General features: G+C 47.6%; 68 protein-coding genes and 1 riboswitch (2 of these 69 running past the window's edge). Of the genes, 13 read left to right on the top strand and 55 right to left on the bottom strand.

Features of this window, described 5'->3' with window-relative positions; translation table 11 throughout:
• From ACWJJ4_RS08515 to ACWJJ4_RS08495, 5 genes are all read right to left on the bottom strand, one after another.
• Positions 1-337: the 5' portion of a nucleoside recognition domain-containing protein gene (locus tag ACWJJ4_RS08515; RefSeq protein WP_102422745.1), read on the bottom strand. 254 nt of this gene lie to the left of the window's left edge; only the first 337 of its 591 coding nucleotides appear in the window; it begins with the start codon at positions 335-337; the stop codon falls past the left edge of the window.
• Positions 325-1,476 (bottom strand): D-alanyl-D-alanine carboxypeptidase family protein, encoded by a 1,152-nt coding sequence (locus ACWJJ4_RS08510; protein ID WP_003153383.1) that lies wholly within the window; start codon positions 1,474-1,476, stop codon positions 325-327. Before ACWJJ4_RS08510 ends, ACWJJ4_RS08515 begins: the two co-directional genes overlap by 13 nt.
• Positions 1,477-1,588: 112 nt before the next feature.
• Entirely contained in the window at positions 1,589-2,074 is a 486-nt protein-coding gene (locus ACWJJ4_RS08505) for a DUF3907 family protein (protein WP_146284658.1), read from the bottom strand.
• A gap of 89 nt (positions 2,075-2,163) precedes the next feature.
• Positions 2,164-2,757 carry an SMC-Scp complex subunit ScpB gene (gene scpB / locus ACWJJ4_RS08500; RefSeq protein WP_007409428.1) on the bottom strand — a complete coding sequence of 198 codons (594 nt, stop codon included), beginning with the start codon at positions 2,755-2,757 and terminating at the stop codon, positions 2,164-2,166.
• Positions 2,747-3,502, bottom strand: a complete 756-nt coding sequence (locus ACWJJ4_RS08495) for a segregation/condensation protein A (protein WP_007409427.1) — start codon at positions 3,500-3,502, stop codon at positions 2,747-2,749. The genes scpB and ACWJJ4_RS08495 overlap by 11 nt, the downstream gene beginning before the upstream one ends.
• A gap of 207 nt (positions 3,503-3,709) precedes the next feature.
• Between ACWJJ4_RS08495 and ACWJJ4_RS08490 the strand changes: the two genes are divergently transcribed.
• Both ACWJJ4_RS08490 and ACWJJ4_RS08485 read left to right on the top strand, forming a co-directional pair.
• Positions 3,710-3,799 carry a YjcZ family sporulation protein gene (locus ACWJJ4_RS08490; protein ID WP_003153376.1) on the top strand — a complete coding sequence of 30 codons (90 nt, stop codon included), beginning with the start codon at positions 3,710-3,712 and terminating at the stop codon, positions 3,797-3,799.
• 86 nt (positions 3,800-3,885) lie between these two features.
• On the top strand, positions 3,886-4,407 hold the full coding sequence (locus ACWJJ4_RS08485; protein ID WP_077722539.1) for a DUF309 domain-containing protein: 522 nt from the start codon (positions 3,886-3,888) through the stop codon (positions 4,405-4,407).
• Between the two features lie 65 nt (positions 4,408-4,472).
• On the opposite strand, the gene ribT is transcribed toward ACWJJ4_RS08485, so the two are convergent.
• The 9 genes from ribT to ACWJJ4_RS08440 form a co-directional block, all read right to left on the bottom strand.
• Positions 4,473-4,847, bottom strand: coding sequence for a GNAT family N-acetyltransferase RibT (gene ribT, locus ACWJJ4_RS08480; protein ID WP_003153373.1), 375 nt, complete (start codon positions 4,845-4,847; stop codon positions 4,473-4,475).
• 116 nt (positions 4,848-4,963) lie between these two features.
• Positions 4,964-5,428, bottom strand: coding sequence for a 6,7-dimethyl-8-ribityllumazine synthase (gene ribH / locus ACWJJ4_RS08475; protein ID WP_003153372.1), 465 nt, complete (start codon positions 5,426-5,428; stop codon positions 4,964-4,966).
• Positions 5,429-5,460: 32 nt separating this feature from the next.
• Positions 5,461-6,657 (bottom strand): bifunctional 3,4-dihydroxy-2-butanone-4-phosphate synthase/GTP cyclohydrolase II, encoded by a 1,197-nt coding sequence (locus ACWJJ4_RS08470; protein ID WP_003153371.1) that lies wholly within the window; start codon positions 6,655-6,657, stop codon positions 5,461-5,463.
• A gap of 14 nt (positions 6,658-6,671) precedes the next feature.
• Positions 6,672-7,319 (bottom strand): riboflavin synthase, encoded by a 648-nt coding sequence (gene ribE / locus ACWJJ4_RS08465; protein ID WP_007409425.1) that lies wholly within the window; start codon positions 7,317-7,319, stop codon positions 6,672-6,674.
• On the bottom strand, positions 7,300-8,415 hold the full coding sequence (gene ribD, locus ACWJJ4_RS08460; protein WP_077722542.1) for a bifunctional diaminohydroxyphosphoribosylaminopyrimidine deaminase/5-amino-6-(5-phosphoribosylamino)uracil reductase RibD: 1,116 nt from the start codon (positions 8,413-8,415) through the stop codon (positions 7,300-7,302). Before ribD ends, ribE begins: the two co-directional genes overlap by 20 nt.
• 131 nt (positions 8,416-8,546) lie before the next feature.
• Positions 8,547-8,693: riboswitch (FMN riboswitch) on the bottom strand.
• A 119-nt stretch (positions 8,694-8,812) separates the two neighbouring features.
• Complete coding sequence (locus ACWJJ4_RS08455; RefSeq protein WP_003153366.1) at positions 8,813-9,157, bottom strand: hypothetical protein; 345 nt, start codon at positions 9,155-9,157, stop codon at positions 8,813-8,815.
• 247 nt (positions 9,158-9,404) lie between these two features.
• A complete protein-coding gene (gene lepB, locus ACWJJ4_RS08450; RefSeq protein WP_077722543.1) occupies positions 9,405-9,980 on the bottom strand; it encodes a signal peptidase I in 576 nt (191 codons plus the stop codon).
• 80 nt (positions 9,981-10,060) lie between these two features.
• A complete protein-coding gene (locus ACWJJ4_RS08445) occupies positions 10,061-10,552 on the bottom strand; it encodes a CcdC protein domain-containing protein (RefSeq protein ID WP_070082052.1) in 492 nt (163 codons plus the stop codon).
• Positions 10,553-10,701: 149 nt separating this feature from the next.
• A complete protein-coding gene (locus ACWJJ4_RS08440) occupies positions 10,702-11,133 on the bottom strand; it encodes a peptidylprolyl isomerase (protein WP_003153363.1) in 432 nt (143 codons plus the stop codon).
• Between the two features lie 284 nt (positions 11,134-11,417).
• Here ACWJJ4_RS08440 and ACWJJ4_RS08435 point away from each other — a divergent pair, with 284 nt between their 5' ends.
• A complete protein-coding gene (locus ACWJJ4_RS08435) occupies positions 11,418-12,317 on the top strand; it encodes a DUF1002 domain-containing protein (RefSeq protein WP_003153362.1) in 900 nt (299 codons plus the stop codon).
• Between the two features lie 44 nt (positions 12,318-12,361).
• On the opposite strand, the gene lysA is transcribed toward ACWJJ4_RS08435, so the two are convergent.
• The 24 genes from lysA to ACWJJ4_RS08315 form a co-directional block, all read right to left on the bottom strand.
• Positions 12,362-13,681 carry a diaminopimelate decarboxylase gene (lysA, locus tag ACWJJ4_RS08430; RefSeq protein WP_014305333.1) on the bottom strand — a complete coding sequence of 440 codons (1,320 nt, stop codon included), beginning with the start codon at positions 13,679-13,681 and terminating at the stop codon, positions 12,362-12,364.
• Between the two features lie 124 nt (positions 13,682-13,805).
• The gene (locus ACWJJ4_RS08425) at positions 13,806-15,287 is read right to left on the bottom strand and encodes a spore germination protein (RefSeq protein ID WP_003153360.1); all 1,482 of its coding nucleotides are present in this window, start codon (positions 15,285-15,287) and stop codon (positions 13,806-13,808) included.
• Entirely contained in the window at positions 15,241-15,849 is a 609-nt protein-coding gene (locus tag ACWJJ4_RS08420) for a stage V sporulation protein AE (protein ID WP_102422741.1), read from the bottom strand. Before ACWJJ4_RS08420 ends, ACWJJ4_RS08425 begins: the two co-directional genes overlap by 47 nt.
• Before the next feature lie 3 nt (positions 15,850-15,852).
• Positions 15,853-16,203 carry a stage V sporulation protein AE gene (gene spoVAE, locus ACWJJ4_RS08415; RefSeq protein WP_003153356.1) on the bottom strand — a complete coding sequence of 117 codons (351 nt, stop codon included), beginning with the start codon at positions 16,201-16,203 and terminating at the stop codon, positions 15,853-15,855.
• Complete coding sequence (gene spoVAD / locus ACWJJ4_RS08410) at positions 16,204-17,220, bottom strand: stage V sporulation protein AD (RefSeq protein ID WP_454021572.1); 1,017 nt, start codon at positions 17,218-17,220, stop codon at positions 16,204-16,206.
• Positions 17,221-17,231: 11 nt separating this feature from the next.
• Positions 17,232-17,684 carry a stage V sporulation protein AC gene (spoVAC, locus tag ACWJJ4_RS08405; RefSeq protein ID WP_003153353.1) on the bottom strand — a complete coding sequence of 151 codons (453 nt, stop codon included), beginning with the start codon at positions 17,682-17,684 and terminating at the stop codon, positions 17,232-17,234.
• Positions 17,685-17,696: 12 nt separating this feature from the next.
• On the bottom strand, positions 17,697-18,122 hold the full coding sequence (locus tag ACWJJ4_RS08400) for a stage V sporulation protein AB (RefSeq protein WP_003153350.1): 426 nt from the start codon (positions 18,120-18,122) through the stop codon (positions 17,697-17,699).
• A complete protein-coding gene (locus tag ACWJJ4_RS08395; RefSeq protein WP_326361058.1) occupies positions 18,112-18,732 on the bottom strand; it encodes a stage V sporulation protein AA in 621 nt (206 codons plus the stop codon). Before ACWJJ4_RS08395 ends, ACWJJ4_RS08400 begins: the two co-directional genes overlap by 11 nt.
• A 126-nt stretch (positions 18,733-18,858) precedes the next feature.
• Positions 18,859-19,626 carry an RNA polymerase sporulation sigma factor SigF gene (sigF, locus tag ACWJJ4_RS08390; protein ID WP_003153348.1) on the bottom strand — a complete coding sequence of 256 codons (768 nt, stop codon included), beginning with the start codon at positions 19,624-19,626 and terminating at the stop codon, positions 18,859-18,861.
• Between the two features lie 11 nt (positions 19,627-19,637).
• Positions 19,638-20,078, bottom strand: coding sequence for an anti-sigma F factor (gene spoIIAB, locus ACWJJ4_RS08385; protein WP_454021571.1), 441 nt, complete (start codon positions 20,076-20,078; stop codon positions 19,638-19,640).
• The gene (gene spoIIAA / locus ACWJJ4_RS08380) at positions 20,075-20,428 is read right to left on the bottom strand and encodes an anti-sigma F factor antagonist (RefSeq protein ID WP_065180567.1); all 354 of its coding nucleotides are present in this window, start codon (positions 20,426-20,428) and stop codon (positions 20,075-20,077) included. The genes spoIIAB and spoIIAA overlap by 4 nt, the downstream gene beginning before the upstream one ends.
• 95 nt (positions 20,429-20,523) lie before the next feature.
• Complete coding sequence (locus ACWJJ4_RS08375) at positions 20,524-21,693, bottom strand: D-alanyl-D-alanine carboxypeptidase family protein (RefSeq protein ID WP_003153342.1); 1,170 nt, start codon at positions 21,691-21,693, stop codon at positions 20,524-20,526.
• A 136-nt stretch (positions 21,694-21,829) separates the two neighbouring features.
• On the bottom strand, positions 21,830-22,648 hold the full coding sequence (locus ACWJJ4_RS08370; RefSeq protein ID WP_003153340.1) for a purine-nucleoside phosphorylase: 819 nt from the start codon (positions 22,646-22,648) through the stop codon (positions 21,830-21,832).
• 11 nt (positions 22,649-22,659) lie between these two features.
• Entirely contained in the window at positions 22,660-23,844 is a 1,185-nt protein-coding gene (gene deoB, locus ACWJJ4_RS08365; RefSeq protein ID WP_317461208.1) for a phosphopentomutase, read from the bottom strand.
• A 168-nt stretch (positions 23,845-24,012) separates the two neighbouring features.
• The gene (gene xerD / locus ACWJJ4_RS08360; protein ID WP_012117897.1) at positions 24,013-24,903 is read right to left on the bottom strand and encodes a site-specific tyrosine recombinase XerD; all 891 of its coding nucleotides are present in this window, start codon (positions 24,901-24,903) and stop codon (positions 24,013-24,015) included.
• A gap of 7 nt (positions 24,904-24,910) precedes the next feature.
• Positions 24,911-25,138, bottom strand: coding sequence for a YqzK family protein (locus ACWJJ4_RS08355; protein WP_003153331.1), 228 nt, complete (start codon positions 25,136-25,138; stop codon positions 24,911-24,913).
• A gap of 114 nt (positions 25,139-25,252) precedes the next feature.
• Complete coding sequence (gene fur, locus ACWJJ4_RS08350) at positions 25,253-25,702, bottom strand: ferric iron uptake transcriptional regulator (protein ID WP_003153330.1); 450 nt, start codon at positions 25,700-25,702, stop codon at positions 25,253-25,255.
• Between the two features lie 112 nt (positions 25,703-25,814).
• On the bottom strand, positions 25,815-26,459 hold the full coding sequence (spoIIM, locus tag ACWJJ4_RS08345) for a stage II sporulation protein M (protein ID WP_007409404.1): 645 nt from the start codon (positions 26,457-26,459) through the stop codon (positions 25,815-25,817).
• Between the two features lie 76 nt (positions 26,460-26,535).
• Positions 26,536-26,763, bottom strand: coding sequence for a hypothetical protein (locus ACWJJ4_RS08340; RefSeq protein ID WP_003153326.1), 228 nt, complete (start codon positions 26,761-26,763; stop codon positions 26,536-26,538).
• 58 nt (positions 26,764-26,821) lie between these two features.
• Complete coding sequence (locus ACWJJ4_RS08335) at positions 26,822-27,112, bottom strand: hypothetical protein (RefSeq protein ID WP_003153325.1); 291 nt, start codon at positions 27,110-27,112, stop codon at positions 26,822-26,824.
• Between the two features lie 112 nt (positions 27,113-27,224).
• Positions 27,225-28,538 (bottom strand): NAD-dependent malic enzyme, encoded by a 1,314-nt coding sequence (locus ACWJJ4_RS08330; protein ID WP_014305342.1) that lies wholly within the window; start codon positions 28,536-28,538, stop codon positions 27,225-27,227.
• Between the two features lie 12 nt (positions 28,539-28,550).
• Positions 28,551-29,957: a Na+/H+ antiporter NhaC gene (nhaC, locus tag ACWJJ4_RS08325; protein ID WP_077722549.1), complete on the bottom strand. Its 1,407-nt coding sequence runs from the start codon at positions 29,955-29,957 to the stop codon at positions 28,551-28,553.
• Positions 29,958-30,098: 141 nt separating this feature from the next.
• Positions 30,099-31,526 (bottom strand): aspartate ammonia-lyase, encoded by a 1,428-nt coding sequence (gene aspA, locus ACWJJ4_RS08320; protein WP_003153322.1) that lies wholly within the window; start codon positions 31,524-31,526, stop codon positions 30,099-30,101.
• A 37-nt stretch (positions 31,527-31,563) separates the two neighbouring features.
• On the bottom strand, positions 31,564-32,553 hold the full coding sequence (locus ACWJJ4_RS08315) for a type I asparaginase (protein WP_003153321.1): 990 nt from the start codon (positions 32,551-32,553) through the stop codon (positions 31,564-31,566).
• 176 nt (positions 32,554-32,729) lie between these two features.
• On the opposite strand from ACWJJ4_RS08315, the gene ACWJJ4_RS08310 reads away from it, so the two are divergent.
• Positions 32,730-33,083 carry a helix-turn-helix domain-containing protein gene (locus ACWJJ4_RS08310; protein ID WP_003153320.1) on the top strand — a complete coding sequence of 118 codons (354 nt, stop codon included), beginning with the start codon at positions 32,730-32,732 and terminating at the stop codon, positions 33,081-33,083.
• Positions 33,084-33,093: 10 nt separating this feature from the next.
• Here the strand turns inward: ACWJJ4_RS08310 and ACWJJ4_RS08305 are convergent, their stop codons facing one another.
• Both ACWJJ4_RS08305 and ACWJJ4_RS08300 read right to left on the bottom strand, forming a co-directional pair.
• The gene (locus ACWJJ4_RS08305; RefSeq protein WP_454021570.1) at positions 33,094-34,257 is read right to left on the bottom strand and encodes a TIGR00375 family protein; all 1,164 of its coding nucleotides are present in this window, start codon (positions 34,255-34,257) and stop codon (positions 33,094-33,096) included.
• A complete protein-coding gene (locus tag ACWJJ4_RS08300; RefSeq protein WP_003153317.1) occupies positions 34,257-34,811 on the bottom strand; it encodes an NUDIX hydrolase in 555 nt (184 codons plus the stop codon). Before ACWJJ4_RS08300 ends, ACWJJ4_RS08305 begins: the two co-directional genes overlap by 1 nt.
• A gap of 78 nt (positions 34,812-34,889) precedes the next feature.
• Here ACWJJ4_RS08300 and mciZ point away from each other — a divergent pair, with 78 nt between their 5' ends.
• Together mciZ and ACWJJ4_RS08290 are read left to right on the top strand one after the other, a co-directional pair.
• Positions 34,890-35,012, top strand: coding sequence for a Z-ring formation inhibitor MciZ (mciZ, locus tag ACWJJ4_RS08295; protein WP_003153315.1), 123 nt, complete (start codon positions 34,890-34,892; stop codon positions 35,010-35,012).
• 62 nt (positions 35,013-35,074) lie between these two features.
• Positions 35,075-35,995, top strand: coding sequence for an aldo/keto reductase (locus tag ACWJJ4_RS08290; protein WP_173613022.1), 921 nt, complete (start codon positions 35,075-35,077; stop codon positions 35,993-35,995).
• A gap of 32 nt (positions 35,996-36,027) precedes the next feature.
• On the opposite strand, the gene ACWJJ4_RS08285 is transcribed toward ACWJJ4_RS08290, so the two are convergent.
• On the bottom strand, positions 36,028-36,252 hold the full coding sequence (locus tag ACWJJ4_RS08285) for a YqkE family protein (RefSeq protein WP_070082061.1): 225 nt from the start codon (positions 36,250-36,252) through the stop codon (positions 36,028-36,030).
• Between the two features lie 122 nt (positions 36,253-36,374).
• Between ACWJJ4_RS08285 and ACWJJ4_RS08280 the strand changes: the two genes are divergently transcribed.
• On the top strand, positions 36,375-37,289 hold the full coding sequence (locus ACWJJ4_RS08280; RefSeq protein WP_025649815.1) for an alpha/beta hydrolase: 915 nt from the start codon (positions 36,375-36,377) through the stop codon (positions 37,287-37,289).
• A gap of 39 nt (positions 37,290-37,328) precedes the next feature.
• On the opposite strand, the gene ACWJJ4_RS08275 is transcribed toward ACWJJ4_RS08280, so the two are convergent.
• From ACWJJ4_RS08275 to ACWJJ4_RS08255, 5 genes are all read right to left on the bottom strand, one after another.
• Positions 37,329-37,568 carry a DUF2552 family protein gene (locus ACWJJ4_RS08275; RefSeq protein WP_003153307.1) on the bottom strand — a complete coding sequence of 80 codons (240 nt, stop codon included), beginning with the start codon at positions 37,566-37,568 and terminating at the stop codon, positions 37,329-37,331.
• Positions 37,543-37,905 (bottom strand): iron-sulfur cluster biosynthesis family protein, encoded by a 363-nt coding sequence (locus tag ACWJJ4_RS08270; protein ID WP_014305346.1) that lies wholly within the window; start codon positions 37,903-37,905, stop codon positions 37,543-37,545. The genes ACWJJ4_RS08275 and ACWJJ4_RS08270 overlap by 26 nt, the downstream gene beginning before the upstream one ends.
• 72 nt (positions 37,906-37,977) lie before the next feature.
• A complete protein-coding gene (locus tag ACWJJ4_RS08265; RefSeq protein WP_146284403.1) occupies positions 37,978-38,946 on the bottom strand; it encodes a GNAT family N-acetyltransferase in 969 nt (322 codons plus the stop codon).
• Positions 38,943-39,287, bottom strand: a complete 345-nt coding sequence (locus ACWJJ4_RS08260) for an antibiotic biosynthesis monooxygenase family protein (RefSeq protein ID WP_003153298.1) — start codon at positions 39,285-39,287, stop codon at positions 38,943-38,945. Before ACWJJ4_RS08260 ends, ACWJJ4_RS08265 begins: the two co-directional genes overlap by 4 nt.
• A 12-nt stretch (positions 39,288-39,299) precedes the next feature.
• Positions 39,300-39,770 carry a GNAT family N-acetyltransferase gene (locus ACWJJ4_RS08255; RefSeq protein ID WP_003153297.1) on the bottom strand — a complete coding sequence of 157 codons (471 nt, stop codon included), beginning with the start codon at positions 39,768-39,770 and terminating at the stop codon, positions 39,300-39,302.
• Between the two features lie 215 nt (positions 39,771-39,985).
• Between ACWJJ4_RS08255 and ACWJJ4_RS08250 the strand changes: the two genes are divergently transcribed.
• The 5 genes from ACWJJ4_RS08250 (at position 39,986) to ACWJJ4_RS08230 (ending at position 43,280) form a co-directional block, all read left to right on the top strand.
• Positions 39,986-41,212 carry a DNA polymerase IV gene (locus ACWJJ4_RS08250; protein WP_094247816.1) on the top strand — a complete coding sequence of 409 codons (1,227 nt, stop codon included), beginning with the start codon at positions 39,986-39,988 and terminating at the stop codon, positions 41,210-41,212.
• Between the two features lie 14 nt (positions 41,213-41,226).
• The gene (locus tag ACWJJ4_RS08245; protein WP_071391657.1) at positions 41,227-41,571 is read left to right on the top strand and encodes a YolD-like family protein; all 345 of its coding nucleotides are present in this window, start codon (positions 41,227-41,229) and stop codon (positions 41,569-41,571) included.
• 99 nt (positions 41,572-41,670) lie between these two features.
• Complete coding sequence (locus ACWJJ4_RS08240; RefSeq protein WP_003153294.1) at positions 41,671-41,877, top strand: YqzH family protein; 207 nt, start codon at positions 41,671-41,673, stop codon at positions 41,875-41,877.
• A 73-nt stretch (positions 41,878-41,950) separates the two neighbouring features.
• Positions 41,951-43,021, top strand: coding sequence for an AI-2E family transporter (locus tag ACWJJ4_RS08235; RefSeq protein WP_077722553.1), 1,071 nt, complete (start codon positions 41,951-41,953; stop codon positions 43,019-43,021).
• A gap of 91 nt (positions 43,022-43,112) precedes the next feature.
• On the top strand, positions 43,113-43,280 hold the full coding sequence (locus ACWJJ4_RS08230) for a DUF4083 family protein (protein ID WP_024085556.1): 168 nt from the start codon (positions 43,113-43,115) through the stop codon (positions 43,278-43,280).
• 1 nt (position 43,281) lies between these two features.
• Here ACWJJ4_RS08230 and ACWJJ4_RS08225 read toward each other — a convergent pair whose 3' ends face one another.
• From ACWJJ4_RS08225 to ACWJJ4_RS08205, 5 genes are all read right to left on the bottom strand, one after another.
• Positions 43,282-43,671, bottom strand: coding sequence for a VOC family protein (locus ACWJJ4_RS08225; RefSeq protein ID WP_025852786.1), 390 nt, complete (start codon positions 43,669-43,671; stop codon positions 43,282-43,284).
• Between the two features lie 24 nt (positions 43,672-43,695).
• The gene (gene coaA / locus ACWJJ4_RS08220) at positions 43,696-44,655 is read right to left on the bottom strand and encodes a type I pantothenate kinase (RefSeq protein WP_077722554.1); all 960 of its coding nucleotides are present in this window, start codon (positions 44,653-44,655) and stop codon (positions 43,696-43,698) included.
• A gap of 75 nt (positions 44,656-44,730) precedes the next feature.
• On the bottom strand, positions 44,731-46,080 hold the full coding sequence (dsdA, locus tag ACWJJ4_RS08215; RefSeq protein WP_182068944.1) for a D-serine ammonia-lyase: 1,350 nt from the start codon (positions 46,078-46,080) through the stop codon (positions 44,731-44,733).
• A 16-nt stretch (positions 46,081-46,096) separates the two neighbouring features.
• Positions 46,097-46,873 (bottom strand): SDR family NAD(P)-dependent oxidoreductase, encoded by a 777-nt coding sequence (locus ACWJJ4_RS08210; protein ID WP_071181824.1) that lies wholly within the window; start codon positions 46,871-46,873, stop codon positions 46,097-46,099.
• Positions 46,874-46,878: 5 nt separating this feature from the next.
• Positions 46,879-47,838 carry an MBL fold metallo-hydrolase gene (locus ACWJJ4_RS08205; protein WP_071391654.1) on the bottom strand — a complete coding sequence of 320 codons (960 nt, stop codon included), beginning with the start codon at positions 47,836-47,838 and terminating at the stop codon, positions 46,879-46,881.
• A gap of 395 nt (positions 47,839-48,233) precedes the next feature.
• Between ACWJJ4_RS08205 and proC the strand changes: the two genes are divergently transcribed.
• Positions 48,234-49,076: a pyrroline-5-carboxylate reductase gene (gene proC / locus ACWJJ4_RS08200; protein WP_146284396.1), complete on the top strand. Its 843-nt coding sequence runs from the start codon at positions 48,234-48,236 to the stop codon at positions 49,074-49,076.
• A gap of 33 nt (positions 49,077-49,109) precedes the next feature.
• Here proC and ACWJJ4_RS08195 read toward each other — a convergent pair whose 3' ends face one another.
• The 4 genes from ACWJJ4_RS08195 to ACWJJ4_RS08180 all read right to left on the bottom strand — a co-directional run.
• Positions 49,110-49,856, bottom strand: coding sequence for a polyketide synthase (locus ACWJJ4_RS08195; RefSeq protein WP_016939192.1), 747 nt, complete (start codon positions 49,854-49,856; stop codon positions 49,110-49,112).
• Between the two features lie 49 nt (positions 49,857-49,905).
• The gene (locus ACWJJ4_RS08190; RefSeq protein ID WP_077722558.1) at positions 49,906-51,153 is read right to left on the bottom strand and encodes a hydroxymethylglutaryl-CoA synthase family protein; all 1,248 of its coding nucleotides are present in this window, start codon (positions 51,151-51,153) and stop codon (positions 49,906-49,908) included.
• Positions 51,154-51,209: 56 nt separating this feature from the next.
• Positions 51,210-52,364: a cytochrome P450 gene (locus tag ACWJJ4_RS08185; protein WP_070082070.1), complete on the bottom strand. Its 1,155-nt coding sequence runs from the start codon at positions 52,362-52,364 to the stop codon at positions 51,210-51,212.
• 81 nt (positions 52,365-52,445) lie between these two features.
• Positions 52,446-54,577 carry the end of a beta-ketoacyl synthase N-terminal-like domain-containing protein gene (locus tag ACWJJ4_RS08180; RefSeq protein WP_454021569.1) on the bottom strand. Its footprint extends 4,084 nt past the window's final position, so the window shows 2,132 of its 6,216 coding nt (coding positions 4,085-6,216); the start codon falls outside the window, past its right edge; its stop codon occupies positions 52,446-52,448.

Raw genomic sequence — 54,577 nt, 5'->3', positions numbered from 1 at the left:
TAATGCCGAGCGGTGTCGCCGCATTTCCCAGTCCGAAAAAGTTTGCCATGAGATTTGATAAGATGTATCCCATCGCCGGATGATCAGGGGGAATATCGGGAAACAGCTTAGAGATAAACGGGCGGCACATTCTGCTGAATATATCCAAAAGGCCGGACTGCTCGGCTATTTTCATCAGGCCGAGCCAGAAGACGAGGACGCTCATTAATCCGAACGAGATCGTAACCGCTTCTTTCGCTCCTTTAAAAACGGCTTCATTCACATCCTGCAAGGTACCGTTAAACATCGCAAAGACAAGTCCGATTAAAGTCAGACATACCCAGATTAAATTGACCATGACGAACCGCCCGCCGCGCTCATAAACAGGCTCGTAAACGTCTCAATGAAATGCTTTTTCGGTTTTTTATGGCGCTCGTTTTCATAATAGACGGGAATCTTGGCGATCACTTTCCCATCATGCATAACAGTCATCCGGCCGACGACATCAGGAATGAGAGAGGCGTCCTTTTTCCAAGCTTTTTTCGGTTTTATTAAGGTTGTGCGGATTTTTACATCGTCGATTTCATCCTCTTTTAATAAATATTTGACATCCCGGGCAATAAAAGCGTGTTTTCCGTAAAACGTCTTTTTCAGCTTCGGGATGCCGCCTTTTTTAGCGACGACATAGGTTTTATAGTGCTCAAAGACATAATTAAACATATTCATATGGTCATCCCAGTCATCCGGATCATTTATGGTGACCGCGATGAGATCCGTTCCGTCTTTTGAAGCCGTCGAAACGAGCGTCCGTTTCGCGATTTTTGTGTAACCCGTTTTTCCGCCTGTGCTGTAACGGTAGAGCCCAGTCAGAAGCTTGTTTTTATTTTTCCATACCCGGTCCATCGTTTCCGCCTTATACACTTTTGTGCCTGAAACGGTCCGGTATTCCTTGATTTTCATCGCGTATTTAGTCAAAAGCGCCATGTCATACGCCGTAGAATATAAATTTTCATGGTCGTCCAGCCCGTGCGGATTTTGAAATTTTGTATTTTCCATCCCGATTTGCTCGGCTTTTTTGTTCATCATAAATACAAAACCGTCAAGGCTTCCGCCGACATATTCAGCTATTGCCGCAGCGGCGTCATTTCCTGATCTCAGCATAAGCCCGTATACAAGATCTTTCAGCTTTACTTTTTGTCCCGGCTGAAGATAAATGGCTGAGCCTTCCGTTTTTACGGCATTCGGGGAAACCGTCACGGTCTCTTCCATCTTCCCTGATTCAATCGCCAGCACCGCCGTCATGATTTTCGTAATGCTTGCAATCCGCCGCTTATGATGTTCATCCTTGGCGAATAACACCCTGCCAGATGCTCCGTCGATAATAATCGCGCTTTTTGCGCTGACATGTATTTGGGCATGTGCCGTATTGCCGTCTGTAATGGAAAAAAGAATAACAAAAGTCAAAAGAAATACGGCAGCTTTTTTGAGAAAGCGCATGAATGCTCACGTCCTTGTTGTGGGTTTGTACAAGTTTATGCGCCTGTCCATGACTTATGAATACCAATTGCATCACTTTCACATAAAAAAACTCTCCCAAAAGGAAGAGTTTTTATCTGACTGATGCCATATTTGAGCCTGATGCTTCATATTGCGCCAATTCTTCCCGCATGCGCAGAAATTCACTGCTGAGCGAAAGCAGAAGGCTCCGCAGCGAGTCCGGCACTTGCTGGTAGAATTCAATCGCGCTTTGGCCTGTATAAGCGGCGCGGCTGTTTTCGTACCATGTATCCTTTTTCGGCATGAAAAACTCTTCCACGCACTGATGATACACTTTATACAGCGTTTTTTCCGCTCTCACCTCATGAAACGGCTCCTGCATTAAGAGCCGCCGGCAGGCTTCCTGGGCGCCTTCGCAAAAGACGGTCATCCTCCTCAGCACACTGAGCACGTCGCGGCAGTATGCCTCATCCGCATCTCCTTGAGCCCGCATCTCCGGCAATGTTGTATGATTTAAATAGCTGCTGACCATCGTGACAACCTCGGCTAAAAATTCACCAGTTTCTTCAGTATGGGCCCTCACAATCGAATTTCCCATTTCCGTCCGTTTCCTTCCTCTCTTGTACGTCGTCATTTGCGTCATTCATCAATGGCCTTTCCCTACTATCGTATGATGAAAAACGGTTATTATTTAATATCCTCAAAAGTTTGGTTGAAGTTTTCAAAGAATAAATCGGCTTCCTCCTGGAGAACGTCTTCCTCCGCATTTTCAGGAAGCGGCGGGAGCTCCTCCAATGTTTTTAAGCCGAATTGTTCAAGAAATACCGGTGTCGTGCCGTATAAAATCGCCCGGCCGGGACCGTCGGCGCGGCCCACCTCACACAGCAGCGCTTTTGACACGAGGCTGTGCAGAATCCGCTCAGACTTCACGCCCCGGATATCTTCAATTTCCGCCCGTGTGATCGGCTGCTTGTACGAAACGATCGCCAGCACTTCCAAAGAAGCCTGTGACAGCCCTTTTGACGGCACTTCGATTAGTTTTTTCAAATAAGGCACGAATTCTTTTTTCGTTCCAAGCATATACGTATCCGCATATTCGGTAAGCTCGATGCCTCTGTCGTCTTCCTTGTACTGAGCGGCCACTTCTTCCATGATTCCGGCCAGTTCCGCTTCTTCTATTTCAAGCACCGTCACCAATTGCTTTTTGGTCAGCCCTTCATCACCCGCCGCATACAGCAGGGCTTCCACAATCGCTTTCCAATTCACGATATCAAGCGCCATGAATGGATTCACTCCCCGTAATGTATATATCTGAAAAGTTTTCTTCCTGTTCAATGATAATCTGCTGATTTTTCATCAGTTCCAGGACTGCTAAAAACGTCACGACGAGATGGTCCTTTTGCCGAGAAGGAAAAAGCTCCGTGAAGTTTATTCTTCTCCCCGCCGTTTTTAAGCTTTTAACGATTTCGTTCATTCTGTCTTCAATCGGTATTTCCTGTCTTGTAATGGTCGTTTCTTTCGGCCGCGTGATTTTTTTACGCTGAAGCACCTTTTGAAACGCGCCGATCATGTCATAAACGGTCACCGACAGTTTCTGCTCGGTCTGTTTGATTTCTTTTGCATACTCACTTAAATCACTCGGCGGCTTTGTAAATGACTTTTGTCTTTCTTCTTCCCGCTCTTTTAAATCCTTCGCAGCGGTTTTATACTTTCTATACTCAATCAGCTTTTCAATCAGCTCGTCCCGAGGGTCTTCTTCTTCAAGCATTTCGTCTTCAAACAGCTCTTCCTCTTGTTTCGGAAGCAGCATTCTGCTTTTAATGCTGAGAAGCGTCGCCGCCATGACCAGATATTCACTGGCGACATCAAGTTCAAGCTCTTGCATTGTATGTACATATAATAAATATTGTTCAGTAATGGTTGCCACGGGTATGTCATATATGTCGATTTCAAGACGGTTAATCAGATGAAGCAGCAGGTCCAGTGGGCCTTCAAACGTATCAATTTTCACTTGATATTCTACCATTATCTCACCATTTTCAGTATCACTCTCATTGCCGGAAAAACTGGCTACCCTTTAGTATAATCCACCGAAATGCTCTCGTCCAATACTTTTATACACGTCCTCCGTTATTTAGAAAATACTGAAAAAGAAGATATACGCCTATACCTTTAAAGGCGGATGCACATATGATAGCCGTGTAAACTTGAAACAAAGGGAGGCTGATTTCACATGAGCGGAGCTTGTTTCGGCGGAGGTTTTGCATTAATTGTCGTTCTGTTTATTTTGCTCGTTGTCGTAGGAGCATCTTACATCTGCTAGTTCCTCAGGCTTCAGACACCAAGCCGCTCTTTTTCCTTTTCATAGCGCTGTGGTACACTGGTTTTAGCATAAAAGGAGGAAGCGGCTTGTATCCTAAAGCTTATATCGGCTTTTTGGCCGAATTTCACGCATCAAGAGATTATTTTGAGTGTCATGAACTGTTAGAGGAACATTGGAAAGAAAGCCCGGCTGAAAAGCGGAGCATTCATTGGGTCGGCCTGATTCAGCTTGCCGTCGCTCTGTATCACCAGCGCAGGGGAAATGAAGCCGGGGCGAAACGGCTGATTGCCAACAGCTTACGTATTCTGCGGTCTGAAAAGCAGGCGGTCTGTTCTCTCGGGCTCAGCCATCCGAAGCTGATTGAGCTGATAGAAACGCTGTCAGACGATATAGAAGCGGGCCTGCCTTACAGAAGTGTTATGCTTCCGATTACAGATGAAGCCCTGAAAGAAGCATGTCTTGCCGAATGCCGCCAAAAGGGTTATACATGGGGGCAAGACGGCGTATCAGATACCTTTCTTATTCATAAACACCGCCTGCGGGACAGGACGGATGTCATTAAGGAACGCGAACGGGAAATGGAGAGAAGAAAAAAAAGCAGAGGCTGACGGTCAGCCCTGCTTTTTCTATATCAAAACAGCTCCCGAAACCGTGAAGATTCCGGGAGCATTTGTCAGTTATTATATGAGATATCCTGATCTTTTTGATGTTGACAGCGTTCAAAAAAGCTTTGCGTTAATTCATTCGGAACGAGTGCCTCCGTTTTGAACAGACGTTTTAAGGCGTCCATCATTTGCTTTCCGATTCCTTGATGGCGGTGAGAAGGATTCACGCTGATATGCCGGATTTCAACCTCTGAGTCCTTTTTTTCGACTCCGATCGCTCCGACGATATCTTCATCCTCTTTCCAAAGAAAGAGCTGGCGGCCAGTATCCGTTTCATAGTCCTTTATTGTCTGCTGAAGCTGCTTGAGATCTTTTTCATTCGGCATAAATGACAGAAGACCCATCGCAATCTTTTCAAACGATTTTTTATAACGAATTAACATAAAAACCCCTCTATATCCAAAATGTCCATTCATGTCCTATCAAACGGATACATAAAGGCGATCCGTTTTCTCACATTATATCATTTTCGCCGCGGTTTTAAACGCTTTTCAACAAATTATTCAAATGAGCGGTTTAAATTTGCCATTTCAATGGCAGATACTGCGCAATCTGCTCCCTTATTTCCAGCTTTTGTTCCGGCTCGTTCGATGGCCTGCTCAATGGTTTCAGTCGTCACGATGCCGAAGATAACCGGGACGCCCGTCGCCGTTCCCGCCTGGGCGATGCCTTTTGCCGCTTCATTGCAGACATAGTCATAATGCGTTGTCGCTCCTCTGATAACCGTGCCGAGCGTAATGACGGCATCGTATTTTTTCGTTTCCGCCATTTTCTTTGCCGCAAACGGGATTTCAAACGCTCCCGGCACCCAAGCGACGTCAATGTCGTTTGATTCTACCCCGTGGCGAAGCAGCGTGTCTTCCGCTCCGCTTAACAGCTTGCTCGTTATAAATTCATTAAATCTGCCGACGACGATTCCGATTTTAAGTCCTGTTCCTACTAGGTTTCCTTGTATGATATTCATATGTTATCCATCCTTTTTTGTGAGATTTGTTTTTAGAAATGAAGCAGATGTCCAAGTTTTTTCATTTTGGTCTGTAAATACTGTTTGTTATGCTCACTCGCTTCCATTTGAAGCGGCACCCGTTCTGAAATGCTGAGACCGTATCCTTCGAGGCCGGCGATTTTCCGGGGGTTATTGGTTAAAAGTTTCATATGCTGAACCCCTAAGTCGCGGAGAATCTGGGCGCCGATGCCGTAGTTGCGCAGATCAGGCAGAAAGCCGAGCGCTTCGTTCGCTTCAACCGTGTCGTACCCTTGTTCCTGCAATCGGTACGCCTTCAGCTTATTGATTAAACCGATTCCTCTGCCTTCCTGGCGCAAATACAATAGAACGCCGCGGCCTTCTTCAGCAATTTGCGCAAGCGCGGCATGAAGCTGCGGTCCGCAATCACAGCGATGGGATGCAAACACATCGCCCGTCAGGCATTCTGAGTGCACTCTGACAAGAACGGGTTCGCTGTTAAACGGGACATCCCCCATGACAAAGGCGAGATGTTCTTTTCCGTCAACCTCGTTTGTATATCCGTAAACTCTAAACGTGCCGAAGTCAGTCGGCAGCGTAATATCAACTTCTCTGTTCACAAGGGTCGTAATGTTGTAACGGTACTCTATTAAGTCTTTTATCGTAATCATTTTCAGCTGGTGGCGTTCGGCGATTTCGGCTAACTCCGGCACTCTGGCCATTGTGCCGTCTTCATTCATAATTTCACAAATGACGCCCGCTCCCTGAGAACCGCAGGCTTTTGCAAGGTCAACGGCTGCTTCCGTATGGCCCGCCCGCTTCAGGACGCCTCCTTTTTTTGCGATTAAGGGGAAAATGTGGCCCGGACGCTGAAAATCGTCAGACACAGATTCCTCGTTCAACAGCGCCTGAATGGTAAAAGAACGTTCTTGAGCGCTGATGCCCGTTTTTGTCAGCCTGTGGTCAATACTGACCGTAAAGGCGGTCTCATGTGAGTCCGTATTATGATCGACCATCGGGTGAAGATCCAGCCGGCCGGCGATGTCTTCAGACAGCGGCGTGCAGATCAGGCCTCTCCCATGGGTCGCCATAAAATTCACCACTTCAGGCGTGGCATGCTCAGCCAGCGCTACGAAATCTCCTTCGTTTTCTCTGTCTTCATCATCGACAACAATGATGACTTCACCTTTTTTCAGCGCCTCTAACGCCTCTTCTATCGGATGAAACATATCGATCTTCCTTTCTAAAAGCCGTTCTCGCTTAAAAAGGCTTCCGTGATAGTTTGATTGCTTTTCGTTTGTTCTGTTTTGTGCAAAAAGCGGTATAAGTATTTGCCGATCATGTCACACTCAATATTTACGGTTGATCCGACTGTTTTCGTCTGAAAAATCGTTTCTGAGATGGTATGCGGAATGATGGATACCGTCACGCTTTCGTCTGATAGACCGAAAATCGTCAGGCTCACGCCGTCTACCGTAATTGAACCTTTCAATACGAGCGTTTTTGTCAATTCCGGCGAAAGTTTTAAATCGTAATAGACCGCGTTGCTTTTTTTCTCGATCCGCGTAATTTCAGCCGTTCCGTCCACATGCCCTGATACAAAGTGGCCGCCGAACCGTCCGTTGGCGGACATCGCTCTTTCCAGGTTTACTTTACTGCCTTTTGACAAGCCGTTCAGCGAAGTGGCTTTCACTGTTTCCGGCATAACATCAACCGTAAATTGATTGTCAGAAAATCCGGTTACGGTCAGACAGATGCCGTTTACCGCAATGCTGTCGCCAAGTTTCACATCACTTGTCACTTTTGAAGCGGCGATGGTTAATGCCATGGAAAGGCCTGTCTTTTTGATTGCTTGGATCGTGCCTGTTTCTTCAACGATTCCTGTAAACATCGTCACCATCCTTTCCATCTTTAGGTATGGCCGTCAGTTTTATATCCGGCCCGATTTGGGTGATTTGTGTGAATTGTAAATGGGGGACATCTTTCATTGATTGAAAACCTTCACCGGAGATCAAGCTGGGAGCAAGCGTTCCTCCGATTAATTTAGGGGCGAAATAGAAATGAAGCTCTTGGAAACAGCCTTCCTTGACAAAACTTCCGTGTACGGATGCTCCGCCTTCCACATAAACGGACATTATGCCGTTTTCAGCGAGAATACTGAGCACCTCAGGGATGTGAATACGGTCTGTTTCCAGCGGAAAAACTTTTATTCCGAGTGCGGTCAGCCGGTCTTTCTTTTGCACGTCTGCACCTTTGGCCGTAAATATCCATGTCGGCGCAGCGCCGTCAGTGAGCACATTTGCCGTTTCAGGAATGGTCAGCTTTGTATCGAGAATCACTCTGACCGGCTGCTTCACCGCATCAGGAAGCCTGCAGGTCAGGCTCGGATTATCGGCTTTGACTGTGCCTGCTCCGACAAGAATGCTTTGGTGCGATTTCCTGTATTGCTGGGCATCAAGCCTTGCCGCCTCTGATGTAATCCATTTGCTTTCACCGGTTTCGGTCGCTGTTTTCCCGTCAAGGCTCGCGGCCGCTTTCAAGGTGACATACGGAAGCCCGGTCCGCATGAAGTGAAGAAACATTTTATTCAGCTCTTCTGCCTGCTGCCTGAGAAGTCCGGTTTTCACTTCGATGCCCGCTGCTTCCAGCATTCCGATGCCTTTTCCGGCTACAAGCGGATTCGGATCTTTCACAGCAATGAACACCCTTTTTATCCCCGACTTTATTATCAGTTCGGCGCATGGCGGTGTTTTTCCGTAATGGCTGCAAGGCTCCAGCGTCACATACAAATCGGCGCCTTTTGCGTGTCTGCCGGCCATATTAATCGCGTGAACCTCGGCATGCGCTTCTCCGTATTGCAAATGGGCGCCCATTCCGACGATCTGTCCGTTTTTGACGACGACAGCGCCTACAAGAGGATTGGACTGTGTCTGTCCTTCACCGCGTCTGGCAAGTTCTATTGCCGTATTCATATAATATTCATCCATCGTTATCCCTCCCTTCTTCCACGCAATTTGGCGTCAAAAAAGCCCCGAATGTTTACACAGTTCGGGGCTTTGCCAGTTTTAATCCATAGGAAATAAGACTATACAGCAAGTTTATTTTTTGCATAGCTTCTCTCATCCTTCTCCCATCCAGACTTTCACTGTCGGCTTCAGCTTTTCACTGAATCCACCGTATACAGATGCATACGGGTCACGGGCTGTAAAGCGCAAAGCGCCTTATTACCGCCGGTCGGGATTTTCACCCAGCCCCGAAGGATACAATCAATATTTTTTTGTCCTTATCCGCTATTATAACATCCTTTGCGGCAGGCGCAATGAATTTGCACCTCATTATTCAGAAAAATAAAAAGCGCCCTTTTCCCATAAAAGGCGTCTTTATTTATTCGTTCACTTTGACGACCTTCAATAAGCCGTCAATCCGGTTTGATTTGCTGAAGTACGCTTTAATCTTATCACCTTTTTTCACATCGGAGAGATCCTGCTTCAGCTTGTCGCCGTTAAAAATAATTTTTGTGCCGTTCGCTGCCGTACCGTGATACTCAGTTCCTTCGATTTTCGTAATTTTATATGTTTTGACTGTATATTCTTCTTTTTCCTGGGACAGGGTTTGTCCGATTGCAGTCGGCACGTCTTTCAGTTCAATATCGTTTATGACCATATAACCGCCCGCTAATAACAGCAGCAGTACAAGTAAAATGGCTGCTTTTGTTTTAATTCTTCCCATTTTTCTACCTCCAGCCCGTATCAATCTATTCATTACTATGTCATATTCCTTTTTTTCATGAATAGAAAACCGTTCTTCCCTGCGTGAGTTATTCATATAACGTTTCATAAAGGGAAGATGTTTCATGTATCTGTAAAACTTTCTATCTATTAAATAGATATACGAATTTATGTTCTGTTTTTGAGGGTGGAGAGATAAATTTATATAAAAAAAGCAGTTTTCTCATGAAGAAAACTGCCTGTACGGTTTATTTCGTCTTGCGAATTTCGTTAAACGGGAAGAAGACGAATTTTGATGTGCCCGCTATTTGTTTTTTCGTAAAAAGACCGAGGCCGTTGCGGCTGTCCATAGATTCTCTGCGGTTATCACCCATGACGAAATATTTGTCGTCCGGCACTTTCACCGGGCCGAAGTCTTCTGTCAGCCGGTCATAGCCGTCTTGCTTCGCCTTGTTCTTGTTTGCCGCTAAATACGGTTCGGACACTTTTTTGCCGTTGATATACAGCTGATCGTTTTTCATTTGCACCGTGTCGCCGGGAAGTCCGATAATCCGTTTGACATAGTGCTCATTTTCTCCGTTCAGCACGACGATCTGGCCGCGTTTGAAGTCGCTTATGTATTTGACCGTCATATTCACAAAGATTCTCTCGCGGTCATGCAGCGTCGGATCCATTGATCTTCCATCAACGAGATAAGGGGCAAATAAAAAGTTTCGGATGAGCAGTGCCAGAACGACAGCGATGATAATGGCTTTCGCCCAATCAAGTACGGTGCTTTTTTTAGAAGTTTTTTCTTTTTCTGATTTCAAGTGATTTCCTCCCATTAGCCATGGTCGTTTTTATTTTACCATGAATCCCTGCACAGAGGGCAAATAAGCCCCGCACCCCATCCATTTTTTTCATTTTATAAGCCGGATCTGCTGATTTTACGGTATTTCACGAAGCTTCCGATCCGCCAAATGCACAAATACACAAAAGCAAGCTCCATCGTTAAAACGGCGAATTCCGCCGCGTCAATGTTTTTGAAATATTGGCTGAGCGCGATACGGATCGCAATAATCGCGATAATGACATATTTAAAGTTTTTATTCCGCTTGGAGTAGACAAAGCCGTCTTCCCGGATTTCATAGGCGGTTTGCGACAGCATGATGACACCGAATACCGCGCCTAACAGTCCGGCGATGGCGAGCTCCCAAAGAGCGGGAAAATGAAACGGCTTTCCCGGGATATTCATGAGCTGGCTGATACTGAATGTGAAAATGACGGCGATAATCAAAAGCGGGAGAATGATGCCGAAGCCGCCGCCTTTAATCGGCCTGTTTCCCTTTTTCACCCTGAACCAAATCATAAGTGCGAGAATGATAATGACAAATAAAACGGTTGCCAATTGAACCAACGTTTCTACCTCTTTTCATTGTTGTAATCGGTCTTTTTCACTATACCAGAATGATCGCCGATGTTCATATATGTATTTTTTCATGATTTACACATGAGAATTTTCATATACATAAAAAAACCCGCCTGAAAAAGGCGGGTTTTCTGTCATTATCCTTCTACACGGATTTCTTTCATTTTGTCTCCGTTAGACATGTTTTTCGCATGCTCTAAACCGCTTGTCACTTTTCCGAATACAGTATGAACGCCGTTTAAATGCGGCTGCGGCTCATGTACGATGAAGAATTGGCTTGAACCCGTGTCTTTACCGGCATGCGCCATTGATAAAGAACCGGCTTCGTGTTTATGCGGATTGCCTTCTGTTTCACATTTGATCGTTTTTCCGCTTCCGCCCATGCCTGTCCCAGTCGGATCTCCGCCTTGGCTGACAAAGCCCGGAATCACGCGGTGGAAAATAACGCCGTCATAAAAGCCCGTATTCGCCAGATTTTCAAAGTTAGCGACTGTATTAGGCGCTTCATTCGGATAAAGTTCAAATTCGATTCTGCTGCCGTTTTCCATTTCGATGTAACCAGTTTTCATTCTCATTCCTACTTCCGTATTGTTTTTTGTCAAAGCCTTCTTCAATATGAATTTCAATTGTAAGCCGGCTTTCTTTTTGATATTCTTTTGAAGGAAGAGGCCTCTGCTCTTCTTTTCGCGGCTATTATACCACACCTTCAGCCGGAAAACGAATCTCCCCGCTTCCGCAGAAAGAAAATGAAACCAGAACAGCTTCACAGCCGTCTATGTATCGGAACTGCTTCACGCAGGTCCTCACAAACCGCTTCAAAACGGCATTTGTGAAAAGAAGGAGGTTAACCGCTTTGAAAAAAATGTGGATTGGATTGCTGGCGGCGGCCGTTGTATTGTGCACAATACCGAAAATCAGCCTGGCCGATGCCGCAGTCGGAGATGTCATCGTCACACTGGGGGCGGATCTGTCAAACGAAAACCGTCAGAAAGTGCTTGACGAATTAAATGTCCCTGATAACGCGACAAAAGTGACGGTCACAAATAAAGAAGAACATGAATATCTGGGAAAATATATATCGAACGCCCAAATCGGCACAAGAGCCATCTCTTCGTCATCCATCACGGTGGCTAAGAAAGGGTCCGGGCTTGACGTTAAGACCCATAATATCGATTCCATTACGGATGAAATGTACTTAAACGCCCTGATGACAGCAGGAGTGAAAGATGCGAAAGTATACGTGACGGCGCCGTTTGAGGTATCAGGCACCGCAGCATTAACGGGAATCATCAAGGCATATGAAGTCTCATCAGACAAAGCAATTTCAGAAGATGTAAAACAAGTCGCCAACCAAGAGCTTGTCACCACTTCAAATCTCGGGGATAAAATCGGGGATAAAAACGCCTCCGCGCTTATCGCAAACATTAAAGATGATTTCGCGAAAAACGGTGTGCCCGATACAAAAGAAGGAATCGAGAAAAAGGTCGATGATGCGGCTTCAAACCTTAATATTACACTGACTGACGCTCAAAAAGACCAGCTTGTTTCATTGTTTAATAAAATGAAAAATGCAAAGATTGATTGGGGCCAAGTCGGCAGCCAGCTCGATAAGGCAAAAGACAAAATCACGAAGTTCATTCAATCCGATGAAGGCAAAAGCTTTGTTCAAAAAGTTATTGATTTCTTCGCTTCGATTTGGAATGCGATCGTGTCTGTATTTACAGGAGACAGCGGATCAAGTTCTGACAGCTGAACGCAAAAAGAGACCGGACGCCATTGTTCCGGTCTCTTTTTCATTTATTGTTTGACCCCCGTCTTAAACGGCAGATCCAGTTTTACAATGTCTTCATAAGTTTCTCTTCTAATGACAAGATGCGCTTCGCCGTCTTCCACAAAAACGACGGCGGGACGCGGAATGCGGTTGTAGTTGTTAGCCATGCTGTACCCGTATGCTCCCGTGCAGAAAACGGCGAGAAGATCGCCTTCTTTCACTTCCGGAAGGTCTATATCCCAAATGAGCATATCCCCGCTTTCACAGCACTTACCCGCGATGGATACCGTTTTGTCGTGGTGTTCTCCGATTCTGTTTGCCGATACGGCTTCATATTTCGCCTGATACAGCGCAGGACGGATATTATCGCTCATGCCCCCGTCAACCGCTGCATATTTACGGGTGCCGGGCACTTCTTTTTGCGAACCGATGGTATAAAGCGTCGTTCCGGCGTCTCCGACGAGCGAGCGTCCCGGTTCAATCCAGATCTCCGGAATGTCAAAAGCGTGCAGCGCTGCGTTTTCTTTTACCGCTTCGATAATTTTTTCCACATAAACGGCGGGATGAAGGGGTTCATCCTCTTCCGTGTAGCGGATGCCGAAGCCGCCCCCTAAATTCAGCACTTCAGAGACAAAGCCGAATGATTCTCTCCATTCATTCAGTTTTGCGAAGATTTTTTCTGCGGCCAGCACAAAGCCCGCCGTATCAAAAATTTGCGATCCGATGTGGCAGTGAACGCCGAGAAGCCGGATATGGTCTGACTGCAATACTTGTTCAATCGCCTTTTCTATTTGCCCGTTATGCAGATCAAAACCGAATTTGGAATCTTCCTGTCCCGTCGTAATATAATCATGCGTATGCGCCTCTACCCCCGGAGTGATCCGCAGAAGCACATCCATTGTGCGCCCTGATTTGCGGCACAGTTCCGCGAGTAAGGATATTTCATAAAAATTATCAACGACGATGCAGCCGATTTGATGATCGAGCGCCATTTTCAACTCTTCTTTGCTTTTGTTGTTGCCGTGAAAATGAATCCTGTCAGCCGGAAAACCAGCCGCAACCGCCGTGAACAGCTCTCCGCCGGATACAACGTCCAATGAGAGCCCCTCCTGCTCAGCAAGCTGTATCATCGCAACGGAAGAAAACGCCTTGCTCGCGTACGCGACCTGCGCCTTTAAATCCGCGTCAATGAATGCCTGTTTAAAGCTTTTAGCGCGCTCACGTATTAAAGCCACATCGTAAACATAAAGAGGCGTGCCGTAATGCTCCGCTAAATACAGCGCGTCCACACCTCCGATTTCCAAATGACCTAGTTTGTTTTGTCTGCTTGTGCCATGTAAGAACAATGCTCATTCCCTCTTTCTGATCCGCCTATGGGTGAAAAGGACAGCTTCTTTTGAGCTGTCCTTATACAAGTCCCGTATAAGTTAAGACATACAATATCATAATCTTCTGTCGGTTTCAATGCGATTATGAACCGCTTGGCTGTCTTTGACGGTCTTTCGGGTGAACAATGCTCGGTCTGACTTTCGCTCCCGGCACTGTCGTCCGGACGAGCACCTGCCACAGCGCCTTGCCGTTAAACGGTAAAAACGGCCATAAATACGGCGTATGAAACGAGCGGATATTCGCCATTATGATCAGCAGCAATGTAAAGCCTATCACAAAGCCTTTCACTTGGAAAATGGCCACGAGCACCATTAAGATGAGGCGTATCATTTTATTGGCGAGGCTGAGCTCATAGCTCGGCGTGGTAAATGATCCGATGGCGGCGATCGATACGTACAGAATCACTTCTGCTGAAAACAGCCCCACCGCTATGGCGATTTGACCGATCAGCACCGCCGCAATCAGACCCATGGCGGTGGATAAAGCGGTCGGCGTATGGATCGCGGCCATCCTGAGAAACTCAATCCCCAAATCGGCCAAAAAGATTTGCAGAATGATCGGGATATGCGTATTTTTATTTAAACCGATAAAATCCAATCTTTCAGGCAGAAGAGACGGTTCAAGAACAAAGAGGAACCAGATCGGAAGCAGAACCGTTGAAGCGATAATACCGAAGAACCTGATCCATCTTAAAAATGTTCCCACTGAAGGCGCCTGCCTGTATTCTTCCGCATGCTGAACATGGTGAAAAATCGTTGTCGGCGTTATGATCACGCTCGGTGACGTATCAACGACAATGATGACGTGCCCTTCCAAAATGTGATTGGCGGCCACATCCGGCCGCTCCGTGTATCTGACCATCGGAAACGGGTTGTAGCCCTGTTTGACGATGAATTCTTCCACCGTTTTATCAGACATCGTCAATCCGTCAATGTCAATCGCATTCACTTCGTTTTCGACGATGCTGACAAGGTCCGGATCTGCGATGTCTTCTATATACACAATGGCAAGATCGGTCTTAGAGCGCTCGCCGACTTTCGTAATTTTGACGCGGAGCCTTTCGTCCCTGATTCGTCTTCTGATCAATGCTGTATTAATAACGATATTTTCGATAAAACCGTCTCTTGCCCCGCGGACGACCTTTTCCGTATCCGGTTCTTCCGGTGTGCGTCCGGGGTAACTTCTGACGTCAACGATAAAGGCGAAGCCCGCGTCTTCAACGATAACGGCCACAAGTCCGGAAAGCACTTGATCTGTTGCTTCGTCGAGCGTTTTGACTTTTTGGACCTGCTGATTGACAAGCCTGTTTTCAACAACGTCAATCGCTTCATCCGCATTCTCGTCATAATTATTAACGTCGACGAGCTGTTCCATTAAATGAATGATAAACAAAGTATCGGTTAATCCGTTGACAAAGTAAATCTGGACTTCCCGGTCTAATACTCGAACTTTGCGGACGCCGACATCATAGCTCGTTCCCATACCGACGCGGTCTTTAAAAAATTGTTCATTTTTTCTAGGATCCCGGTATACCTTGATCATATTTTCCGGTTTTTCCGGCATGGCTTTCGCTCCTTTCTAAAATGAATTCGACCGCCTTCATCGTAATCGGCGAGCCTTTGGATATGTCATCTTTTCTCCCCATCTTTCCTATGTCGCCGATGCCCACAATGAGGGGAACGTCCAATTTATCCAGACAATACACCGTATCTCCGTTCATTCTGTGCTCGTCCATTTCTCTCATTCCGGTTTTATCGACGCCGTACTCCGTCACTTCTCCATCACGGTCAATGGAGACATCGACTTTCGTCCATTCAGCCTGATGGGTCTTAGAAGCGACCGCAATCACCCCCAGCACTTCAATGTCCTGATGTGAGGCGACATATTTCAGCGCCGTTTCGCCCGGCCCTTCCCCTTGCAGGCCTGAATCGTCAAACATGACAAACACCGGGTCATTCGGCGCGGCTTTAATCAGCTGAACAAGTTCGGGGCCGCTTCTGGTTGACGGATTGCCCTTTGATTGGGAAATACACCGTCCGCCTGCTTTTTCCGCGGCATATTCAATTGTTTTGGCGGCGTATACGTCCCCGTCTGTCACAAGAATGACCTTCCGTTTCGTCATCAGGCATTATCCTTTCGGTTTAAAAATAATGGCTACAAGAAATGCGAATAAAATCGCTGAAGATATACCGGCGGAAGTAAGTTCAAAAATCCCCATGGCGATCCCGATAAATCCATGCTCGTGAGCTTGATGCATGGCGCCGTGCAATAAGCTGTGACCGAAGCTGACGATGGGAACCGTCGCGCCCGCACCTGCAAATTCGATAAATTTGTCATATATTCCGAACCCATCCAACAAGGCGCCGATGACGACAAAAGTTGTCATCACATGGGCGGGTGTCAGTTTAAAAATGTCAAGCAGCAGCTGACCGATAATGCATATGATTCCCCCGCAAACAAAAGCCAACAGATATTCCATTTATGATGCACCTCCCGCCCGCTCAAATACCACACCGTGCGCGATGGTCGGAATGGTTTCTTTCTGCTGGATCATTGTCGGACTTAAAAGCGCTCCTGTCGCGACAACGAACACCCTGTTCAGAGCCCCTGATTTTAATTGATTAAAAATATGTGTGTACGTAACAAGCGCGGAGCAGGCGCAGCCGCTTCCGCCCGCAAACACCTGCTGGTCCGGCGTATAGATGAGAAGACCGCAGTCATCGTGTTTCGTTCCGACGGGATAGCCTTCTTCTTTGAGCAAATCTTTCACGATCGGCGAGCCGACGCCTGAAAGGTCTCCCGTTAAAATCAGATCATAATCATCCGCCGTGCGGTTTAAGTCCTGCAGGTGCTGTTTGATTGTGTCGGCGGCAGCTGGCGCCATGGCGGATCCCATATCGAACGGATCTGTTATTCCGAGGTCGCTTACTTTTCCCACTGTTGCGCTTGTAATCTTGATATCAGAAGGGTTTTGGCTGATGATGACCGCCCCGCCCCCCGTGACCGTCGAAGTGGCGGTATCCGGTTTTTGCCCGCCATATTCCGTCGGATTGCGAAATTGCCGTTCTGCGGTCGCGTTATGGCTGCTCGTGGCTGCGATCGCCCGGTTCGCAAAACCGCCGTCAATGAGCGCGGATGCGACGGCAATCGTTTCCATTGATGTCGAACAGGCGCCGAACAGACAGAGGAACGGGATTTTCAGATGTCTGGCGACGTAGTTGGCGGTCACATTTTGATTTAAAAGATCCCCCGCGAGTAACAAATCAATATCGCTCTTTTTCAAATTCTGTTTTTGCAAAGCTGAGTTGATGGCATCTTCCATTAACTGACGTTCCGCCATTTCCCAGTTTTTCTGATTGCAATGCATTTCATCGTATGTCTTATCAAACAGCGAACCGAGCGGGCCGTCTTTTTCTTTCGGTCCGGCTGCCGTCCCCGCCGCATTTACAAATAACGGGTTTTCAAACACCCAGGTTTGCTTTCCGGTTAATTTCATTTTTTCTCCTCCTACGAAAACAGTTTTTCACAAGCAAACCGTATCAGGCCTACGATATAGGCTGCCACGACGCCGAATACAATGACGTTTCCCGCCAATTTAAACATGTTTGTCGCTACTCCGAGCACGAGTCCTTCACTTCTGTGTTCCAGAGCCGCGCTTGTCATACTGTTTGCAAAACCCGTCACCGGCACGGCTGAACCCGCTCCGGCAAACTGCCCGAGTCTGTCATAAATGCCGAATCCGGTCAAAAGAGCGGAAATTAAAATAAGAGTGGCGGCCGTCGGGTTGCCCGCTGTTTTTTCATTAAAATTAAAAAAGTGGATGTAAAAGTCTTGAAGAGCCTGCCCGATCAGACAGATCAAACCGCCGATCAGAAAGGCTTTGACGCAATTCCAAACATATGGCGGTTTCGGCTGATAGTCTTTCACTTTTGTTTTGTAATTTTCTTTTAAGTTTGTCACGTCGGTTCCTCCTTATGAATGATGGATAAAATACAGCCAATGAAATAAAGAGCCGGCTATTTTGCCGAACACAATGGCCATCAGCAATATGATGATTTTGCTGCCGAAGCCGATCCGTTTGGCAAGAATGGGAAGCACATTCAGCACTTCTGTAAGCGCTGCGGCCAGCATGCCGATAAACATGCCGGCCAAAAGCCCGACCGGAACGGCCAGCCATTCAGATAAAAAAAAATGATTCATATTTAAGGTTTCCCAGCCGCCGAACACAGCTCCTGAAATAACAGCTCCTTCGTAGGCCTGTACAAAGCGCATTGTTTTTGTCAGCTGCATAAGGCGGGGGACGATTCCCATAACGGTTAAAAAAGCCACAAAGCCCGCGCCCACGGTCAGCCCTCCGCCAAGCCCGACAAATATAACGAAAAGAATGCTAACGATCATGCAGATCTTTCATCGTCTCTTCATTTTCGTGCATTGCGACATAATGATCGAGATCAAGCTGATAATTAAACATTTCGACTTCCAGCGGGCTTGGCTCTTCATTCAGGCGTTTTTTGAAGATGTGATTAAAAAAGACGATCATTCCGAGACCGAGGCCGATGCTGTATGGAATTTGAAGCAGATACGGATATTCATTCCGTTCGCCCGTTATGATTTCATATAAGGCGATATGAACTTCTCTCATACTGACATCTTCATGAAAATTCATAATGGCAAGACATGAACCGATAAAAAGCAGGAGCCAGACACCGACGAATAAAACGGCTGACAGCTGCTTTTTCTGGTAATGGATTTCCACTATCGTTTCAGCGCCGCCGACGGTCTGTACATCAAGCGCGGGACAAGCGGTATGAATGGTTTTCAGCACTTTTATGATGTCCAGCACGACGATATTTTTGTCTTTTTTCGTGACCTTATACAGCGGCAGTGCCGACAGTTTTTTTTTCAGCTTTTGCTGTCCCGCAATCTGCGCGGCGTCGCCGACTGTGATGATATCTCCGGTATGAGCCTTCACGCGGTGGCGAAGTCTGAGAAATATTCGTCTTTCCATCTTGCATCACCATCTTTCGGGTGGTTATATATGTAGTATGTGGTTCACTTTTGTTCTCATTCATCAGCGGCAAAAGACCATAAATTACCACCGATGCACAAATAAAAAAAGCCGGCCCGTAAAAGGTCAGCTTTCCGTATGATCCATCTGCACTTTAATCTGCTTTAATATTTTTTTCTCCAGCCTCGATACCTGGACTTGGGAAATCCCGAGCCGTTCGGCTACTTCCGACTGTGTCTGATCTTTATAATATCTCAGATAGACAATGAGTTTTTCCCGTTCTTCCAAATCACTGATCGCTTCCTTGAGGGCGATTTTGTCAAACCACTTCTCTTCTGAATGATCAGCGATCTGATCAAGCAGGGTGATCGGGTCTCCGTCATTTTCATACACGGTCTCATGAATGGATGAAGGCGCCCGCACCGCTTCCTGCGCAAGCACCACATCCTCCGCATCAATTTCTAAATGATCCGCAATTTCCTGGACGGTCGGCACTCTTCCGTATGTTTTTGACAGTTCATCTTTCGCCCGGCGTATTTTATTGCCGAGCTCTTTTAAAGATCTTGATACTTTGACGGTTCCGTCATCGCGGATGAAGCGCTGGATTTCTCCGATAATCATCGGCACGGCATAAGTTGAAAAACGGACATCATAGGACAAATCGAATTTATCAACGGATTTTAATAATCCGATACAGCCGATCTGAAACAGATCGTCCGGCTCATAGCCTCTGTTTAAAAACCTTTGAACGACGGACCACACAAGACGCATGTTTTTTTCTATGAGGAGGTCTCTTGCCTGCTGGTCGCCCTCTTGGCTCTTTTTGATTAATTCTTTGACTTCATGGTCCTTGAGCTGCGCGTTTTTGCTGTTTTTCTTAACCTCCACATCCATAACAAATCTCCTTAATTACAAAGCGCTTTGCTTTTTGATAGGTGTTTTGTTAAGCGTATCGTCGTTCCCATCTCCGGCGAAGAATCAATCGTGACATCATCCATGAAGTTTTCCATAATGGTAAAGCCCATACCGGAGCGCTCAAGCTCGGGTTTTGTCGTAAAGAGCGGCTGGCGCGCTTCCTCAAGATCCGTGATCCCGAGGCCTTCGTCACGTATGGTCAAATAGACGACATGATCCTCCAGCGTAACGGAGATGTACACCTTTCCGTCGCAGTTTTCTTCATAGCCGTGGATGATTGCGTTTGTTACCGCTTCTGATACGACGGTCTTGATTTCCGTAAGCTCATCCATCGTCGGGTCGAGCTGCACGATAAAAGAAGCAACCGTTACGCGCGCAAACGATTCGTTCTGACTGAGGGCTGAAAATTCAAGATGCATCTCGTTTTTCATGATGCCACCCCCAACGTTAAAAGCGCTTTTTGTTCCGATTGTTCGAACCTGATGATTTTAAACAGGCCGGACATGTCAAACAGACGTCTCACCGCTGGCGAAATCGCGCACACGACCATTTCTCCGCCGAGCTGTTTAATTTGTTTATAACGCCCTAAAATCACGCCGAGGCCCGAGCTGTCCATGAAGGTAAGATCTTCAAGGTTCAGCACAATGTGACGGATGCCGTCAGCCTCCAGAGATTCAGTAACCCTTTGTTTTAATGATTCTGCCGTATGATGGTCGAGTTCACCTGTTAATCGAATACAAAGCACGGATTCTTTGACATGAAAGTCAATTCCAAGGCTCATGCTCATTCCTCCTTGATATGATCGGATAATGAGTGTTTCGATTTTTGGGAAAGCAATTCCTTCACTATGACAAAACTAGTGCCCGTTCGCCACGATTATTTAAATTTTGTCCAATCTCCCATCGTCCGCTTCAGAAAAGTGAGAAAACCCGCTTTTTCCATGTCGTCTTTTGCCGTGACCGGGCTTTCAACGAGCACCTTTCCGTCTTTTTTCAGAACGAGGCTGCCGAGCACCTCTCCTTTTTTAACCGGAGCCGTTACATTGCCGTTGATTTTCACTTCTTTTTTTACTTTGTCCATGTTCTCTCCCTTTTTGGCCAGAAGAGAGATCGGCTCAGATGTGGTCAGCTTGATCAGTTTCTGTTTTCCTTTTTTCACTTTTACCGTTCCGACGATTTGATTCCGTTTGTACAGCGGGTGTGTTTTGAACTGGCTGAAGGCGTAATCAAGCATTTTGGTCACTTGGGCGTTTCTTTCTTTCGGGGTGCTGGCTCCGAAAACGACAGCGATGACCCTCATATTTCCTTTTTTAGCGGTGGCGGTTAAACAATACTTCGCTTCGCCTGTAAAGCCCGTCTTCACGCCGTCTACACCCGGGTAAAATTTGATCAGCCGGTTTGTATTGACGAGCCAGAACTTTTTGTCTGTATTTTCTCTTAAATAATCCTCATACGTTCCCGTAAATTGAGTGATTTTATCGTACTTTAATAATTCCTTCGCCATTTTCGCCATGTCATAAGCAGAGCTGTAATGGTCTTTTTCAGGCAGTCCCGTCGGGTTTTTGAAGGAGGTATCTTTCAATCCCAATTCTTTTGCTTTTTTGTTCATCCGGCTGACGAAATCCTCTTCTGAACCGGCGATATACTCCGCCATTGCGACAGATGCGTCATTTCCGGAAGCTATCGCAATTCCTTTGAGCATTTCTTTTACCGTCATTTCTTCTCCGGGTTCAAGGAAAATCTGTGATCCGCCCATGGACGCGGCGTGTTCACTCGTCCTGACTTTATCGCTCATCTTTATTTTCCCTTTGTCAAGCGCTTCCATGATTAAAAGCATGGTCATGATTTTTGTCATGCTTGCCGGCGCCAGACGCTCCCGGCTGTTCTTGTTATAAAGAATGCTTCCCGTATCGCGTTCAATCAGCACGGCGCTTTTGGCTTCATGAGCGAGCTCCGATGTATGTTTTCCGTCCGGCTTTGCAAAAGCAGACGGTGCTGATGCTGTTAATAAAATGCCAATCAACAAAGTGGATATAAGACGTTTCATCTCCAAAGCCCTCCATTTCATAATCCTTTTTATTTTTTCCAAATCCGGTGGTTTTATACGCCTCATCTGGAAAATGTTTCGTGTTGAGGGCACAAAAAAACAGCTGCTTCCGAAGAAACAGCTGACTTATGCTGACTTATTTTTGAGATCGTGCGACTACGGCTTTTACAAGCTTCAAAAAGCCGCCTTTTACTTTTTCCGTCATTTCCATTACTTCTTCATGGGATAACGGCTGGTCAAGAATACCCGCCGCCGCGTTGGAAATGCATGAGATGCCGAGCACGCGCATCCCCGCGTGGTTGGCGACGATGACTTCCGGCACGGTCGACATGCCGACAGCGTCAGACCCCATCGTTCTTAAAAACCGAACCTCAGCAGGCGTTTCGTAAGACGGCCCCGTAACAGCTGTATACACACCTTTTTGAACAGGAATGCCCAGCTCATCGGCCGTTTTTTCAGCCAAGCTTGACAGCTCTTTGTCATAGGCTTCTGACATGTCCGGGAATCTCGCTCCGAATTCAGCTTCGTTCGGCCCGATTAACGGGTTGGTGCCTGTAAAGTTGATATGGTCTGTAATAATCATCAGATCGCCGGCGCGGAATTCAGTGTTGATACCGCCGGCTGCATTCGTCACGACGAGAGATTCAACGCCGAGCGCTTTCATCACGCGGACTGGGAATGTGACCTGATCCATTGAGTAGCCTTCATAGTAATGAAAGCGGCCCTGCATCGCGATGACCTGCACGCCTTCAAGCGTTCCCATCACAAGCTGGCCGGCATGGCCTTCTACCGTTGAGACCGGAAAATCAGGGATCGTTTCATATGTAAGCTTGACAGCTCCTTCAATTTCATCGGCCAATACGCCGAGCCCTGATCCTAAAATCAGACCGATCTTTGGTGTTTCTTTCACGTGTTCTTTAATAAATGCAGCAGCACGTTCGATCTTTTGTTTCAAAAAAAGTCCCCCTACTGTAATCTTGATAAAAAGCTTTTTCCGTATTCCGGCTTTTCCGTTTTGAAATTATCCGCAATGGTTGCGCCGATATCGGCAAATGTATCCGCAAGCGGCAGCTGTTCAGTGTGTTTGTGCTTTTTGCTGTAAACAAGAAGCGGCACATACTCCCGCGTGTGATCCGTGCCGTGATGGACAGGATCATTGCCGTGATCCGCAGTGATGATCAGCAGATCGTCTTCTTTCATTTTTCCAAACACTTCCGGAAGCCTCGCATCGAATTCCTCAAGCGCTTTTCCGTACCCTTCCGGATCGCGGCGGTGTCCGTACAGCGCGTCAAAATCAACGAGGTTGGCAAAGCTCAGGCCCGTAAACTCTTCACCGAGCGTTTCAATCACTTTGTCCATGCCATCCATATTAGATACCGTGCGGCGGGAAGATGTAATGCCTTCTCCGTCATAAATATCAGAAATTTTGCCGATGGAAATGACGTCTAATCCGCTGTCTTTCATTCCGTTCATTACCGTGCGGCCGAACGGTTTGAGCGCATAATCATGACGGTTCGGCGTGCGTTTGAAGCTGCCCGGTTCGCCGACGAACGGTCTTGCGATAATCCGGCCGACCATGTACTTCGGATCAAGCGTCAGTTCTCTGGCCGTTTCACAGATGCTGTACAGCTCTTCCAGCGGAACGACATCTTCGTGAGCCGCAATCTGCAGCACGGAATCTGCTGATGTATAAACGATCAGCGCACCCGTTTCCATATGTTCTTTTCCGAGCTCGTCCAGAATCGCCGTGCCTGAAGCCGGCTTATTTCCGATGATTTTCCGTCCTGAACGCCGCTCAAGTTCCTGAAGAAGTTCATCCGGAAATCCTTCCGGGAACACTTTAAACGGTTTTTCAATGTAGAGGCCCATAATCTCCCAGTGCCCCGTCATCGTATCTTTCCCGTTTGACGCCTCCTGCATTTTTCCGTAGTACGCAAGAGGGTGCTCCGTTTTTTCCACGCCCTTAATGTCTCCGATCAGTCCGAGACCGAGCTGCGCCATATGGGGCATATGTAAGCCGTTCATGTGCTCTGCGATGTGTCCGAGCGTATTTGCGCCTATATCATTAAAATCGGCGGCGTCCGGCGCTTCACCGATTCCGACAGAATCCATTACGATCAAAAATACCCGGTTATATTTGTATTCAGACATCATAAAAGCCTCCTTTTCTTCCATCTGTCCATTGTAGCTTACAGAGGTCAGACAACTCAAGTATAAACCGTTTACATTCTTGTTGACAATGCCGATTCAAATAATTAGAACCTTCTCTGTATTCCGCCAATCCGGCAAAAAAAGCCGCCGCCAATCCGGCAGCGGCTCCTAAGCGCGCGGATGATACTGTTTGTACACGTCCTTCAGCCTTGTTTTCGTCACATGCGTATAAATTTGCGTCGTGGAAATATCGGCATGTCCGAGCATCTCCTGCACGGCGCGCAGATCCGCGCCGTTTTCAAGCAGGTGCGTTGCAAAAGAGTGCCGGAGCGTATGCGGTGTCAGCTCTTTTTTAATCCCCGCTTCAAGGGCGATTTTTTTCAGGTTTTTCCAGAATCCCTGACGGCTGATCTGCCTGCCGTGATGATTCAGAAAAAGCGCTTCGGTTACGTTTTTCTTTAATAATTTCCCTCTGGCTTTTTCAATGTATGCTTCTATCGCATGGGAAGCGGCTTCACCAATCGGCACAATCCGCTCTTTCCGCCCTTTTCCGAAGCAGCGGACGAATCCCATCGTCAAATGGACGTCGGATAATTTCAGCTCGATCATCTCGCTGACCCTGATGCCGGTTGCGTACAGCAGTTCAAGCATGGCTTTATCCCTGAGACCGAACGGGCTGTCAAGCTTAGGCGTGTCCAATAACCGCTCAACTTCGTGAAGCGCCAATACTTTCGGAAGCGTCCGCTCTGTTTTTTGTGTTTCAATATGTACCGAAGGATCTTTATCCGCGGCTTTTTCCCTTAACAGAAATTGATGAAAAGACCGGATCGACGCCAAATGCCTGGCAGACGTCTTGCCGGATTTCCCGGAGTCCTTTATATGCTTTAAATATTGAATAATATGAAGACGGGTCACATCATTCCATGAAGTGATCTGAAGGGTTTCAGTTAAGAAGAGAGAATAACTTTTCAGATCACGCTCATAGGACATCATCGTATTTTGGGACAGCCCTCTTTCAACCCTCACATAATGGATGAAATCCTTAATTTGATCCTTCACTCTTGATCTACTCCCCGTTTTGGTAAAAAAAGATCAATCGGCCGAACCAGCCGTCTTTCTCCTCATGTTCCGTTTTGGCCACTTTGACGGCGGAGCCTTCCGGTTTATCGTACCGATGATAGTTTTCATACTCTGAATTCACCCATATCATAGCATAATAGAACAGCGCGGTAAAACCTGTGAACAGAATAAACACTTTGATCGTATCCGCGGCTGTTTTCAGGAATCTGCCCATCTTTCGATCGACCCTTTCTTTGGCGGCTGTTAGTACACCTTATGCCAATTTCAAAGGCTTTTATACATAAAAACAGCAAAAAACCCTTTCCTGGCAGAAAAGGTTCATAGGCTTTTACTCTGTTTCATCCCCGCGGCAGCGGTGGCAGATTCCGTGAAAAGTCAATCTATGATCTTTAATTTTAAATTTCCAATCACGTTCAATCACTTCTTCAACGTCTTCAAGCAGATCTTCTTCAATTTCATCGACGGCTCCGCACTCCATGCACACCAAATGGTGATGAAAGTGAGCCGCGCCTTCTTTGCGAAGGTCGTAGCGGGATACGCCGTCCCCGAAGTTAATTTTATCAACGACTTTTAATTCTGTTAATAATTCTAATGTACGATATACTGTAGCGAGACCAATTTCAGGAGATTTCTCTTTTACGAGGAGGTATACATCTTCTGCGCTTAAATGGTCTTCTTCGTTTTCAAGCAGCACTCTTACCGTTGCTTCCCGCTGTGGCGTAAGCTTGTAACTTGACGAGTGCAGCTGCTTTTTAATTCGATCAATACGGTTTTCCATGTCTTTCCCTCCTACGCCGCATTCCATGACTCATTATAACAAAATACGCGCAGAGTTCCAACTATAATTATTATAAACTGATAAATAAAAGTATTATTTTGTGATAATCATTCTAAAATATGCGTGAAGACAGCTTTTCCATAAACAGCGGAGACACGTACGCTTCGAGCAGCGAAGCGATGACCGAGAAGAAAACGATGAGAATCAGTACGAAGGCGTAACGTCCGAACCATTGGATCGGCGCGTCATGAAGGCTGCGTTTGACAAACAGCTGCCGGATCAGTTTCAGTGAAAAAGCGATGGAGCATGTCCCCATGATAAGATATGCCGGAATGAGAACGATGTTTTGCGGCAGAACCGAAATAAATGACAGGAAAAACCCGTTCATCCCCATTTGATTCACTAAAAAACCGACCGTGAAGCCGACGACGATTCCTTTTAAAAACACCATAATGAAAATAACCGGAAGACCGATCACAGAAATACCGAGGATCCACATCAGCCCCAAATATTTTACATCATGAAAGACGGCCTGCCAAAACATTTCTGAAGCGCCGGCATGTTTCCCGTCAGACAGCTGTCCGAAAAACTTGCTTAAATAGTAATACAAATCTTCTTTCTGCGTGATGGTCATGCTGTTGACGATGATCGCCCCGAAAATGACCCCCATCAAAAACAAGACGAACACAAATATATAAAGTGACAGATGATCCTTTACATGGCGAAAAAACAGTTCTTTGTACGATTGTTTTCTCATACCGCTTTCCTCCCGCTAATCTATTGACTTGATTTAGTAGATTGTATGAAAGAAAAGAGAAAACATGACAGAGAAATCATAGAAAGGCGCGAGATTCGGGCATAAAAAAAGAACCCCCGTCATCACTCCGGTGATCATAGGGGTTCCTTTTTTTATGCTTTATTCTTTCAAGCCTGTCTTTTTTGGTTTTCGTCACTCTTTCATGGGTGCTGAAAGACGGCGCCGTCCCCCTTGACAAGACTGCGTCACGCATCCCGTTTCTTCTGAGATGCTCCCGCATTTTTTTCGTTTTACTCTTCGCCATGTGCCAATCGCTCCTTTTTTTGCCTTTTCTTTATCATAACAAAAAAATCCCGATGTGTTCATGAATACGGCTCATGTTTCGACCGGTAAGCGCGCAGAGACGTTTTGGCAGATGAATAGCTCCCCATGGCGGCGTATCCGTAAAAAAATCCCATAAAAATCCCCGCATACACGTGTTCATGGTGACCGAAAACGATAGACACAACATTTCCGGCAGCAAGGGCAATCGTGGGAACGAATATGCCCGGAACCCGGCAGAACACTTTGATCAGCTGTGTAACGCATAAGACGACCGGCACGCCGATCACAGCATCCCAAATATTTGTATGGATCAGCGGAAAATAATCCACATCGACACCTCTTTATTCCGTCTTTTGCTATCTGTTAGCCTGCCTAAGAATTCCGCTTCCTATTCATGATAAAAAAACAGCACCGGCACATGTCCGGTACTGTAAGAGTTGTTTATTTTCCTGCCGCGGCCCGTTCTACGGCTGCTGATACGGCCTGATGCACGTCCGCATCCAAAGGCTGAGGCACGAGATCGCCGTGTTTTGTGCAAGAGGCGATGGCTTCTGCGGCCGCCACAAGCATTTCATGGTCGATTTTCTTGCTTTTGGCGTTCAGCGCGCCGCGGAAAATCCCCGGGAAGCCGAGAACATTATTGACCGAGCGGCCGTCGGCTGCATAAGCGGCTCCGGCTTGTAATGCGTCTTCCGGTTCAATCTCCGGCTTCGGATTAGATAAGGCCAGAATGACATGTCCTTTTCTGACATCCTCTTTTTTAATGAGACCCGGAACTCCGGTGGTGCTGATCACAATGTCACACGTGTCCATTAAATCTTTGATGCTTCCAAGCGGCTGACCTCCGTACTGAGCGAGGCGGTTCATTGCGTCTTCTGACTTGTCCGTTCCGCAGACCGCTTTGACTCCGTATGCCATAAACATGCGGCAGATGGCGACGCCTGCCGCGCCGAGACCGATCTGTCCGACCTTCGCTTCTTTTAAATCAAGACCGGCGCTTTTACAAGCGGAAATGGCGGCGGCGAGCGTGACGACCGCCGTGCCGTGCTGATCATCGTGCATAACCGGAATATCCAGTTCTTCTTTCAGGCGGTCTTCAATGTCAAAGCAGTGAGGCGAACCGATATCTTCAAGCAGAATTCCGCTGAACCCCGGAGAAATATGTTTTACCGTGCGAATAATTTCTTCCGGATCAGAGGTATCAAGCAAAATCGGAATTCCGCTGATACCCGCCAGCTGGTCAAAAAGCGCGGCTTTCCCTTCCATTACAGGCATTCCGGCGACAGAACCGATATTGCCGAGGCCGAGAATCGCCGTGCCGTCGGTGACAATGGCGACAGAATTGCTGATTGTCGTATAGATGGACGCTTTTTCAGGCTCGTTTTCAATCAGTCGGCACACATCGGCGACGCCCGGTGTATAAACACGGCCAAGCTCAGCCAATGTCCGGATCGGCATTTTGCTTTTCATTTGAATTTTGCCGCCTTCATGAGCAGAGAGCACTTCATCTGAGACTGTATGAAGCCGGATGCCTTCACCGAGAGCTTCAATGGCTTGAATGATTTCCTGCAGCTGCTCCTCATTTTCGGCCTGCACCGTGATGTTGCGCATTGTGTAGTTCGGGCCGACTTTAACGGTTTCAACTTCCCCGATATCTCCGCCCATCACTCCGATGGCGGTTGCCACTTTTCCGAGATTTCCGGGAACAGTCGGCGTTTCAATCATTAACGTCCGAATCATATGCTTTGTAATCATGAAATGAACCTCCTAACCCAATTTTTGAGATTGCAAGGATTTTTCTTTCGTGTACCAAATGAATTTCCCCGTGTATCCGTACAATATTGCCAGTCCGATAGATACAAAACTGAGCCACATGAACGGCAGATATGAAAATGTGGATACGCCGAGAATGCCGGCCATATAGATGCCGTTATCAGACCACGGCACCATCCCTGAAGTAAGCGTTCCGCCCACCTCTGCGTTCCGGGATAAAACTCTTCTGTCAAGTTTCAGTTTATCATAACTGTTCTCCATGATTTTCGGCGTCAGGATCAATGACACGTACATCGCACAGCCGAAAATGTTTCCTAAAAGGGCGACGATCAATGTCGAAAGCGTCACATTTCCCGGTGTGGTCAGCTTTTTCTCAAAAGTTGAGACAATCACTTTTAATACGCCGAGCTTCTCAAGAATTCCTCCAAAACCGAGACCGAACAGGATAACGACTAACGTATCCAGCATACCGGTAATGCCTCCGCGGTTTAACAGGCCGTTTAAAAATTCGACGTCCGTTTTAATAGAAAAACCATTATAAGCAGTCGCAATGGCATCGGCAAAATTCATTCCCTGAAAGACGGAAGCCCAGATTGCGCCAAGCAAAGCACCGATGACGATAACGGGCATAGACGGCTTTTTCAAAATCAGAAGGACAACGACGACAACAGCCGGAATGAGCATCCATATATGAATATCAAACGTTTTCTGCAATGAAGACTTTAAAAATTCCACTTTGTCGAGATCAATATTTTTTCCGCCGTATATAAATCCCGTTACGGTAAATAGAATGGCCGTAATAATATAGGACGGAATTGACAGATACATCATCGCTCTGACGTGCGACAGCACATCCACCTTAGAAAGCGTGGAGGCAAGCACCGTACTGTCAGACAGCGGTGAAAGCTTGTCTCCGAAGTAAGCGCCGGACAAAACGGCTCCCGCTACGATCGGAAGCGGTATACCCATTCCCTCTCCGATGGCAATCATGGCGATCCCCGCGGTTCCCACGGTTCCCCACGACGTTCCGGTCGCAACGGACATAACGGAACAGATAACCAGTGTAGCCAGAAGGAAAATATGAGGATTAATAAACTCTAAACCATAATAAATTAACGTCGGCACAACACCGCCGGCAATCCATGTCCCGATGAGCGCACCGACCGAAACGAGAATCAACACCGCTTCAAGACCGTTTGATATCCCGGTGACAATCGAATCCTGCAAGTCTTTATATGAATATCCCAGCCTGACTCCGAGAATAATAGCGAAAAACCAGGATATTAATAGAGCTAGCTGGATCGGCAGGTCTAAAAACACTGTGAACGATAAGACAAGTGCTAAAAACCCGAATAATAAGATAATAATTTCCAATAAATTTGGCAATCTGACCTCTTTCACAAGAAAATCCCCCTAGAAGAAAAAAGCTAAAACGCTTTCATCAAATGATATAACAAATTATACTATACTGCCTCATCCCTTTGTATGGCAACCGCCTATTCACTGAAAAACGTGAAAAGGCGGCTGTTGTTGCTTTAAAATTTATTTTTCTAATAGATCTTTTCCGGCAATCCCCGGTTTTGTCATTTCATACGGATTCAAAATGATATCCAATTCTTCTTCTGTCAGGACATCATTTTGAAGGCAGAGATCTCTTACAGATTGCCCCGTCATGATGGCTTCACGGGCAATTCGCGCAGCCGCTTCATACCCGAGGTGCGGATTGACCGCTGTAATGACGCCGACGCTCTTTTCCACGTATTGCTTCAGACGTTTTTCGTTGGCTTCAATTCCCGCCAGACAATGATCGGTAAATGAACGGAACCCGTTATTCATGATGCTGATGGATTGAAGCAGGTTAAATACGAGTACCGGCTCCATTACGTTAAGCTCCAGCTGGCCCGCTTCTGAAGCGAGGCAGATCGTATTGTCATTCCCGATGACCTGGAAGGCGATTTGGTTGATCAGCTCTGCCATTACAGGGTTGACTTTCCCAGGCATAATGGATGATCCCGGCTGACGGGCGGGCAGTGAAATTTCCGCAAGTCCCGCGCGCGGACCTGAAGCCATTAAGCGCAGATCGTTGGCGATTTTAGACATGTTCATCATGCATACTTTCAACGCGGCTGAAACTTCCGTATACGCATCAGTGTTTTGTGTGGCGTCAACCAAATGGCCGGCGCCGACAAGCGGCAGTCCGCTGATGTCAGCCAGGTGCTTTACAACCTGTTCTATGTAGCGCGGATCGGCGTTAAGTCCCGTACCTACGGCCGTTGCCCCCATGTTGACTTCATACAGATGCTGGCGGGATTGTTTAATTCGCTTTATGTCACGCTCGAGCACGCGGCTGTATGCTTCAAATTCCTGTCCGAGACGGATCGGCACAGCGTCCTGAAGGTGTGTGCGCCCCATTTTAATGACAGAATCAAATTGTTTCGCTTTATCCTTAAAGACACTCAGCATATGCGCCATCGTATCAAGGAGCTTATCCAAAAGTTTTAAGGTGGAAATATGGATTGCCGTCGGGAACACGTCGTTCGTCGATTGTGACATGTTGACGTGTGTGTTCGGGCTGAGGTGAATGTATTCACCTTTTTTATGCCCCATGATTTCAAGCGCTCTGTTGCCGATTACTTCGTTGGCATTCATGTTCATGGACGTTCCGGCTCCCCCTTGGATCGGATCGACGATGAATTGGTCATGCCATTTCCCCTCGAGAATTTCATCTGCGGCCTGGACAATCGCATTTCCGATTCCTTCATACAGCCGTTTTACATCCATATTGGCAAGCGCCGCCGCTTTTTTGACGATGGCGAGCGCATTAATCATTTCTTCGTGGATGCGGTATCCGGTAATCGGAAAGTTTTCTTTCGCGCGCAGCGTTTGTATTCCGTAATACACATCAGCTTCAATTTGTTTTTCTCCGAGGAAATCTTTTTCCTGACGATATTCTTTTTGCGCGTTTGTCATGCTAAAACCCTACTTTCTCTTTGTGGTAGTCATGTTTTTACAGTACAACGTCGTCTGCGATCGGTGTCTCCATAATGTTTTTGACTTCAGCCAAGTTGTGAGACTGGCCGAGCGCCCACATTAATTTCGGCACGATGGCTTCCGTGTTCATATTTCTGGAGCGGATAATGAGATCTTGATTGACTCTTCGGCCGACTTCATAGACGCTCATGTCCTCTCCTTCTTCAAGACATTGTGTCGTAATGACGACGACAATGCCGCTTTCAATCATTTCATTGACTTTGGCGAGAATGTCTCTTCCTTCAAACGGCACGCCGCCGCTGCCGTAGCTTTCAATGACGATCCCTTTGTACATGCCCTTTAATGCGTCAAACATTTCCGGTTTCAGCCCCGGGTGGAGCTTGAGCAGGCACACGTCCGTGCAAAGTGAGGTATTGACCGTAAAGGCATCGTCTTTTGGCATGTGCACTTGTTTGTTGTATTCAATTCCGTTTTCGGTAATAAACGCGATATACGGATAGTTAATGCTCTCAAATGCATCATAGCTTTTCGTTCTTAATTTAATGGCGCGTGTGCCTTGAATGACTCTGCCGTCAAATACGACGTATACGCCGCCCACCCCTTCACATGCGAAGCGGATCGCGTCCGTGATATTTTTTTTGGCATCGGTTTTTTGAAATGTAATCGGAATTTGCGAACCCGTAATGACGATCGGTTTATCAGCATGCTGAAGCATATAAGACAGTGCCGCTGATGTATACGCCATTGTGTCTGTCCCGTGCGTAATGACGAACCCGTCATATGCGTCATATTTTTCTTTGACAGCATTTGCGATTTCGGCCCAGTATTCAGGCTGCATATTTGTGCTGTCGATGTTCATTAACGAATGGGTTTCCATCGTGTAATCGTTATCAAGTTTTGATACGTAGGTTAACAATTCGTCTGCTTTCACCCCGGGTGCAAGCCCGTTTTCTCCTTCGACTGAGGCGATTGTTCCTCCGGTTGTTAACAGCAATAATTTTTTCATACCCTGCACCTCTTCATCCATTTCTCAAGATGTGTTAAGCATTCGCTTTTCGCATACTTTTAATCAAATTATAGACAGACGATTGAAATTAATCAAGTGATTATTATTCAATTCGCGTACACTTTTGCATATCGATATGATATAATTTGCTCAAGTGAAAAGGAGCGGTTTTGAATATGAATTTAGATCGTTTAACTGAACTGAGAAAAAAGAAAAATTGGTCTCTTCAATATACGGCTGACCGTCTCGGCATCGCCAAAAGCACGTACGCCGGGTATGAATCAGGATACCGGCGTCCGTCATTCGAGGCGCTGGGCACGCTTGCCGATCTGTTTGACACGACGTGCGACGATTTACTGGGGCGCACTGAAAAAAAGGCGGAGCCGTTTACCCAGACCATCGAATTAACAAACGCCGCACAAGGCCGCGGCACACTGACCGTTGACGGACAGCCGCTGAATCAGGATGAAATCATCGAATTGATTGCGTTTGTCCGCACGAAAAAGAAGGTGCAGGAGGAGCTCCGCTAATAACCGGCTTTTACGGCTTGATTCTGCCGTACGTCCCTCCGCCCCCGGCCTCAAGGACAAGCTGCCCGGTGCGCGCTTTATGAATGACAGCCGCTATTTTAGGCTGGACGACACGCGCCAATTCCTCTTCTTGCGCCTGATGAAGAATCGCCATCTCCGTCCCGAAAGCCCGCTTCAGTTTGTCTAACGTTTTCGGCCCGACCCCCGGAATGAACTGCAGCGGGATCTGATGAATATACGGCGGCCGCGGCACGCGGCTTTTTTTCGGTCCGCTCAGTTCCTCCAGCCGTTCACTGACCCCTTTTGTCATTGTTTTCCCCCCGCACTCCGGACAGGCGGAAGCTCCTTTTTCAACCGGGCTGCCGCAGCGGTCGCAAGCCGTCCGGTAATACTTCCCGAGCTTCGGGTTCAGCCCGTAATTCGCCGTGATTTTTCTTCCGTCCTTCCCTTTTAAAGCCAGCGAAAATTCCGTGAAATTCGCTTCTTTAAGAAGCATTTCATTATATTCTCTGCCGATTTTTCCTAAGGAATGCGCATCAGAATTTGTTAAAAATGTATACGGATCAAGTTCCGTTACCCGCGAAGCCATGTCGGTGTCACAGCTTAACCCGAGTTCCGCCGCGTCAATGAGCGCCGGGTCGAAAACTTCTGTCAAAGAAGATATGACCCCTTTTCCGTACAGGCTTTTATGCGGGGTGAACATATGGGCGGGAATAAACAGCCCGCCCAATTCCTTTGTTTTCCTTTGAAGATTCAAACCGGTTTCATAAATACGCTGGGAACTGAGATGGATATTTTTAAGCCTTTTTGCGAGCCACTCAGAAAACATCTTCATTTCGGCAAGAGACGGCATAAAGACGAGAACGTGAATCGGCCCGCGGCATGTGTGATCATAGATTTCAAGCTCACTGCCCAACAGAAGCGTCGTATTCCGATACCGGATGCCGCCTTCTTTCAGCTCACGGTATCTGCCTTCATCAATTCCGCGCTCGATTTCTTCTATGACTTCCGGGGAATGGCAGTCGATGATGCCCAATAGTTCAATTCCCTTCCCCTCACTGGCCTCTTCTAAAATCCGATGCAGCGTCAACGTTTTGGCCCCGGTGATTTTGACCGGTTTTCCCGTATAGGTGCGGCCGATATGAATATGCAGATCGGCATAGATGGTTTTCATCATTTTTCCTTCAGCGCTTCTTTCAGCTGGAGATACTGAATCGCGTACGCCGTTTTTGCGTCATACACCCTGCGGGATTCAATCAGCTTCACGGCCTCTTCAAGCGTGACCTGCATGACTTCGACAAATTCATCCTCATCCAGTTCGCGCTTTTCTTCCAACGGCGAAAGCCCTTCCGCAAGAAAGAGATGCACGATTTCATCAGCAAACCCGGGTGATGTATAAAAAGCGGTGATTTTCGTCAAGGTTTCCGCCGTATATCCCGTTTCTTCCTCGAGCTCTCTTAACGCCGTATGTTCCGGCTCTTCTCCCTTTTCAAGCTTACCGGCCGGAATTTCAACGATTGTCCGTTCCAGCGGCTTTCTGAACTGGTTCACCAAAATGATTTTTCCTTCCTCGGTCACCGCAAGTACGGCCACCGCTCCCGGATGTTTGACGATTTCCCGCTTGCTTGTTTTTCCGTTCGGGAGCTCTACATCCTCTAAGTAAAGATCTATGACTTTCCCGTCATACAGCTTTTTTTTCGCAAGTGTTTTTTCTTCTAAATGTTTCATCATGTCATCTCCCGTTCTGTCTCTCTATTATGCCTCATATATTTTATCATACATGCATGAGAGGGAGGTGCTTTTCGATTGAAGGTGTATCGGAAGGATAAAAGTATCGTATTGGTCGGAAAGGCGTGGGAAGTGCGGGCTAAACTGAAAGAATACGGGCGGACATTCCGCTATGTCGGAGATTGGATCACCGGGCCTTAACAGTTGAAAACTTCGCGCCTTTATATTACGGTCAATAAAAGACTATAAAAAGGAGCGAAACGATGAGAAAACGCACACTGGGACATTCTGATTTAGAAATAAGCGAAATCGGGCTCGGCTGTATGTCGCTGGGCACGGATAAAGCTGAAGCGCTGTCTATTTTGGATGAAGCGATCGAGCTTGGAATCAATTATTTAGATACCGCTGATCTTTATGATTTCGGCAGAAATGAGGAAATTGTCGGGGAGGCCGTCAAAAACCGCAGGCACGACATCATTTTAGCCACGAAAGCCGGAAACCGCTGGAATGATGATAAAGACGGCTGGCATTGGGATGCTTCCAAAGGATACATAAAAGAAGCGGTCAAAAACAGTCTGCGCCGGCTGAAAACGGACTATATCGACCTTTATCAGCTGCATGGCGGCACGATGGAAGATCATATTGACAAAACGATCGAAGCGTTTGAGGACTTAAAACAGGAAGGCGTCATCCGGTATTACGGCATTTCCTCGATTCGTCCGAATGTCATTAAAGAATATGTGAAAAAATCAAATATCTCAAGCGTTATGATGCAATACAGCCTGCTGGACCGGCGTCCCGAGGAGTGGCTTCCCCTTTTAGAGGAGAACGGAATCAGCGTTGTCGCCAGAGGGCCTGTCGCTAAAGGGCTTCTTACGAAAAAACCGCTTGATCAAGCAGCCGCAAGCGTAAAAGAGAACGGCTATTTAACATATTCTTTTGCGGAACTGGAAGAAACCAAAAAAGCGATCAGCGCTGCCGCACCTGACTTGAGCATGACGGAGCTTTCCCTTCAATACTTACTGTCACAGCCGGCCGTCGCTTCTGTCATCACCGGAGCCAGCTCACTTGAGCAGCTGAGAGAAAACTGTTCGGCTGCAGAGGCCCGGCGTTTAAGCAGCCAGGAAATCAAAGCCCTGCAATACCATACAAAACGGGACGTATACGAAGCCCATCGTTCTTAAACAATAAAACCGGCACCTTGTCAGATGCCGGTTTATTTATATTTGTGCCAATCGAGACTGCTTTCATTCAGCAGCTCTTCAAAGCTTTTATTTTTTTCTTTTTCTTTTCGTTTTCTGATTTGTTCCGCTTTTTGCTGCGCCTGTTTTTTCTCGTCTTCTTCCTTCAGCTCACTTTTCATTTGCAAAAGCCTGGCCTTCAGATCTTCCCCCAGATCGTCTTTTAAGCTGTGTTTTTCTTTAGGCAGCTGCTTTTTCATCATTACGCCCCCCGTATCTGAATATGGTGAAGCAAGTGTACCACGGAGCGCCGGAGGCCGGCAACGTTCACGGTCCTGAAAAGCCGGAGGAAGGATTTTTCATATGAAAGGAGGGTGCCTGTGTGAAAAAATGGCTGGCGGTGTTCGGTTCGGCTTGCGCAGTCTTTTTGGCTGCCGGATTCGCTTTTACGAATCTGATTATGTTTATGAAGAAAAAGACGGATGAAGATATCATGAAAAAAGAAACGGCCGACGGGCATGATAGATTTGATTCCTTTCAGGCCATGGAAAAAGAAGAGGCCGTCATCCTGTCACGCCACGGGTATGAGATCAAAGGCTTTTACGTCGCCCCGCATCATACGGCAAACACCATGATTATTTGTCACGGCGTTACCGTAAATTCGTTCAATTCATTGAAATACATGGATTTATTTTTAGATTTAGGCTGGAATGTGCTCGTATATGACCACCGCGGGCACGGAAAAAGCGGCGGCAGAACGACGAGCTACGGCTATTTTGAAAAAGATGATTTGGAAGAAGCCGTGAATTGGGTGAGACACAAAACGGGAGACGGCGGTCAAATCGGCATCCACGGGGAATCGATGGGAGCGGTGACGGCCTTATTATACGCGGGCGGGCATCAGGATGAAAACGGCGCTGATTTTTATATTGCGGACTGTCCGTTCGCAAGCTTTCGCGATCAGCTCGCCTACAGGCTGAAGCGGGAGTTCCGGCTGCCTCCGTGGCCGCTTCTGCCTTTGGCTGATTTCTTTTTGCGGATGAGAGAAGGATACCGTATCCGTGATGTATCGCCTTTATCGGTTATCAGCCGAATCCGGCAGCCCGTGCTGTTTATTCACAGTAAGGAAGATGATTATATACCTCCCGCTTCTTCCGAATTGCTGCACCGCAGAAAACGCGGCCCGAAGATGCTCTATCTGGCCGAATCGGGCGGGCATGCCATGTCGTACACCAAAAATCCGGAGAGCTACCGCAAAGCCGTTCAAACCTTTTTAGATACCATGACGCAAACGTAAAAAAGCGAAAGAACGTATGCTGGTTCTTTCGCTTTCCCGTCATAAAACGTCGGTAATCCCGTCCATATTTTCTCCGATCCAGTCAATGGCGAGGTCGATTGTCGTAAACTCCTGCGCTTTGAAGGTCATCTCATCCTGAAGCAGCCAGACATCCTTCTGAACGGATTCAGCGCCTCCGATGGACCAGTGCAGCAGACTGTACGGGTGGTTGTTGTTCAGAAAGGATACCCACGTTTTATGCTGTGCCGTCTGTTTAATGGCTTTCAGCTTTTGATTCACTTTCCGTTTCTCCCTGCTTTACTAATATGCTCATTCTCGGGCTCAGCATCTCTGCCGGGCTTTTTAAGACGAGCGTTTTTGCCTTTTCATTGTAATCGATTGTCATTTCCTCGTCAAAAAACACTTTTTGTGAGGTCTGGATGTAAAGCGGAAGTCCGTTGGTTTCAATGGCCTCGCATTGTCCCGTTAATTCGTCCGCCAGCCAGATGGTCGGCACGCCGCTCACCGCGCACCCGCAGCCTTCTGCGTCATAGCGGAGCTGCGCTTTTTTCCCCGGGTTGGCGTCCATCGCCTGCTGAAGTGTGTGTTTCGCCGCATCCGTCACATGTATTTGCATAGATGATCCTCCGTTTTTCATTTTCGCCATTGTAGCATACCGGAGCCGCTGTATGCATTGTTTCTGCTTTCTTTACAGCAGCCTGCTCTCCCAGTCCTTTGCCTCTTGTTCAGCCGCCTTGATCCAGTCATTTTTCCCTTCACTATACTTTTCCATATCGTATGGGTATGCCTTTGCGAGCCGCCGTTTCAGTTCCATGTATTGAGCCGCTTTTTCAGGCTTTGCAGTGAGGTAATCCCGGAACAGCAGATGACGCTTCACATCCGGATGGCCTGTTTCGTATATGTGGATGTGGTGTGTGCGCTTGCTGCCGCCTTTTTGAAAGAAACGCCGGCCCTCTATCCCGTTTTCTCCTTTCGCCTCATAGCCGAGTGCTTCCAGCTGCGGACTGAATCGGTCAGCGTCCGAAATATCTTTGACCTCCGCCAGTATATCAATGACGGGTTTTGCGGCCATTCCCGGGATGGAGGTGCTGCCGATATGGCTGACAGAATGAAGAGCGGGGCCGAAGATTCGGATCAAGTCCGCCTTCTCTCTTTCAAACATCTCTTTCCATTCCGGCTTGTACGGAACAACTTCCGCTTTCCTCTTCGGATAAAGATGAAAAAACGAGAGGGTCAGCCCTTCCGGCGTCTCTGTCTGTCCGGCTTCTGTGAACCCGGTTTTTAAATAGAGAGAGACTGCCGGAACGTTTTGACTGGCGGTAGCCGCCTCTATTTTTTGGGCGTCCCGGTTTTGATCTATCACAAATTGAATAAGTGCCCGTCCGATTCCTTTCCGAAAGGCGGACGGGTGCACCGTCAGCCTGCATATGACAAGGTCATACCCCTTTTTTTCATACGAAATGACGCCTGCAAGCCGATCTTTTTCCTTGAAACCGGCAAACGTCTCCCGTGACCTCTGTATGTCACCGGGTGTTTCATGCAGGGCTGGAATGCCGAAAAAGCCGATCAGCTCGGCTTCTTTTTGATAAGAGCAACGTTGAACCGCCGCAATTTCCCGCGCCGTCTGTTCTTGTGTATGCCGTAAAAATGTAATCAATCTTCCGCCCCTTTTGACGCAAACATCCGCTGTGACTCCGTCTTCGTAATGCGGACCGCGTACGCTTCATACCAGGCGCTTTTTCCTTTTTGTTTTGCCGCCCGGTGGTCAGTATGGTCTTTCCACCTTTTAATCGCCTCCAGGCTGTCCCAGTAGGAAACCGTGATGCCGCAGCCGTTTTCCTCCCGAACGCTTTCCGCGCCTAAAAAGCCCGGCTGTCCGCCTGCCAAATTCATCATGCGCTCTGCCGTATGCTCATATTCCTCATCATATTTTCCCTTTATTGATGAAAAAATGACCGCATAATAGGGCGGTTTGGGCGTGTCAGCTAAAAAACCCATATTCATCCCCCTCTACATATATTTCACAAACAGAATCCGGTCTTCTCCCGGACCGTCATAATTCGCAAAAACAGGGATTCCGTTTACGGTTTTGGTTCCTTTTTCAACTTCAAAGCCCAATTTTGTATGATAAGCGATTGATACTTTATTGACAGGCGCCGTCACGCAATTGACTTTTGTGCAGCCCCTTTTTTTCACCGTCTCCATAAATCGATCGTAGAGCTGTTTTCCAATTTGCATTTTTCTGAAATCCGGATGCACACCGGAAAAATGAATGTAGGCTGTCTCAGGGTCTGATTGTGACTGAAAACCGATTAAAAAACCGGTCATTCCCTCCGGCCCGTACGTGATAAAGCTCGTGTCCTGAAAATGTTCAAAAAACAAGCGCGGCAGTTTGTCTTTCATCTGCCTGCCGCCCCACCATTCATTCAAAACAGACGTAACCATTTCATAGTCTTCAGAGGTAATTGTTCGAATATCCATTATCGATTGACTCTCCTTTTCGTCCGGCAAAATGAATGTCAGCTCTTCTCATTGGAATATAAAAAATTATATGTGGGTTGTTTGCAATTGTAAATGATTTCTTTTCAAGCAAACGAATCAGCACGTCTTCCAACCGGGGAATGAATTACCAGTATAAACGTGATCATTGTTCGGGTACAATGAAAAACAGAACAAATGTTCCCGGAGGTTTTTTTATGGCTGATATTCTTCTTGTTGATATGCAATCGTTTTATGCGTCTGTAGAAAAAGCGGAAGCGCCTCATCTCAAAAGCCGGCCCGTGATTGTCTCGGGAGATCCCGAAAGACGCAGCGGCGTCGTGCTTGCGGCTTGTCCGCTCGCCAAACGATACGGCGTAAAAAATGCCGAACGGCTGTGGGAAGCGCAGGCCAAATGTCCCGACGCCGTTATTGTCCGTCCGCGGATGCAGCGGTATATTGATGTATCCGTCGTGATTACCGAACTGTTTGAACGATATACCGATCTTGTAGAACCCTACTCCATCGATGAGCAGTTTCTCGACGTGACCGGAAGCAGGCGGCTGTTCGGTGATCCTTTTACAATTGCCGAAAGCATTCAGCAAGCGATTATGCGTGAATTCGGAATTTATGCCCGTGTCGGCATCGGACCGAATAAGGCGCTCGCGAAAATGGCTTGCGACCATTTTGCCAAAAAAAACGCATCCGGCATCTACAGATTGGATATGTCAAATATCAGGGAGGATCTGTGGCCGCTGCCGGTCGGAAAATTATTCGGCATCGGAAAACGGATGGAGCATCATTTAAGACGGATGGGCATCAGCACAATCGGCGGGCTTGCCGTGCACCCCGCCGAACTGCTGAAAAAACGCTGGGGCATTAACGGCGAATTGCTTCAGCGGACAGCCCGCGGCATCGATCCCTCTCCGGTCACCGTCAACACGCACAGCCGGCAAAAAGCGATCGGCCATAACATGACCCTCCCGAGAGACTACAGCCGCTTTGAGGATATCAAAGTCGTGCTGCTGGAGTTAAGCGAAGAAGTGGCCCGCCGCGCCCGTTTCAAACAATACATCGGCCATACGGTTTCGGTCAGCATCAGAGGCGCTGATTTTGAATTCCCTTCAGGTTTTCACAGACAGAGAAAGCTGGTCTCTCCGACTAATTTCGGAATGGATATTTTTAAAGCGGCGGTCAAGCTCTTCAAAGAGCATTGGAACGGTGAGCCCGTCCGCAGCGCCGGCGTCTCCCTTTCCCAGCTGGAGCCCTGTGATTATGTTCAGCTGAGCCTGTTTGATGCTCAGGAAAAAAAGATCAGTCTCGGCAAAGTATTGGATGATATTCATGAGCGGTACGGCCCTGCGTCGCTCCTCCATGCCGCTTCGCTGACAGAGGCCGGCCAAGCCTTTCACCGGGCTGAAAAAATCGGCGGGCATTACAAATAATTGAGGTGATATACATGAATCCGAACAAATTAACACCCGGGTATAATGTCATGTGGGAATCAAGCCGGATGATGCTGCCCGAACATCGGGAGCAGCTGCTTGCAAAAAAACGAAAAGAACGGGAATTCCGGCCTCCGGAACTGAGCGAAGAGCAACTGAACGACATGAACCGCATCATTGCGGCGTCGATTGAAGAAGACAGAGCCATCTCGGTCACCTATGCTTCAGCACACGGCCCCCGCCGCTTTTGGGGATGGGTAAAACAAGTGAGGCATGACGAAAAACGTTTAAAAATCATAAACGATGAAGATGCGTTAACGCTGCCGTTTCATCTTATTCTCTCGGCTGAACTGGAATAAGAGCCTAAATCGTCCTGACAGAAAATATGATAGAAGAGTGGGAGGATCACATGATATTTAGTAGAATAAAGATGAATGACAAGAATAGGAGAATATATGATGGATCAATTTATAGAAAAAATGCTGGGACAAGCCCTCCGCCAGTATGGACGGAATGTGTCGACAGATCCGCTGAGCCCCTATGAAAAACAGAGTTTAAAAAAAGCTTTAGAAGAAAGAAGGAATGAAGAACCCGATGAGGATCTCCATGCCCATGTAGAAGATATTATCTACGATTACGTCACCAATCAGGGGCAGTTTTCCTGACACGGACGTTTATGCACTGGGCGATAAGGGAAACGTCCGAGAGTAAACCCTTAAAGATTGCGTGGTGCAGGATATGCCTGTCGGGCCTTATTTCAAGATCGGTTATGCCGTTCTTCTGTTATTTCTCATCATTTATCTCGGAACATTAATAGACTTTTTGTTCCAGCCTGTTGTGATTACGGTTAAAACCTTGTTTCCGCCCATTGTATTATCGGGCGTCCTTTACTATTTGTGCCGCCCGCTCGTCAGACTGCTGCATGCGAAATTAAAGCTGCCCCAAGGAATCGCGATTTTAGCGATTTATGCGGGAGCAGCCGGCCTTTTTGTCCTCTTCCTGTATACGGCGGGCCCTGCCGTTCAAAAACAGTTTACAGCCTTCACAGATCATATTCCAGAGCTTTCCGCAAAAGCTGAAAATTGGATCGGACACCTTCAGGACAGCAAATGGTTTTCCAGGCTTCAGCATGGGGATTCCTTTAAAAAATTAGCGGACAAAGCCGCAAATTATTCCGGTTCAATCGCTGATTCTCTCAGCAGTCTGGCCGGTACGGCTGCCAATGCCGCCATCACCGCAGCCATTATTCCGTTTGCGCTGTATTACATGTTAAAAGAAGGAAATAAAGCCCCCCGGCGACTGCTGCGGCTTCTTCCGGAAAAACATCAAAAAGAAGGAAAACAAATCCTTCGGGACATGGATGAAGCTCTCAGTTCATACATACAAGGACAGCTGCTCGTCAGTTTCTGTGTCGGCGTTCTCGTCACAATCGGCTATTTTATCATCGGGCTCGATTATCCGCTCGTTCTGGGCGCGTTCGCCATGGTGACAAATCTGATTCCGTTTATCGGGCCTTGGATCGGCACATTTCCCGGAGTCATTGTCGGATTGTTTGATTCACCGACCGAGGCGGTGCTGGTGATTACGGTCGTCGTCATTGTCCAGCAGCTTGAAAGCCAGCTGATTTCCCCGCAAATTATGGGACGGAAGCTGGACATTCACCCGCTGACCATTATTTTTCTTCTGCTTGCCGCCGGCAAATTCTCAGGAATTGCCGGGATGCTGCTGGCCATTCCGGGATATGCGGCCGCAAAAGTGGTCATAAGCCACATGCAGAAACTATTCATTCTCAGAAAAACACAAAGCTAAGAGAGAAATGATTCATCCCCCATGTCTTCACATCGGTTAAAATGAAAAAACGGCGGGCTGAAGAAGCCCGCCGCACACGGAGGTAAAAAAGATGAACATCGGTGATGTCATTTTTCAATTGATCTCATTTATTGCAGCCGCATTTTTCCTGTTTGCCGTGATATACGTATTCAGGAGCTTGAAGCAGCGCCGCATACAATTGGACAGAATCGAAAAGAAACTCGACGCGCTGCGCGAAGAAAAAAACGAGAAGTTATAGTTCATTCAGAGGCAGGCGCAGCCAGCTCCACCTTTATCCGATCCGGATCCTCCGTGTATACGGCGTAATGCGTGCTTCCGCCTGCATATGGATGGCGGTCCCTGTAAAGCACGGGGCATCCTCTGGCAAGCAGCTTTTCCGTCATCTCGTCAACCTGCTCTCTTGATGCAGCATGAAAAGCCAGATGGTTCAGCCCGACCCGGCATCTGTGGTACTCCGGTGTTAAAAAACGCTCCTCTGTCTGTACAAGCACAACATAAAATCCTGCGTTTTTCCAGCTGATGCCGGAGTCCCAATTTTGAAACTCCCTATAACCGAGCTCACCTAAAAACCATCCCCAAAACCGGGCGGAGGCTTTCAAGTCAGATACATACAATTCAATATGATGCATCATAATATTCGCTTCCTCCTCATATCACACCCGCCTTACCAGCACCTCTTCAACTTTATGGCCGTCACCTTTTCTCAAAATCAAATCCGATCTGAATTTTGTCGGCAGGATATTTTCATACAGATTCGGACGGTTGACGCTCTCCCAAATGGAGGCGGCCATGGTATCCGCTTCTGCATCAGACAAATCCTTAAATTTATGAAAATAAGAAGCCGGATCCTGAAAAGCGGTTTCTCTTAAGAGGCGGAAACGCTCCAAATACCACGTGAAAATCCGGCTTTCTTCGGCATCCACATAGATCGAAAAATCAAAGAAATCGGATACAAAAATCCGCGGATCTTCCCTGTCGTCCTCTAAGGTCGGCGACTGCAGGACATTGATTCCTTCGATAATAACGATATCCGCACCTTCGACAACCTCGACGGCGCCCTCTTCCCTGTCATAGGTAAGGTGGGAGTATAGCGGTGCCTCCACTCTCTCTTTCCCTGACTTTATATCGTTCAGAAACTCAAGCAGCGCTTTCACGTCGTAACTTTCCGGGAATCCCTTTCTGGACAGAAGGTTTTTCCTTTTTAATTCCGCCGTCGGATATAAGAAACCGTCGGTTGTCACCAGGCTCACCTTCGGCCTGTCCGGCAGACGGGAAAGAAGCTTTTGCAAAATTCTCGCCGTCGTGCTTTTGCCGACGGCGACGCTGCCCGCGATTCCGATGATAAACGGGATTTTCGCTGAATGCGGATGTTTCAGAAACACGTTGACATGCTGATTCCGTCTTGCGGCAGACGTGACATGAAGATGGAGCAGTCGCACAAGCGGAATATAAATCGTTTCTACTTCTTCCACCGATAGGTAGTCATTCAGCCCCTCTACGGCCTTGGCTTCTTCCTCTGAAACGGCAATGGAAAGATGGCCGCCGAATCCGGCCCACGACTCGCGGCTGTGCTGCGTATACAATGTATGTAAGTTCAATTCTTTACTTTTCACAATTCACACCAATCTCTCTGTATGGCTTTCCGATTAAAAAACAAACGCTTACAAAGATTGTAACGGAAAACCGCCTCACTGTCTGCCCATTTTTTTCACAAATGAGGAACCGATCCGGCTGTACTCTTCCATTTCCTCCTTGGGAACCATGCTTCCGCCGGTGCTCCACACAAGGTGCACGGCATTTTCCATCTCAAGCCCCCGCTCTTTTATATAACGGTTACCGGCTTCGGTCTGAACGAACTTGACGGCTCCGGCCATACCGGCGAGTGCAGAGGGTTCAAGGCTCTTATTCTCGGCCGCTCTTAATTGATAAAGCAGCGAAAAAAGCGTGCCGTCATCAGCGGTATAACAGCCGCTGAGTATAGGCTCCATCAGAGGGCCGGCCAGTCCGGACGGCCTTCCTACCGCAAGTCCGTCGGCGGCTGTTTGATTATCAAGGCCGATATCCTGCACGCTGATTCCGTCATGCAAGCCGGAAAACAGTCCTAACAGCATACACGGTGAATGCGTCGGCTCACCGAAAAAAATATGGACATGCTCGCCATAGATCAGCTTTAGCGCAAGCGCGACGCCGCCCGGGCCTCCTCCGACCCCGCACGGCAAATAAACGAAAAGCGGTTCATCTGCACCAGGCTTTATGTTCATTTGATTGAGCTGCTTTTTCACACGGCTTCCCGCAACGGCATACCCCAAAAGCAGATCCCGGGAATGCTCATCATCAATAAAATAACAATAAGGGTCCTGCTTCGCCTGCATGCGCCCCTCTTTGACAGCCAGACTGTAGTCTGCTTCATATTCGATGACGCGAACCCCCTTTTCCCGGAGCAGCTCCTTTTTCCACTGCTTTGCGTCACTGGACATATGAACTGTCACACAAAAGCCGAGCTTCGCGCCGATTATGCCGATACTCAGACCTAAATTGCCCGTAGAACCGACGGCTATAGAGTATTTTGAGAAAAAAGCGGTAAACCGTTCCTCAGTCAATATGCTGTAATCATCGTCTGTTGAGAGCATTCCCGCTTTTACCGCGAGGTCTTCGGCATGCTTCAGCACTTCGTAAATCCCGCCGCGCGCTTTAATGGAACCGGAAATCGGAAGTTCGTCGTCGCATTTCAAAAGCAGACGCCCGGGGAAAGCCTGAGCGGCGCTTTGTTCCAGACGCTTTTTCATTTCATTGATGAAGACAAGCGGAGACTCAATGAGGCCTCCCGCCGCTTCCGTCTCCGGAAAAGCCGACGCGATATAAGGCGCAAACCGGCGCAGCCTTTCTTCCGCTTCGGCAATCTCCTTTTTCCATTCAGCGCCATTCTTTACTGGATCATCGGTTTTATGCGGGTTGATCCAAAATACTTCACACGCCTCCGCCATTTGCCTGACTAAAGGCTCTGCCATCAATGCCTTGTGTATATCCCGGTCGGACATTCCTTTCTCCCCCTTGTTACTTTTTCTTTAATGCGCGGCCGGCCAGTTTTTCTGTAAACGAAGGGAAAAGCTGATACAGCTTCGTCCCGAGACTCATCCATCGCGGAAGATTCATTTCCCGTTTATCCGTCAGAATTACGGATGTAATACGCTCTGCCACACGGTCGGCATCAAGCATCCATCTGCCGACGCTTTTCACATAACCGCCCTCTTTATCTGCAATTGTAAAGAAGTCTGTTTTGATCGGACCGGGATTAACCGTTGTCACAGCTACACCCGTACCGGCCAGCTCAAGCCGCAGCGCATTGGAATACCCTAAAACGGCGTGTTTCGTTGCGGAATAAAGGCTTGATTTCGGCGTCGCCAATTTGCCGGCCTGTGAGGCGATATTGATAATATGGCCGCTTTTCGCATGAAGCATCACCGGAAGACAGGCCTTCGTACAGGCGATTAATCCGAAGACGTTGACTTCAAACATTGCCTTCATATCATCCAAAGATGAATCAGCGGCCGTTTCAAAAATGCCGAAGCCGGCGTTGTTGATTAATACGTCAACATGACCGATCAAACGCCTTACGTTTTCAGCCTCTTCTGCATGCCGGACGTCAAACGGAATGACATCACACTGTCCGCCGCGCGCGGTAATCGTTTTTTTCACTTCCTGCAAGCGGTCCTCCCGCCTGGCGGATAAAAAAACATGAGCCCCTTCTGCCGCGCAGGAATATGCAAGCCGTTCTCCGAGTCCGCCGGATGCTCCGGTGATCCAAATCCGCTTATCCGTTAATCTGCCCATTTCCTTCACCCCTTCACAGCTTTAAACATCAGAGTGCTTCCCGACTGAAAGGATTCGGCCTTCCCTTTTGCAGCCAGTACGTCAAGATGGCCGATCGTTTCTGACATCGTTAAAAACAATTCATTTTCATACACAGCCGGAAACAGCCGCCGGCATACCTGGAAAGCCGTCAGCGTTTCCTCTGACAACAGGCGCAGCACATATTCCGACCGGTTTCTCTGTTTTTCAAGCCGCCTGTCAAAAGCAGGCTTTACGTCTGTCAGCAGATCGCCGTGTCCCGGATATAAAAAGGACGGGTTTACGTCATACAGCCGCTTCATTGAGTTCAAGTAGTCGAGCATCGGGGCCGCGCGCACGCCCCCCTTTTCCGGAGCTTCCAGAATCGGATTGGTGGAGCTGTTGGACAAAAGCAGATCGCCGCTGAACATTTCACCGCTTTTTTCATGGTAGAGCGCAATGTGAGAAGCGGCATGACCCGGGATTTCGAGCACCGTCCAGCCGTTAAGCCCGTCGATTTTTCCGCCTTCTCCCACTGTTTTCGTTAACGGACGGTTTGCTGAAAATAAGTATGACAGCTTAACTGTTTTATGTATGTCTTCAGGCGTCAGGGGAACGCCCATTTCAGTCATAAGCGACAGAAAAAAGTCCTCCTGCCGGGCGATATACGACTGATCCTGAGTAATGTACCTGTCATTCAGCGGATGCCCGATCACTTCCGTATCCTCGGAAAAAAGGTGCAGCAGACCTGAATGATCTGCGTGATGATGAGTGAGCACCACCTGTTCTATATCCGCCGCAGAAACGCCGTGTTCCTTAAGCTGAAATGAGAGCGATTCAGCCGCTTCCTTTGTATTCGGTCCGCAGTCAATAAGGGTTAAGGCTTCATCTTTTATTAAATAAACGATAACGTCGCCGACTGCAAACGGAGTCGGCACACGTATCGGAATGATCTTTCTCGCTGCCATGTTTACGCTCCTTCGTTCTTTTCATTCCTGAATAATCATATTTTAGCGTTTTCTTTTCACTGTGTCATTATTGCCGCATATCGGAAAAAAAGATTGACATCCCGCTCTTTCGCATAGCATAATGAACAACAAACTAGAAAACACGGAACGCGATGACGAGGAACTAGTATATAAACAACGGCAGCAGAGAGCAATGTCCCCGGCTGAAAGACATTGCGGCCCTCTTGTTTACAGAACCTGCCCTCAGAGCGGTTAGGAAAACCTAAACGTATCCCCTCGTTACGGGATTTGAGCTGAGCACGGCTGATTCGTGCTAATGTAAGGTGGTACCGCGAAACCTTTTCGTCCTTTTTGACGGGAAGGTTTTTTTGTGTTTTAGAAGAAGGAGGATTTATATGAAGAAAATCGGTTTTATCGGGGCCGGATCAATGGCGGAAGCAATGGTGAACGGACTGCTGCAAAGCGGAATGACAGCCCCCGGACATATATATATGACAAACCGGTCAAATGACAGCCGGCTTGAAGAGCTCCAAAAAACGTACGGAGTGAAACCGTGCCGGGATAAAGAAGAGTTTTTCAGCAATACCGACATTATTGTTCTCGCCTTTAAACCGAAAGATGCGGCAGAAAGCATTGAGAACATTCGCGAATACGTGAAAGATCAGCTTGTGATTTCTGTCATCGCGGGGCTGACGATTCACACGATTCAGCAATATTTCGGCAGAAAACTCACCATCATCCGGGCGATGCCGAATACATCCGCGGCGATTCAGCAATCGGCGACCGGTTTTTCCGCAAGCTCCGAGGCGAGTGAAGCTGAAATCCGGACGGCAAAAGAGCTTCTGGAAACAATCGGAGAAGCGACGCTCTTTGAAGAAAAACACCTTGATGCCGTCACAGCCATTGCCGGAAGCGGTCCCGCCTATGTGTACCGGTATGTCGAAGCGATGGAAAAGGCCGCCCTTCAAGCCGGCCTGCCGGAAGAAACGGCAAAAGAGCTGATTTTACAAACCATGACCGGGGCGACGGAAATGCTCAGAACAAGCAGCAAACGGCCTGAACGCCTGCGCAAGGAAATCACAAGCCCCGGCGGCACGACTGAAGCAGGCCTTCGCGCATTAGACGAGCGCCGCTTCGAAGAAGCCATCATGCACTGCATCGCAGAAACCGCAGCCCGGAGCGCCGAAATTAAAGAACAATTCGCAGGCTCCGTTCTGCAAAAGACAGACCAGTCATAAAGCATGGGGCATCCCATGCTTTTTTCATTCTGTTTAACTGCCGTATAAACGGCTGATTCTCTCTTTTACTTCAGGAAGATGGAATGTGGCTTCGTGCATGTTCACCTCTTCCTCAACCGCTTTTGTCAGCTCTCTTTTGATGCGTGCGGTCACATTGGTTTTCAGCGCAACCAGTGAGGCTCTCGGTTTATCCGCCAGCAGTCGGGCCAATTCGCGGCCTCTTTGAAGGACGTCTTTTTTCGGCAGCACTTCAAACGGAACACCCCGTTTTTCCAGAGCGGCACCGCTGAAGTTCGCGGCCGTAAACAGCATTTCTTCCCCGAGGACAATTCCCAGTTTTTCAGGCACAATATACGTCGCGCCCATTCCCGGTGTAAATCCGTACTTCATATAATTACAAGAATAAAAACTCTCTCTGCTTAAAATGACGAAATCCGAGCTCAGACCGATCGTAAAGCCGGCTCCGATCGCATGCCCCTGCATGACGGAAATCACAGGGATCCTGCAATCCAATAAAAGACTGTGAAGCTTTAAATCTGTAAATTGAAGCTTTCCGCTCTGAATGGTCAAAAGCCCCTCCTGCGTTCCTCCCGTGCAGAAATAATTTCCGTAACCCGTCAGAAGAACGGTTTTATAGGACGGATGGGCATTGATGTCTTGGAATACCCGGTGCAGCTCTCTTACAAACTCTTCTGACAGCCCGTTTTTCCCGGCCGTATCCTGCATTGTGACCTGCACAATGCCCGGTTCTGTTTCCTGTACATCAATCATTGGATTCATGTTTATTCTCCGTTTCTTTAAAAATACTTAAGCCTTTCCGGCTCTTATACTAGGTCGTCCATTCATACTTTCTGTGAAACTCTTTTATTTCAGTCAGCACTAATCGCGTTTTTCCTTGATGCGCATTCGGGATGTCTGCTGCGGGCGCGGCATTTCTTGTGCCGAATTTTACGATGCCGCTGTCTTGGAGCAGCCGGTCATAATCAGCCATCGATAAACGGACGCGTTCATCCAAATGCCGGCTGATCTGAAATTGATTCTGCCGGGCACGGCTTTGCGGCATAACGACACCGCTGTAAAATTCAGAGCAGCAGCCCGAACCGTATGAAAAACAGCCGACGCGTTTCGGCGTTTCAAAAGAGCCGTTATCAATCGTGCTGGCAAGAGATAAAAATACGGTGGCCCCCATGATGTTGCCGACGCGCTGACAGTATTGAATCCCAGGCAGCACGCGTTGCTGAAAATCCGCTTCAATGTCTTGCGGCTTAGCCTTTGCCAATTTTCTCATCATCGTCCGATGCGCTCCTTTTACCATTCCGCCAAACGGAGTATGAAAAGAAAGGTATTGAAATGTATTCTTATAATCCGCCCCGCTCACACGCTTTCGGTATTCCTGAAATGAATGTTCACAGCAATCCAAATAAGACATGAGCGACAGATCAGCATCCCCCGCTTCACTATCCGGAATCGGGCGGCAGGTATCCATGACTTCATACCCGTAATACCCGCTTGCGCCTTGATCAAGCAAAAAGACATGAGGGGTGCTGCTGACTAAAAGCGCGACAGCTCCCGCCCCCGCACTCGGTTCGGCATAGGACCATTCCTCCGTCAACGCGTCACCGCCTTCAGCCACTAAAAAGCGGGAAATATCCGTTCCGATGATGAGCGCTTTCGCTCCCGGCGATGTTTGCGACAAGATGAAATTCACGCCCATTTGGAACCCGGCCGTTAAGGAATAGCAAGCCTGTTTCACCTCAAATAACCGGCAATTCCGCTTCAGCTGCAAATAATCATGGACATATGTACTGATGGATTTGCCAAAATCAATCCCGGATTCCGTACAGGTGATCACCATTTCAATCTGATTCCGTTCCTCTTCTGAAAGAGAATCGATAATCGGTTTTGCGGCATTTACGGCGAACGTAATCGGATCTTCAAACGGAAGCGCCACCACTTTTTCTTTCATCAGCAGGTTCTCAAACCTTTTTTTATCCAGGTTCCGATGTTCCGCAAGCTCCATGACGTCTACATACGCGGTTCCGCCAAACACGTTCATTGCTTCGATTCCTACATTCATTTCTCCAAGCCCCCAGAGTAAAGAGGCTTCCCGTGAAGCCTCTTTTATTTTTTCGTTCAAAACTCAACAAGCAGCCGGTCAACGCCGTGAAATACAGGGCTCGGAACCAGATTCGGCTCTTGATCCTCAGTAAAACGCCATGCGGGCACCTGTTCAAAAAAGTGGGAAAGCGCGATTTTCGCTTCAAGCCGGGCCAGCGGCGCTCCTAAGCAATAATGGCTGCCCTGACCGAATGACAGATGCTGATTCGGCTTTCGTCCCAAGTCAATCTGATCGGCATTATCAAACTTCTTTTCATCTCTGTTCGCCGATCCAATCCACGCATATACTTTTTCTCCGGCCGGAATCGTTTTTCCGCCAATCTCGCTCTCAACCGCGGTGTAGCGGGTTACCCGCTGAATGGAAGGTCTGAGGCGGATGACTTCCTCAATAAAGTCAGGAAGGAGCGCCTTATTTTCAAGCAGCCGGGGCAGAATATGCGGGAACTCCTTGAGACTGAGAAATGAATTTCCGATCACATTTTCCGTCGTTACGTGCCCCGCGACGATCAACAAGCCGCAAAAACCGATTAATTGCTTGTCTGACAGCGGCTCTCCGTCTAAATCAGCTGCAATTAAATGGCTGATTAAATCATTTTGCGGCTGTTTTCTCCGCTGTAAAATAAACTGCATGAAGTATCCGATCATCTGCTTTTGCACTTCATTCATTTTCTTTTCATCTTTTACATTCTGGCTTTGGTCGACCCAGCTTTTAAAGATATCCCTGTCTTTCGGAGGAAATCCTAAAAGCTCTGCGATCACGATAATCGGAAGCGGAAATGCGTAATCTTCAATAATGTCCATCCTGCCTTTTGAACGGACGGCCTGAAGCAGGTCATCAGCGATAGCGGCTATACGCGGTGCAAGAGACTCAACCGATTTCGGCATGAACGGCTGATTGACCAATTTTCTGAAGACGGTGTGTTCAGGCGGGTCCATTTTCAAAAGGCTGTCTTTGTTAATATGCCGGATCATTTTTTCCTGCTTGTCCGCACTTAAGTATTTATGATCGGAAGAAAAATGACTGTAGTCAGAAATCACCCGCTTCACTTCATCATAGGTGAAGATTTCCCAGCAATCTTCCTTTTCATTGTAATGAACGGGAGAGGTTTCTCTCATCGTTTGGTACCACTTGTACGGCTGCTGCTGTCTGATTTTTGTTAAACTGGTCATTTTCATTCCTCCAAGATGTATTCAAGATTTGAAATGACCCGCCAAAGCTTACGAGTAAACCCGGCGGGCGGATATGTGAATTTACGGTCTTGTTTTGGCGGGCTGCTTCAGCATCTCACCATGCACGTTCAGTATCTTTTCCTGCAGCTGCAGAAAGCTGTGTTCTGTCATTCCGTCTGCCGAATATAAAACGCCGCAAAATTCAGAAATCGTTTCAGCTGCGCTGTCTTCAGCCAATAACGTCATATGGTTGGATACCGCCACATCCATGATGGCGATGTTTGTCATATGCTCTTGCCACTGGCTCCAGTAGTTGACGAAATCAGCGGATAAAATATCGGCCCTGATCGTAAAATACGGATCAAGCTCACCCAAGAAAATACCGTTTTTATTTCGGAAATAATAGCATGTCACCCCGTTCGGATCCGGAAGCGGCAGGAGTTCGTAATCAGTGATTTCGTAAGCGTCCTGAACGTTTATATTCTGCCTGATCAGATTTTTCACCAACGCGTCCGTCTTCGTTAACCCCCGCTGTTTGGCTTTTGCTATTAATTGCTCTAAAAATATGTCTTCATGAAGATCGGCATCTAGTTCATCACGGTGAATCAAGGTTTCAGAAATGCGTTCCGGATGTTGATAGATCGGTGCAAATAAAGCCATGTTCACCGTCTGCAGCATCATATTTTTATCAAATAATTCATCAGGAATGTTTATTTCCCGCGCACCCGCCGAGTCAAAGGAGTCGAGCATGACGATTGACTCAACGGTTTCTCCAGCCAGCTGCAATTGCCGGGTGACTTCATAAGCGAGCATGCCCCCTAATGAATAGCCGCCTACATCGTAAGGCCCCCGGGGCTGCACGGTACGTATGAGCTTAACGTAATATTCCGCCATGTTTTTAATGCCGCGGATCGGTTCCCGGTCTGTCATCCATCCTCTTGCCTGAATTCCGTAAAAAGGACGCCCGGTCCGTTCGGCAACAGGCTGGTACAGCTCCACTGCCCCCAGCGCGGAATGAAACCAGAAAATCGGTCTTCCCTTTCCCCCCGGGTTAAGACAGATCAGTTCGGGCGGTTCTTGATCATCTGTCTCTTCTGATATATCGTTTTGTTTCGTATGTTCCTCATGTACTTCATCAGTGTCTTTTTGAACGGAACCGGTCAGATACCCGGCTAATTTTGCGATTGTCGGATATTCATAGACCAGATTTGCCGTAATAGACGCTTGATACGTTTTATTAATGGACTGAACCCATTCCACACCGATAATAGAATCCAGCCCCATGTCAATGAATGCCTCATGCTCATCAATATCTTCCGGCTTCAGAAACAGGATGTCCGCAAGGCTTTCTTTGAGCTCTTTGCGCAAAGTGCCGTCAGAGATGCCGATAAGGGGAGTTTCTGCTTCCGGGATTTGCGGACGTACCGCTGTTTCCTCCGCTTCAGCATACTCGGGTTTCGTTATTTGCCCCGCTATATATTCCGCAAGCTCCTCAAGCGTCGGGTGTTCATACACCTTATTGGCAGTAATCTCAGTGTGGTACGTGTTATTTACTGTTTGTATCCATTCAACCCCGATAATGGAGTCAAGCCCCATGTCGATGAAAGGCTCATCAGCATCAATATCTTCCGGTGACAAAAATAAAATATCTGCCAGGCTTATCCTCAATTCTTCAAGCAATGTTCTATTGTCTTCGGAAACGGCGTTTTCCGGCTGATGGACAGCAACAGTACAATCCAAAGGCTGTAACACGATCGGTTTTTGCAATGTCTCCGATTCAAACGCTGTCATTTCGATCTCAGTTAAAGGACTCAGAGAAATCAGACCTTCATGTTCAGGCTGCGGCGAAGACGGGAGAACGGTTTGCGTTTCAGACTTTTTCATGGCTTGGCCTGGTAAAGAACTGTTTACATCAGCCGCCCAATACCTTTCTTTTAAAAACGGGTAGGCAGGCAGCGGCGTTTTATAATATTGCCCTCCGTCAAAAAGCCGTGTGAAAGGAAGATCATATCCTCTGCAAAAAAGGTCAGCGATATGTGCCAGGCTTTCTCTGTACTGTGCGGGTGAAGCCGCCGAGCGGCACTGTTCAATGCATTCCATTCCGAATGTTTTCATTCCGGCTTCGTCTGCCGGCTTCTGATCCTTCAAATTGGACACAAACACACCCGGAAGCTCTCTTTTTACAAGCCACTCCGATAATACCCGCTTCAGTT

The organism is Bacillus sp. JK62, assembly GCF_053663455.1.
This window is presented reverse-complemented; position numbering and strand designations above follow the sequence as displayed.

What these genes read in the sequence shown, in the direction of transcription:
- ACWJJ4_RS08235 (WP_077722553.1), top strand. Translation starts at nt 41,951, where the DNA reads ATGCCTGTCGGGCCTTATTTCAAGATCGGTTATGCCGTTCTTCTGTTA.
- ACWJJ4_RS08440 (WP_003153363.1), bottom strand. Translation starts at nt 11,133, where the DNA reads ATGAAAACTGGTTACATCGAAATGGAAAACGGCAGCAGAATCGAATTT.
- ACWJJ4_RS08425 (WP_003153360.1), bottom strand. Translation starts at nt 15,287, where the DNA reads ATGCCGGAAAAACCGGAAAATATGATCAAGGTATACCGGGATCCTAGA.
- ACWJJ4_RS08310 (WP_003153320.1), top strand. Translation starts at nt 32,730, where the DNA reads ATGAATTTAGATCGTTTAACTGAACTGAGAAAAAAGAAAAATTGGTCT.
- scpB (WP_007409428.1), bottom strand. Translation starts at nt 2,757, where the DNA reads ATGGCGCTTGATATCGTGAATTGGAAAGCGATTGTGGAAGCCCTGCTG.
- spoIIAA (WP_065180567.1), bottom strand. Translation starts at nt 20,428, where the DNA reads ATGAGCCTTGGAATTGACTTTCATGTCAAAGAATCCGTGCTTTGTATT.
- ACWJJ4_RS08495 (WP_007409427.1), bottom strand. Translation starts at nt 3,502, where the DNA reads ATGGTAGAATATCAAGTGAAAATTGATACGTTTGAAGGCCCACTGGAC.
- ACWJJ4_RS08395 (WP_326361058.1), bottom strand. Translation starts at nt 18,732, where the DNA reads ATGGAAAGACGAATATTTCTCAGACTTCGCCACCGCGTGAAGGCTCAT.
- ACWJJ4_RS08270 (WP_014305346.1), bottom strand. Translation starts at nt 37,905, where the DNA reads ATGCAAATACATGTGACGGATGCGGCGAAACACACACTTCAGCAGGCG.
- ACWJJ4_RS08190 (WP_077722558.1), bottom strand. Translation starts at nt 51,153, where the DNA reads ATGAATGTAGGAATCGAAGCAATGAACGTGTTTGGCGGAACCGCGTAT.
- ACWJJ4_RS08185 (WP_070082070.1), bottom strand. Translation starts at nt 52,364, where the DNA reads ATGACCAGTTTAACAAAAATCAGACAGCAGCAGCCGTACAAGTGGTAC.
- ribD (WP_077722542.1), bottom strand. Translation starts at nt 8,415, where the DNA reads ATGGATGAATATTATATGAATACGGCAATAGAACTTGCCAGACGCGGT.
- aspA (WP_003153322.1), bottom strand. Translation starts at nt 31,526, where the DNA reads ATGACAAACGCGCAAAAAGAATATCGTCAGGAAAAAGATTTCCTCGGA.
- ACWJJ4_RS08505 (WP_146284658.1), bottom strand. Translation starts at nt 2,074, where the DNA reads ATGGGAAATTCGATTGTGAGGGCCCATACTGAAGAAACTGGTGAATTT.
- spoIIAB (WP_454021571.1), bottom strand. Translation starts at nt 20,078, where the DNA reads ATGAAAAACGAGATGCATCTTGAATTTTCAGCCCTCAGTCAGAACGAA.
- ACWJJ4_RS08210 (WP_071181824.1), bottom strand. Translation starts at nt 46,873, where the DNA reads ATGGGCAGATTAACGGATAAGCGGATTTGGATCACCGGAGCATCCGGC.
- ACWJJ4_RS08305 (WP_454021570.1), bottom strand. Translation starts at nt 34,257, where the DNA reads ATGAAAACCATCTATGCCGATCTGCATATTCATATCGGCCGCACCTAT.
- ACWJJ4_RS08230 (WP_024085556.1), top strand. Translation starts at nt 43,113, where the DNA reads ATGAACATCGGTGATGTCATTTTTCAATTGATCTCATTTATTGCAGCC.
- ACWJJ4_RS08245 (WP_071391657.1), top strand. Translation starts at nt 41,227, where the DNA reads ATGAATCCGAACAAATTAACACCCGGGTATAATGTCATGTGGGAATCA.
- ribE (WP_007409425.1), bottom strand. Translation starts at nt 7,319, where the DNA reads ATGTTTACAGGAATCGTTGAAGAAACAGGCACGATCCAAGCAATCAAA.
- spoIIM (WP_007409404.1), bottom strand. Translation starts at nt 26,459, where the DNA reads ATGAGAAAACAATCGTACAAAGAACTGTTTTTTCGCCATGTAAAGGAT.
- ACWJJ4_RS08260 (WP_003153298.1), bottom strand. Translation starts at nt 39,287, where the DNA reads ATGGGTTTTTTAGCTGACACGCCCAAACCGCCCTATTATGCGGTCATT.
- spoVAD (WP_454021572.1), bottom strand. Translation starts at nt 17,220, where the DNA reads ATGAAATTAACCGGAAAGCAAACCTGGGTGTTTGAAAACCCGTTATTT.
- ACWJJ4_RS08250 (WP_094247816.1), top strand. Translation starts at nt 39,986, where the DNA reads ATGGCTGATATTCTTCTTGTTGATATGCAATCGTTTTATGCGTCTGTA.
- ACWJJ4_RS08285 (WP_070082061.1), bottom strand. Translation starts at nt 36,252, where the DNA reads ATGAAAAAGCAGCTGCCTAAAGAAAAACACAGCTTAAAAGACGATCTG.
- ACWJJ4_RS08510 (WP_003153383.1), bottom strand. Translation starts at nt 1,476, where the DNA reads ATGCGCTTTCTCAAAAAAGCTGCCGTATTTCTTTTGACTTTTGTTATT.
- ACWJJ4_RS08400 (WP_003153350.1), bottom strand. Translation starts at nt 18,122, where the DNA reads ATGATCGTTAGCATTCTTTTCGTTATATTTGTCGGGCTTGGCGGAGGG.
- ACWJJ4_RS08330 (WP_014305342.1), bottom strand. Translation starts at nt 28,538, where the DNA reads ATGATTACAAAGCATATGATTCGGACGTTAATGATTGAAACGCCGACT.
- fur (WP_003153330.1), bottom strand. Translation starts at nt 25,702, where the DNA reads ATGGAAAACCGTATTGATCGAATTAAAAAGCAGCTGCACTCGTCAAGT.
- ACWJJ4_RS08315 (WP_003153321.1), bottom strand. Translation starts at nt 32,553, where the DNA reads ATGAAAAAATTATTGCTGTTAACAACCGGAGGAACAATCGCCTCAGTC.
- deoB (WP_317461208.1), bottom strand. Translation starts at nt 23,844, where the DNA reads ATGTCTGAATACAAATATAACCGGGTATTTTTGATCGTAATGGATTCT.
- spoVAE (WP_003153356.1), bottom strand. Translation starts at nt 16,203, where the DNA reads ATGGAATATCTGTTGGCTTTTGTTTGCGGGGGAATCATATGCATTATC.
- ACWJJ4_RS08340 (WP_003153326.1), bottom strand. Translation starts at nt 26,763, where the DNA reads ATGGCGAAGAGTAAAACGAAAAAAATGCGGGAGCATCTCAGAAGAAAC.
- ACWJJ4_RS08300 (WP_003153317.1), bottom strand. Translation starts at nt 34,811, where the DNA reads ATGAAACATTTAGAAGAAAAAACACTTGCGAAAAAAAAGCTGTATGAC.
- ACWJJ4_RS08290 (WP_173613022.1), top strand. Translation starts at nt 35,075, where the DNA reads ATGAGAAAACGCACACTGGGACATTCTGATTTAGAAATAAGCGAAATC.
- ACWJJ4_RS08240 (WP_003153294.1), top strand. Translation starts at nt 41,671, where the DNA reads ATGGATCAATTTATAGAAAAAATGCTGGGACAAGCCCTCCGCCAGTAT.
- ACWJJ4_RS08225 (WP_025852786.1), bottom strand. Translation starts at nt 43,671, where the DNA reads ATGCATCATATTGAATTGTATGTATCTGACTTGAAAGCCTCCGCCCGG.
- ACWJJ4_RS08455 (WP_003153366.1), bottom strand. Translation starts at nt 9,157, where the DNA reads ATGGGAAGAATTAAAACAAAAGCAGCCATTTTACTTGTACTGCTGCTG.
- ribH (WP_003153372.1), bottom strand. Translation starts at nt 5,428, where the DNA reads ATGAATATCATACAAGGAAACCTAGTAGGAACAGGACTTAAAATCGGA.
- ACWJJ4_RS08490 (WP_003153376.1), top strand. Translation starts at nt 3,710, where the DNA reads ATGAGCGGAGCTTGTTTCGGCGGAGGTTTTGCATTAATTGTCGTTCTG.
- ACWJJ4_RS08205 (WP_071391654.1), bottom strand. Translation starts at nt 47,838, where the DNA reads ATGGCAGCGAGAAAGATCATTCCGATACGTGTGCCGACTCCGTTTGCA.
- ribT (WP_003153373.1), bottom strand. Translation starts at nt 4,847, where the DNA reads ATGTTAATTCGTTATAAAAAATCGTTTGAAAAGATTGCGATGGGTCTT.
- ACWJJ4_RS08195 (WP_016939192.1), bottom strand. Translation starts at nt 49,856, where the DNA reads ATGAATCCAATGATTGATGTACAGGAAACAGAACCGGGCATTGTGCAG.
- ACWJJ4_RS08470 (WP_003153371.1), bottom strand. Translation starts at nt 6,657, where the DNA reads ATGTTTCATCCGATAGAAGAGGCGTTAGAGGCGCTGAAAAAAGGTGAA.
- ACWJJ4_RS08355 (WP_003153331.1), bottom strand. Translation starts at nt 25,138, where the DNA reads ATGGGCAGATTCCTGAAAACAGCCGCGGATACGATCAAAGTGTTTATT.
- proC (WP_146284396.1), top strand. Translation starts at nt 48,234, where the DNA reads ATGAAGAAAATCGGTTTTATCGGGGCCGGATCAATGGCGGAAGCAATG.
- sigF (WP_003153348.1), bottom strand. Translation starts at nt 19,626, where the DNA reads ATGGATGTGGAGGTTAAGAAAAACAGCAAAAACGCGCAGCTCAAGGAC.
- lepB (WP_077722543.1), bottom strand. Translation starts at nt 9,980, where the DNA reads ATGGGAGGAAATCACTTGAAATCAGAAAAAGAAAAAACTTCTAAAAAA.
- ACWJJ4_RS08255 (WP_003153297.1), bottom strand. Translation starts at nt 39,770, where the DNA reads ATGGATATTCGAACAATTACCTCTGAAGACTATGAAATGGTTACGTCT.
- ACWJJ4_RS08375 (WP_003153342.1), bottom strand. Translation starts at nt 21,693, where the DNA reads ATGAAACGTCTTATATCCACTTTGTTGATTGGCATTTTATTAACAGCA.
- dsdA (WP_182068944.1), bottom strand. Translation starts at nt 46,080, where the DNA reads ATGTCCGACCGGGATATACACAAGGCATTGATGGCAGAGCCTTTAGTC.